46 protein-coding genes and 2 pseudogenes (1 of these 48 cut by a window edge) are annotated in these 50,620 nt (G+C 71.8%); 23 read left to right on the top strand and 25 right to left on the bottom strand.

All coding sequences use genetic code 11. From position 1 onward, the window contains the following. Positions 1–4,451: type I polyketide synthase (locus IE242_RS30530; RefSeq protein WP_189865022.1), on the bottom strand; the 4,451-nt coding region annotated here is incomplete at its 3' end. 457 nt (positions 4,452–4,908) lie between these two features. On the opposite strand from IE242_RS30530, the gene IE242_RS30525 reads away from it, so the two are divergent. From IE242_RS30525 to IE242_RS30515, 3 genes are read left to right on the top strand one after another with little or no spacing between them, the layout of a single operon-like run. Next, the gene (locus IE242_RS30525) at positions 4,909–5,229 is read left to right on the top strand and encodes a hypothetical protein (protein ID WP_189865020.1); all 321 of its coding nucleotides are present in this window, start codon (positions 4,909–4,911) and stop codon (positions 5,227–5,229) included. A gap of 15 nt (positions 5,230–5,244) precedes the next feature. Further along, positions 5,245–7,035 (top strand): fatty acyl-AMP ligase, encoded by a 1,791-nt coding sequence (locus tag IE242_RS30520; protein ID WP_189865017.1) that lies wholly within the window; start codon positions 5,245–5,247, stop codon positions 7,033–7,035. Beyond that, positions 7,035–8,033, top strand: coding sequence for a beta-ketoacyl-ACP synthase III (locus IE242_RS30515; protein WP_189865015.1), 999 nt, complete (start codon positions 7,035–7,037; stop codon positions 8,031–8,033). Before IE242_RS30520 ends, IE242_RS30515 begins: the two co-directional genes overlap by 1 nt. Positions 8,034–8,149: 116 nt before the next feature. Here the strand turns inward: IE242_RS30515 and IE242_RS39500 are convergent. After that, positions 8,150–8,257: pseudogene (locus IE242_RS39500) on the bottom strand (HipA family kinase); the annotation flags it as partial. Positions 8,258–8,506: 249 nt separating this feature from the next. Here IE242_RS39500 and IE242_RS30510 point away from each other — a divergent pair. Continuing rightward, positions 8,507–8,633, top strand: a pseudogene (locus tag IE242_RS30510) (transposase); the annotation flags it as partial. 93 nt (positions 8,634–8,726) lie between these two features. Here the strand turns inward: IE242_RS30510 and IE242_RS30505 are convergent. Next, positions 8,727–9,428, bottom strand: a complete 702-nt coding sequence (locus IE242_RS30505) for a GAF and ANTAR domain-containing protein (protein WP_189865013.1) — start codon at positions 9,426–9,428, stop codon at positions 8,727–8,729. A 132-nt stretch (positions 9,429–9,560) separates the two neighbouring features. Then, positions 9,561–10,256, bottom strand: coding sequence for a response regulator transcription factor (locus IE242_RS30500; protein WP_189865011.1), 696 nt, complete (start codon positions 10,254–10,256; stop codon positions 9,561–9,563). Positions 10,257–10,452: 196 nt separating this feature from the next. On the opposite strand from IE242_RS30500, the gene IE242_RS30495 reads away from it, so the two are divergent. Genes IE242_RS30495 through IE242_RS30485 form a run of 3 tightly spaced genes read left to right on the top strand, consistent with a single transcriptional unit; the run spans position 10,453 to position 13,383 of the window. Further along, on the top strand, positions 10,453–10,746 hold the full coding sequence (locus IE242_RS30495) for a circadian clock KaiB family protein (RefSeq protein WP_229859639.1): 294 nt from the start codon (positions 10,453–10,455) through the stop codon (positions 10,744–10,746). Between the two features lie 2 nt (positions 10,747–10,748). Beyond that, complete coding sequence (kaiC, locus tag IE242_RS30490; protein WP_189865007.1) at positions 10,749–12,290, top strand: circadian clock protein KaiC; 1,542 nt, start codon at positions 10,749–10,751, stop codon at positions 12,288–12,290. Next, positions 12,283–13,383, top strand: coding sequence for a sensor histidine kinase (locus IE242_RS30485; protein WP_189865005.1), 1,101 nt, complete (start codon positions 12,283–12,285; stop codon positions 13,381–13,383). Before kaiC ends, IE242_RS30485 begins: the two co-directional genes overlap by 8 nt. A 382-nt stretch (positions 13,384–13,765) precedes the next feature. Here IE242_RS30485 and IE242_RS30480 read toward each other — a convergent pair whose 3' ends face one another. From IE242_RS30480 to IE242_RS30415, 14 genes are all read right to left on the bottom strand, one after another. Beyond that, positions 13,766–15,064: a lytic transglycosylase domain-containing protein gene (locus IE242_RS30480; protein ID WP_189865003.1), complete on the bottom strand. Its 1,299-nt coding sequence runs from the start codon at positions 15,062–15,064 to the stop codon at positions 13,766–13,768. Positions 15,065–15,160: 96 nt separating this feature from the next. Further along, the gene (locus IE242_RS30475; RefSeq protein ID WP_189865001.1) at positions 15,161–15,985 is read right to left on the bottom strand and encodes a hypothetical protein; all 825 of its coding nucleotides are present in this window, start codon (positions 15,983–15,985) and stop codon (positions 15,161–15,163) included. A gap of 45 nt (positions 15,986–16,030) precedes the next feature. Further along, positions 16,031–16,594 (bottom strand): Rv1363c family protein, encoded by a 564-nt coding sequence (locus IE242_RS30470; protein WP_189864999.1) that lies wholly within the window; start codon positions 16,592–16,594, stop codon positions 16,031–16,033. A gap of 26 nt (positions 16,595–16,620) precedes the next feature. After that, positions 16,621–17,277: a nuclear transport factor 2 family protein gene (locus tag IE242_RS30465; RefSeq protein WP_189865058.1), complete on the bottom strand. Its 657-nt coding sequence runs from the start codon at positions 17,275–17,277 to the stop codon at positions 16,621–16,623. A gap of 242 nt (positions 17,278–17,519) precedes the next feature. Next, on the bottom strand, positions 17,520–18,053 hold the full coding sequence (locus tag IE242_RS30460; protein ID WP_189864997.1) for a hypothetical protein: 534 nt from the start codon (positions 18,051–18,053) through the stop codon (positions 17,520–17,522). Next, positions 18,050–19,372 carry an MCE family protein gene (locus IE242_RS30455; RefSeq protein ID WP_189864995.1) on the bottom strand — a complete coding sequence of 441 codons (1,323 nt, stop codon included), beginning with the start codon at positions 19,370–19,372 and terminating at the stop codon, positions 18,050–18,052. Before IE242_RS30455 ends, IE242_RS30460 begins: the two co-directional genes overlap by 4 nt. Then, positions 19,369–20,688, bottom strand: coding sequence for an MCE family protein (locus IE242_RS30450; protein WP_189864993.1), 1,320 nt, complete (start codon positions 20,686–20,688; stop codon positions 19,369–19,371). Before IE242_RS30450 ends, IE242_RS30455 begins: the two co-directional genes overlap by 4 nt. After that, positions 20,685–21,734: an MCE family protein gene (locus IE242_RS30445; RefSeq protein WP_189864992.1), complete on the bottom strand. Its 1,050-nt coding sequence runs from the start codon at positions 21,732–21,734 to the stop codon at positions 20,685–20,687. The genes IE242_RS30450 and IE242_RS30445 overlap by 4 nt, the downstream gene beginning before the upstream one ends. Further along, entirely contained in the window at positions 21,734–22,861 is a 1,128-nt protein-coding gene (locus IE242_RS30440; protein ID WP_189864990.1) for an MCE family protein, read from the bottom strand. The genes IE242_RS30445 and IE242_RS30440 overlap by 1 nt, the downstream gene beginning before the upstream one ends. Continuing rightward, positions 22,858–23,964, bottom strand: a complete 1,107-nt coding sequence (locus IE242_RS30435) for an MCE family protein (RefSeq protein ID WP_189864988.1) — start codon at positions 23,962–23,964, stop codon at positions 22,858–22,860. Before IE242_RS30435 ends, IE242_RS30440 begins: the two co-directional genes overlap by 4 nt. Next, positions 23,961–25,214 carry an MCE family protein gene (locus IE242_RS30430; RefSeq protein ID WP_189864986.1) on the bottom strand — a complete coding sequence of 418 codons (1,254 nt, stop codon included), beginning with the start codon at positions 25,212–25,214 and terminating at the stop codon, positions 23,961–23,963. The genes IE242_RS30435 and IE242_RS30430 overlap by 4 nt, the downstream gene beginning before the upstream one ends. A 1-nt stretch (position 25,215) precedes the next feature. After that, complete coding sequence (locus tag IE242_RS30425; RefSeq protein ID WP_189864984.1) at positions 25,216–26,022, bottom strand: MlaE family ABC transporter permease; 807 nt, start codon at positions 26,020–26,022, stop codon at positions 25,216–25,218. Between the two features lie 5 nt (positions 26,023–26,027). Continuing rightward, entirely contained in the window at positions 26,028–26,792 is a 765-nt protein-coding gene (locus IE242_RS30420; protein ID WP_189864982.1) for an MlaE family ABC transporter permease, read from the bottom strand. After that, entirely contained in the window at positions 26,789–27,799 is a 1,011-nt protein-coding gene (locus IE242_RS30415) for an ABC transporter ATP-binding protein (RefSeq protein ID WP_189864979.1), read from the bottom strand. Before IE242_RS30415 ends, IE242_RS30420 begins: the two co-directional genes overlap by 4 nt. Positions 27,800–28,533: 734 nt before the next feature. Between IE242_RS30415 and IE242_RS30410 the strand changes: the two genes are divergently transcribed. The 5 genes from IE242_RS30410 (at position 28,534) to IE242_RS30390 (ending at position 34,023) form a co-directional block, all read left to right on the top strand. Then, on the top strand, positions 28,534–29,169 hold the full coding sequence (locus IE242_RS30410) for a hypothetical protein (protein WP_189864977.1): 636 nt from the start codon (positions 28,534–28,536) through the stop codon (positions 29,167–29,169). A gap of 133 nt (positions 29,170–29,302) precedes the next feature. Beyond that, positions 29,303–29,926 carry a hypothetical protein gene (locus IE242_RS30405; RefSeq protein ID WP_189864975.1) on the top strand — a complete coding sequence of 208 codons (624 nt, stop codon included), beginning with the start codon at positions 29,303–29,305 and terminating at the stop codon, positions 29,924–29,926. A 58-nt stretch (positions 29,927–29,984) separates the two neighbouring features. Further along, on the top strand, positions 29,985–31,577 hold the full coding sequence (locus IE242_RS30400; protein ID WP_189864973.1) for a DUF6801 domain-containing protein: 1,593 nt from the start codon (positions 29,985–29,987) through the stop codon (positions 31,575–31,577). A 49-nt stretch (positions 31,578–31,626) separates the two neighbouring features. Beyond that, the gene (locus IE242_RS30395; protein WP_189864971.1) at positions 31,627–32,577 is read left to right on the top strand and encodes a hypothetical protein; all 951 of its coding nucleotides are present in this window, start codon (positions 31,627–31,629) and stop codon (positions 32,575–32,577) included. Between the two features lie 231 nt (positions 32,578–32,808). Next, positions 32,809–34,023, top strand: coding sequence for a PucR family transcriptional regulator (locus tag IE242_RS30390; RefSeq protein ID WP_189864969.1), 1,215 nt, complete (start codon positions 32,809–32,811; stop codon positions 34,021–34,023). Positions 34,024–34,035: 12 nt separating this feature from the next. Here IE242_RS30390 and IE242_RS30385 read toward each other — a convergent pair whose 3' ends face one another. Further along, complete coding sequence (locus tag IE242_RS30385) at positions 34,036–35,580, bottom strand: IucA/IucC family protein (protein ID WP_189864967.1); 1,545 nt, start codon at positions 35,578–35,580, stop codon at positions 34,036–34,038. Between the two features lie 189 nt (positions 35,581–35,769). On the opposite strand from IE242_RS30385, the gene IE242_RS30380 reads away from it, so the two are divergent. The 5 genes from IE242_RS30380 (at position 35,770) to IE242_RS30360 (ending at position 41,900) form a co-directional block, all read left to right on the top strand. Next, on the top strand, positions 35,770–37,311 hold the full coding sequence (locus tag IE242_RS30380) for an IucA/IucC family protein (RefSeq protein WP_189864965.1): 1,542 nt from the start codon (positions 35,770–35,772) through the stop codon (positions 37,309–37,311). Positions 37,312–37,366: 55 nt separating this feature from the next. After that, positions 37,367–38,911: a hypothetical protein gene (locus IE242_RS30375; RefSeq protein ID WP_189864963.1), complete on the top strand. Its 1,545-nt coding sequence runs from the start codon at positions 37,367–37,369 to the stop codon at positions 38,909–38,911. A gap of 27 nt (positions 38,912–38,938) precedes the next feature. Next, complete coding sequence (locus IE242_RS30370; protein WP_189864961.1) at positions 38,939–39,685, top strand: NUDIX hydrolase; 747 nt, start codon at positions 38,939–38,941, stop codon at positions 39,683–39,685. 92 nt (positions 39,686–39,777) lie between these two features. Beyond that, positions 39,778–41,055 carry a VWA domain-containing protein gene (locus tag IE242_RS30365; RefSeq protein WP_189864959.1) on the top strand — a complete coding sequence of 426 codons (1,278 nt, stop codon included), beginning with the start codon at positions 39,778–39,780 and terminating at the stop codon, positions 41,053–41,055. Then, positions 41,055–41,900 carry a hypothetical protein gene (locus tag IE242_RS30360; protein ID WP_189864957.1) on the top strand — a complete coding sequence of 282 codons (846 nt, stop codon included), beginning with the start codon at positions 41,055–41,057 and terminating at the stop codon, positions 41,898–41,900. Before IE242_RS30365 ends, IE242_RS30360 begins: the two co-directional genes overlap by 1 nt. A gap of 81 nt (positions 41,901–41,981) precedes the next feature. On the opposite strand, the gene IE242_RS30355 is transcribed toward IE242_RS30360, so the two are convergent. Continuing rightward, positions 41,982–42,632 carry a winged helix-turn-helix transcriptional regulator gene (locus IE242_RS30355; RefSeq protein ID WP_189864955.1) on the bottom strand — a complete coding sequence of 217 codons (651 nt, stop codon included), beginning with the start codon at positions 42,630–42,632 and terminating at the stop codon, positions 41,982–41,984. Positions 42,633–42,717: 85 nt separating this feature from the next. On the opposite strand from IE242_RS30355, the gene IE242_RS30350 reads away from it, so the two are divergent. Continuing rightward, the gene (locus IE242_RS30350) at positions 42,718–43,926 is read left to right on the top strand and encodes a pyridoxal phosphate-dependent aminotransferase (protein WP_189864952.1); all 1,209 of its coding nucleotides are present in this window, start codon (positions 42,718–42,720) and stop codon (positions 43,924–43,926) included. Between the two features lie 17 nt (positions 43,927–43,943). Here the strand turns inward: IE242_RS30350 and IE242_RS30345 are convergent, their stop codons facing one another. Beyond that, positions 43,944–44,822 carry an NAD(P)-dependent oxidoreductase gene (locus IE242_RS30345; protein WP_189864950.1) on the bottom strand — a complete coding sequence of 293 codons (879 nt, stop codon included), beginning with the start codon at positions 44,820–44,822 and terminating at the stop codon, positions 43,944–43,946. Between the two features lie 135 nt (positions 44,823–44,957). On the opposite strand from IE242_RS30345, the gene IE242_RS30340 reads away from it, so the two are divergent. After that, the gene (locus tag IE242_RS30340) at positions 44,958–45,344 is read left to right on the top strand and encodes a winged helix-turn-helix transcriptional regulator (RefSeq protein ID WP_189864948.1); all 387 of its coding nucleotides are present in this window, start codon (positions 44,958–44,960) and stop codon (positions 45,342–45,344) included. An 11-nt stretch (positions 45,345–45,355) separates the two neighbouring features. Here the strand turns inward: IE242_RS30340 and IE242_RS30335 are convergent, their stop codons facing one another. Continuing rightward, the gene (locus IE242_RS30335) at positions 45,356–45,838 is read right to left on the bottom strand and encodes an ATP-binding protein (protein ID WP_229859638.1); all 483 of its coding nucleotides are present in this window, start codon (positions 45,836–45,838) and stop codon (positions 45,356–45,358) included. 161 nt (positions 45,839–45,999) lie between these two features. Between IE242_RS30335 and IE242_RS30330 the strand changes: the two genes are divergently transcribed. Next, the gene (locus IE242_RS30330) at positions 46,000–46,860 is read left to right on the top strand and encodes a helix-turn-helix domain-containing protein (protein ID WP_189864944.1); all 861 of its coding nucleotides are present in this window, start codon (positions 46,000–46,002) and stop codon (positions 46,858–46,860) included. Beyond that, positions 46,857–47,063, top strand: a complete 207-nt coding sequence (locus tag IE242_RS30325; protein ID WP_189864942.1) for a DUF397 domain-containing protein — start codon at positions 46,857–46,859, stop codon at positions 47,061–47,063. The genes IE242_RS30330 and IE242_RS30325 overlap by 4 nt, the downstream gene beginning before the upstream one ends. 376 nt (positions 47,064–47,439) lie before the next feature. Here IE242_RS30325 and IE242_RS30320 read toward each other — a convergent pair whose 3' ends face one another. From IE242_RS30320 to IE242_RS30310, 3 genes are read right to left on the bottom strand one after another with little or no spacing between them, the layout of a single operon-like run. After that, positions 47,440–48,072: a DUF3618 domain-containing protein gene (locus IE242_RS30320; protein WP_189864940.1), complete on the bottom strand. Its 633-nt coding sequence runs from the start codon at positions 48,070–48,072 to the stop codon at positions 47,440–47,442. Continuing rightward, the gene (locus tag IE242_RS30315; protein ID WP_189864938.1) at positions 48,048–48,518 is read right to left on the bottom strand and encodes a phage holin family protein; all 471 of its coding nucleotides are present in this window, start codon (positions 48,516–48,518) and stop codon (positions 48,048–48,050) included. Before IE242_RS30315 ends, IE242_RS30320 begins: the two co-directional genes overlap by 25 nt. Positions 48,519–48,520: 2 nt before the next feature. Next, positions 48,521–49,315 (bottom strand): hypothetical protein, encoded by a 795-nt coding sequence (locus IE242_RS30310; RefSeq protein WP_189864936.1) that lies wholly within the window; start codon positions 49,313–49,315, stop codon positions 48,521–48,523. Positions 49,316–49,581: 266 nt separating this feature from the next. Between IE242_RS30310 and IE242_RS30305 the strand changes: the two genes are divergently transcribed. Both IE242_RS30305 and IE242_RS30300 read left to right on the top strand, forming a co-directional pair. Further along, the gene (locus IE242_RS30305) at positions 49,582–50,190 is read left to right on the top strand and encodes a histidine phosphatase family protein (protein WP_189864934.1); all 609 of its coding nucleotides are present in this window, start codon (positions 49,582–49,584) and stop codon (positions 50,188–50,190) included. Positions 50,191–50,521: 331 nt separating this feature from the next. Next, positions 50,522–50,620, top strand: partial view of a hypothetical protein gene (locus tag IE242_RS30300; protein ID WP_189864932.1) — the 5' end (the start) only. 600 nt of this gene lie beyond the right edge of the window; only the first 99 of its 699 coding nucleotides appear in the window; it begins with the start codon at positions 50,522–50,524; its stop codon lies off the right edge, out of view.

Below are 50,620 nucleotides of genomic sequence, written 5' to 3'. Positions count from 1 at the left end.
TGCGGTTCGACCGGGGCGGGGGCCTGTTCGATGATCACGTGGGCGTTGGTGCCGCTGATACCGAAGGACGAGACACCGGCCCGGCGCGGCAGGTCGCCCGCGGGCCACCCCGTCGCCTCGGTCAGCAGGCGCACACCGCTCGCCGTCCAGTTCACGTGCGGGGTGGGCTCCTCGGCGTGCAGCGTCCGCGGCAGCACACCGTGCCGCATCGCCATCACCATCTTGATCACACCGGCGACACCCGCGGCCGCCTGCGTGTGGCCGATGTTGGACTTCAGCGACCCCAGCCACAGCGGCCGGTCCTCGAACCGTCCCTGGCCGTACGTGGCGATGAGGGCTTCCGCCTCGATCGGGTCACCGAGCCGGGTGCCCGTGCCGTGCGCCTCCACCGCGTCCACGTCCCCGGGCGCGAGCCCGGCGTTGGCCAGAGCCTGCAGGATGACGCGCTGCTGAGAGGGGCCGTTGGGCGCCGTGAGCCCGTTCGAGGCGCCATCCTGGTTGACCGCCGTACCTCGCACGACGGCCAGGACCTGATGGCCGTTGCGGCGGGCGTCGGACAGCCGCTCGACCAGCAGCAGGCCGACGCCCTCGGCCCAGCCGGTGCCGTCGGCACCGGCCCCGAACGCCTTGCACCGGCCGTCCGCCGACAGCCCCCGCTGCCGGCTGAACTCCACGAACATGCCGGGCGTGGACATCACCGTGACGCCACCCGCCAGGGCCATCGTGCACTCGCCGCTGCGCAGCGACTGGACGGCCAGGTGCAGGGCGACCAGCGACGAGGAGCAGGCCGTGTCCACCGTGACGGCGGGGCCTTCGAGGCCGAACGAGTACGCCACCCGACCCGAGGCGACACTGGTCGTCGTGCCGGTCAGCAGGTAGCCCTCTACTCCGTCGACGGGCTCGTGCAGCCGGGGTCCGTAGTCCTGTGCCGTGGCGCCGATGAACACGCCGGTCCGGCTGCCGCGCAGCGTGCCCGGGTCGATGCCGGCCCTCTCGAGGGCCTCCCAAGCGGTCTCCAGGATCAGCCGCTGCTGCGGGTCGACGGCGGCGGCCTCACGGGGGCTGATGCCGAAGAACCCTGCGTCGAACTCGGCCGCCCCGTGCAGGAAGCCGCCATGCCGTGTCGAGGACTTGCCGGGCGTGCCGGGCTCCGGGTCCCAGAGCGCCTCGATGTCCCAGCCGCGGTCCGTGGGGAACCCGGAGACGGCGTCGCCGCCGGAGGCGAGCAGCCGCCACAGGTCCTCGGGGGAGTTCACGTCGCCGGGCAGGCGGCAGCTCATGGCCACGATGGCGATGGGCTCGTCGGGGTCGGCCGCGGCCACGGGCAAGGCGGACGCCGCGTCCTGGTTGCCCAGGGACCGCACGGCGAGGTGCCGGGCGAGCGCGACAGGGGTCGGGTGGTCGAACAGCAGGCCGCTGGGCAGGCTCAGGCCGGTGGCCGAGCCGAGCTGGTTGCGCAGTTCCACCGAGCTGAGCGAGTCGAAGCCGAGGTCCTTGAACGTCCACTCGGTCTCGACCTGGCGGGCTTCGGCGTGGCCCAGGACGGCGGCGATGTGTGCCCGGACCAGGTCCAGCACGGCCTCGTCACGTTCCGGCTCGGGCAGTCCGGCCAGCCGCCGGCCAAGATCGCCGACCGGCGCGGCCCCGGGGGTGACCTCCGGCTGCGCGGGCGCGGGGACCCCGCCGACGGCGGCGGCGAGCGGCGTGGCGGCGGCGGGCGAGGTGCCGGTGCCGTCCAGCCAGTGCCGCTGCCGTTCGAAGGCGTAGGTGGGGAGTGCGACCTTGCGGTGTGCGGCTCGTCGGCCGCCGAACAGGGCGTCCCAATCCAGCCGCACACCGTGGACGTGCAGCGAGGCGACCGCCGTCAGCAGAGCCGGTGCCTCGGGGCGGCGGGCGCGCAGGGCGGGGACGAACAGGGACTCGCTGCCGGCGCAAGCGCGGGCCATCGAGGTGAGCACGCCGCCCGGTCCGAGTTCGAGGTACGTACGTACACCCTGCTCGTCGAGGCGGGCGACGCCGTCGGCGAAGCGGACCGCCTCGCGCACATGGCGGACCCAGTACTCGGCCGTGCACCCCTCGTACCCGGACGTCTCCTCGGCCAGCCGGCCCGTGACGTTGGACACGATCGGGATGCGCGGGGCGTGGAAGACCAGGCCCTCGGCCACGGCCCGGAACTCCGCCAGCATGGGTTCCATGTGCGGGGAGTGAAAGGCGTGGCTGACCCGGAGCCGGCTGGTCTTGCGCCCCAGGGCGGCGAAGGCGCCGGCGATCTCGGTTACCAGGTCCTCCTCGCCGGAGACGACGACGGAGTCCGGGCCGTTCAGCGCGGCGATGCTCACGCGGCCGGTGTGTCCGCCGATGCGGGCGCGGACCTCGTCCTCGGTGGCCTGGACAGCGATCATGGCGCCGCCGGCGGGGAGCGCCTGCATCAGGCGGCCGCGCGCGGCCACGAGGGTGCAGGCGTCGGCGAGCGAGAGTACGCCGGCCACGTGCGCGGCGGCGAGTTCGCCGATGGAGTGTCCCATGAGCACGTCGGGGGTGACGCCCCAGCTCTCCAGGAGCCGGAAGAGGGCGACTTCCAGGGTGAACAGCGAGGTCTGGGTGTAGAGGGTGCGGTCGAGCTCGGCCGCTTCCCCGCTGCCCTCCGGGGCGAACATGACCTCACGCAGCGGCCGCGGCAGCAAGGGGTCGAGGTGGGCGCACACCTCGTCCAGCGCGGCGGCGAACGCCGGTGCGGCAGCGGCGAGTTCGCGGCCCATGCCGGCTCGCTGGCTGCCCTGACCCGAGAAGAGGAAGGCCAGCTCGCCGCGCGGACCCGTCCGTCCCGTGGTCAGTGCGGCGTCGATGCCGCCGGTGGACAGCTCGCGCAGGGCGCGCAGAACGTCCTCACGGTCCTCGCCCACGACGACGGCCCGGTGTTCGAAGGCGGTGCGGCCGGTGGCCAGCGACCAGCCGGCGTCCGAGAGGGAGAGGCCGGGGTGCGCTTCGGCGTGCGCGAGCAGGGCGGCGGCCTGGGCGCGCAGCCCGGTCGCGGTCCTGGCGGACAGCGGCCAGAAGGCCGGAGCCGCGCCCGTGTCAGCGGCATCGTCCGCGGCTGGGGGCACCTGGTGTTCCGTCAGCACGATGTGGCAGTTGGTGCCGCCCATGCCGAACGAGCTGACGCCGGCGACCAGCGGCCGGCCCTCCTCGGCCTCCCACGTGCTGTGCTCGGTCTGCACCCGCAGGTTCAGCCGGTCCAGCGGGATCGCCGGGTTCGGTGTCCGGAAGTTGAGGCTGGCGGGCAGTTCCCGGTGGCGCAGGGACAGCACCGCCTTGAGCAGGCCGGTGATGCCGGCGGCGCCCTCCAGGTGGCCGACGTTGGTCTTGGCCGAGCCGACCCGCAGCGCCTGGCCGGGCGCGCGCCCCGCACCGAGCACCGAGCCGAGGGCTGCGGCCTCGACGGGGTCGCCGACCTTCGTGCCGGTACCGTGCAACTCGACGTAGCCGACGTGGGCGGGGTCGATCCCGGCCCGCTCGTAGGCGAGCCGGAGGACCTGCTCCTGCCCGGATCCGCGGGGTACGGTCAGGCCGTCGCCGCCGCCGTCGTTGTTGACCGCGCTGCCGCGGATCACGCAGTGGACGGTGTCCCCGTCCGCAAGGGCTTGGGCCAGCGGCTTGAGGACGACGATGCCGCCGCCTTCGCCGCGGACGTAGCCGTTCGCGCGGGCGTCGAAGGTGAAGCAGCGGCCGTCGGGCGACAGGCCGCCGAACTTGGCGGCGCCCAGGGAGCTCTCAGGGACGATGTTGAGGTTCACGCCACCGGCGAGGGCGACCGTCGACTCGCCCTTGCGCAGGCTCTCGCAGGCCAGGTGGACCGAGACCAGGGAGGAGGACTGGCCGGAGTCCACGGTCAGGCTGGGCCCGTTCAGGCCGAGGAAGTACGAGACGCGGTTGGCGATGATGCTGCGGTGCAGGCCGGTGACGGTGTGCGGAGAGATGGCCGTGAGCCCGGAGCGGTGGTGCAGGGTGGCGTAGTCGTCCCAGATGGCGCCGACGAACACCCCGGTGCGGGTGTCGCGCACCGTCTCGGCGCGCACGTGCGCGTCCTCCAGCGCTTCCCAGGCCAGCTCCAGCACGAGCCGCTGCTGCGGATCCATGGCGGCGGCCTCTTTGGGCGAGAGCCCGAAGAAATTCGCGTCGAAGTGGCCGATGCCGTCCAGGAATCCGCCGCGGCGGATGTCGGTTCGCCCGGGTTCCGACAGGTCGGCGTCGGCCACCGCGGCGCCGTCCCACCGGTCCTGAGGCACGTCGGTGATCGCGTCCGTACCCTCGCTGAGCAGCCGCCAGAAGGCTGCCGGGTCGGCGGCTCCGGGCAGGCGGCACGCCAGGCCGATGACAGCTATGCCGTCGGCCGCGTCCGCCGGTGCCGGACCGGTTCCATTCCCTGCCTCGTTGAGTTCGGACTCGACCATGTGCACTCCACCCACTCACACAGAGAACGAAAAGGCACCGGTCGGTGGCCGGCCACGGCGCAGGCGATCGGCACGGACCAAACGGTGACACGTTGCGGCGCGACCCAGTTTCCGTGCTGCAGCCGCGCTTCACCGCTGCGGCGGGCCAGGTTTAGGGGATTCCCAAGGGAGGAAGTGCGCGGGCGTTGAAAGCCGACGCTTCTCTAAGGAAAACCCTAGGGCCAGTTGTGAGACAACTGGACCCTGCAGCCTCTTCCCAATCTCCTTCGATGCCCGACACCGAGGTCCGAGGTCTTCCATGGTGCATTCCGAAGCAGCCGCCAGTCACTGGGCAGATTTTCCGCTGCGTGCCTCGCAGCCCGTCTTTTCGGCCGACCAGAATCCTTCCGTGCCCTTCGCACGAGCTCGTGTGAATTTCCCGGTGCATCCGCTGCGGTGACCACCGAGCAGCAAGGAAATGACGGACCGGCTGCCGGACGTCATGGTGGACAGGAGGATCCCCGTCGACCCGTATCAAGCCTTCGCCGAGCCCCCGCACACGCTGGTCGTACCGGCACTGCTCGATCTGCTGGAGCGGACCGGGCGGAGCCCGGCCGTCACGTCGAGGATCTCCCGGGCAGGAGCCGTACCCCTGCACGAAACCGGGCCGGGGCCCGCGGCGGACGCGTGCCCGATTCTCAGCTTCCAGGAGCTGCTGATGGCCGTGATGGCGCCTTTCTCTCCCCCCGCATCCCCTCCACAGACCTCCACCGCCCCAGGCGGGCGCCAGGACCGATAAGGAGATCGTGAAAACGTGACCACCACCAGGCCGCATCCGCGCGTGGACGTACTCACTCTTCCCGACGCCTTGAGGCTGCGCAGCGAGGAGCAGCCCGACAAAACGGCTTATGTCTTCCTGCACAACGGGGAGGAACCGCGCGAGTCGCTCACCTACCGCGAGCTGCACGAGGCCGCACAGCTGAGAGCCTCCTGGTTCGTCGGCGCCGGGCTGTCCGGTCGCACCGCGGTACTTCTGTATCCGTCGGGCCTGGAATTCGTACGGACCCTCCTGGGGTGCATGTACGGACGTGTGGCCGGCGCCCCCGTGCAGGTGCCGCGGCGCCGCGAGGAGGTTCTGCGGCTGCGCCGGATCGCCGACGACTCGGGCACGTCCACCGTTCTGACCACGGCCGACGTCGTACGCGACCTGCGGGAGCGCTTCGGCGACATGCCCGCTCTGGCAGAGCTCACGCTGATAGCCACCGACGGCGTGGATCCGGCCCGCGAGCTGCCGGTGTCCGAGGGCGGCCACGGCGACCCCACACCGCCGGCGCCCGGCGACACCGCGCTGCTGCAGTACACGTCCGGCTCCACCGGCGACCCCAAGGGGGTCGTCGTCAGCCATGCCAACTTCCTCGCCAACGTCGCCGAGACCGACGAGCTGTGGCCCGCCGAGCCGCACGGCACGGTGGTCAACTGGCTCCCGCTCTTCCACGACATGGGGATGCTCTTCGGTCTGATCCTGCCGCTGTGGGCGGGCATCCCCTCGTACCTCATGACCCCCGAGGCCTTCATCCGCCGCCCGGCCCGCTGGCTGGAGGCCATCGCCCGGTTCGGCGGCACGCACGCTGCCGCGCCCAGCTTCGCCTACGAGTTGTGCGTCCGGGCGGCGGCGGAGGGCAAGATGGGCGACGTGGGCGACCTGTCGCGCTGGCGCGTGGCCGCCAACGGCGCCGAGCCGGTGCGCTGGAGCACGGTCCGGGCCTTCATCGAGGCGTTCACGCCGTACGGGTTCGCCCCCCGCGCCATGTGCCCCGGCTACGGTCTGGCGGAGAACACCCTCAAGGCCACCGGCACCCGCCAGGACCGTGAGCCCGGCGTCCTGTGGGTGTCCGGCGAGGCCCTGCAGAACGGCGTCGTCGAGCCCGCCGCCGAGTCGGCCGAGGGTTCCGTCCCCGCGGTGAGCAGCGGCGGTACCGTTCCGGGCACCCGGGTACGGATCGTGGACCCGGCCACCCGCCAGGAGCTGCCGGAGGGACAGGTCGGCGAGATCTGGGTCGACGGCCCCTGCGTCGCGGGCGGCTACCTGGGCCGGCCCGAAGCGAGCGAGAGCACGTTCCGCGCACGCCTCGCGCAGGACGACGGCTCCGGTCCCACCCATCTGCGCACCGGCGACCTCGGCTTCCTGTACGGGGGCGAACTGCACGTCACGGGGCGGCTGAAGGACGTCATCATCCGCAAGGGCCGCAACCACTACCCGCAGGACATCGAGCTGTCCGCCGAGGGCGCCGTACCGGGCCTGTTCCCGAACTGCGCGGCGTCCTTCTCCGTGGACGACGGCGAACGCGAACGGCTGGTGGTGGTGGTGGAGGCCGACGGCCGGGTCCTCGGCTCCGTGGGCGCCGACGGCTTGCGCCTGCGCGTCCACGATGCCGTACGGGAGACGCACCGGATCACCCCGGACGACGTGCTGGTCGTCCGGCGCGGTGCGCTGCCGAAGACGTCCAGCGGCAAGGTGCAGCGTCAGGCCTGCAAGAAGTTGTACGTCAAGGACGAGCTGAGAGCCGTGACCGCGACTGTGGCCACGGCCGGGACGGAGCGGTGATGGCCGGTATCCGCGGGCCCGAGCGCCGCCCCGGGGCGCGCATCCTCGGCGTGGGGGTGTACCGGCCGACGCGCGTGGTGAGCAACGACGAGATCTGCGCCCGCATCGACTCCAGCGACGAGTGGATCCGCCGTCGCTCCGGTATCGTCTCCCGGCGCTTCGCGGGCCCAGACGAGACCGTCATCACCATGGCGGTGGAAGCGGCCCGCAAGGCGATGGCCCAGTCCGGCACCCAGCCGGGCGACGTGGACATGGTGCTGCTCGCCACCATGTCCTTCCTGGAGCAGGCGCCGGCCGCCGCACCCCGAGTGGCCCATCAGCTGGGCATCCGCTCCGCCGGCAGCCTGGATGTCGCCGCCGCGTGCTCAGGCTTCTGCTACGTCCTCGGCCTGGCCGACTCGCTGGTGCGCTCGGGTGACGCCCGCAACGTCCTGGTGATCGGCTCGGAGAAGATGAGCGACATCGTCGACCCCGAGGACCGCGGCACGGCGTTCCTGTTCGGCGACGGCGCCGGGGCGGTCGTGGTCGGCCCCTCCGAGACGCCGGGCATCGGCCCGGTGGTGTGGGGTGCCGACGGCGAACGGCACCACATGATCGCCCATGACCGCACCTGGCTGGACACCCGCGACACGCCCGGCCCCTGGCCGACACTGCGGATGACCGGCCCGGAGGTCTACCGCTGGGCGACCCGGTCCGTGCCGGAGATCTCCCGGCAGGCGGTGGCGAAGGCGGGTCTGGAAATCGCCGACCTCGCGGCCTTCGTGCCCCACCAGGCGAACGCCCGCATCATCGACACCGCCGCGGAGTCCCTCGGCCTCGCCCCGCACACGGTCGTGGCCAAGGACGTCGTCACGTCCGGCAACACCTCGGCCGCCTCCATTCCGCTGGCCCTGGACGCCCTGCTGTCTCAGGGCACGTCGGCCAGGGGCGACCTGGCACTGCTGGTCGGCTTCGGCGCCGGACTGGCTCACGCGGCACAGGTGGTGGCGCTGCCCTGACCACACCGTTGCTCTTCCGCCGTCGCGGGCGGGGTCCGGGGAGGGCGTCGCACCTCCGGCCTTCCGGGCCCTGCCATGCGGGCACAGCCGGCTACCGCCTGGATCAGTGGGTCCGGGAAGTACACGACGTACATGCCGAGGTCGTCGGCCTCGACGACACCGGGTACGGAGCCGCCGGTCGTCAGGGGTTCGATGTAGCGGGTCGCAGTGACCTCTCTCAGCATTTCCTCAGGCCATCCCACTTCATCGCCGTTTCGATCCACAGTCGCCCTGGAAGGCGCCCAACAGCGGGGATACGCCTGCCATCAGCCCTGGGGAGGATCTGAGCAGTTTCGGCTGACACGCGGATCTCCCTGCCTCCCCAACAGTCCGTCCATGCCGTCCGCCCCTTGCTTCCGGCCTCCCGCATGAAGTGAGCATAGTGACCAAGCGTGATCGCTGGCGAGGGACGCCCGAGCCGCCGCGTCCCGGACCACCCTCTCTGCCGGGTCCTGGCCTCGATGCCGGGGGTCGCGGTCAGGACCACCGCCGTGCTGCTGGTCACCGTCGGCGACGGCACCCGCTTCCCCACCGCCGCCCACCTTGCCTCCTACGCCTCGCCCGGCACCGGGCCCGACGAAGGACATGGAGGCGCCCCCGCCAGGGCAGGCGGGGATCGTGACGGTCCGGGCGGGGGCGCCGTACGGGGCTGGGTCAGGGGCTTCGGCGGGTGCGCACGACCTCTCGCGCCGTGTCGTGGAGCTTCGCCCGGTGGTGGCGTGTGTGCTGACGCAGGTGGTCGAACGCCTCGTCGACGGAGACCTGCCGCACAGCGGAGATCACGCCCTTCGCCTGCTCGATGACCACCCGGCTGGTCAACGCCTGCTGCAACTGGTCGGCCAACCGCCTGAGCTCACCAAGGGCGGTGGAGTGCGCCAGGTAGGCGGTGGCCATGTCGTTCAGCAACCGGACCGCCGACAGATCGTGGGACGGCCAGGGACGGGCGGCCGTGTCATAGAGGTCGACGGCCCCCAGTACCCGGCCGTCGCCGCACAGCGGGACGCTGGCGAGGGCCACCACGCCGAACCGGTGCGCCACCTCCTCGTACGCGGTCCAGCGCCCGGGGGCCCGGGTCAGGTCCGCCACCGCCACCGGACGCGCGGTCCGCAGCGCGTCGGCACACGGACTGCCGTCCAGGCGCTCCTGCGCTTCGCCGAGCGCGGTGGACGCCCCGTCCAGGGCGTCGGCGAGCTTCGGGCGGTCGTTCACACACAGGGACACGCCCGCACTGCGCATTCCCAGGCTGCGCGCGCCGCACCGGGCCAGTTCGTGCAGTACCTGGTCGACCGGGGGGAGCGCGGCCAGCGTGGTGGCGAACCGCGACGTCTCCGCGAACAGCACATCCTTGTCGGCCATCGGCCGGACGCCCCTTTCCTCTTCCCGCACACGATGTACCGATGCCTACGGTAGGAGCGGTGACGCGGGGTGTTGAACCCGCGTATGGGCCGTTCGCATCCCCCAGTTGGGCCGAGTCCGGGTCCGCGGGTCTCAGGTGTCCGGACGGTCTCCCGGGGCGGGGTCCAGCAGCCCCTCCCGGATCGCCGTGACGACCGTTTCGAGCTGACTGTGCGCGTTCAGCTTCTGCATGACGCTCTTGACATGGCCGCGGACCGTGTGCGGGCTGATGACCAGTCGCTCGGCGATGGCCTTGGGGCCCAGCCCCTCCCCGAGCAGCCGCAGCACCTCCAGTTCCCGCGCGGTGCAGCGGCCCCGGCCCTGCTGCCGAGAGGCCGGACGCGCCGGCCGCTCGACACCGGGCGGGAGCGGTGCGTCCCCGGGCACCCCGGCCAGTGCCGCGAGCGTGCCGCCCGCGACCAGCAACGGCCCGGTGGCCGGGGCACGGATCGCGGCGAGGATGTCCGGGAGCGTACTGTCCTTCGTCAGGAAGCCCGCAGCGCCGGCCGCCGCCGCGGCGGCGAGCAGCCGGGGGCGGGGGTCCCCGGTCAGGATCAGCACGCGCAGGGCCGGGGCGGCCCTCTTGAGCAGCGAGGTCCCCGCGATGCCGTCGGTGCCGGGCAGGTGGACGTCCATCAGGACGACGTCGGTACCCGTCCGCGCCAGGGGCAGCGCCTGCTCGACCGTGTCCACGGCGCCCACGCACTCCAGATCGGGCTGGGCGCCGATGGCCAGCTCCAGCGCGTCGGCCAGCGTCCGCTGGTCCTCGACCACGAGCACCCTGGTCATCGTCGGCCCCTGCCGTGTCTGCGGTGGTCCCCGCCGCGCCGGAAACGGACGCCTCCGAGCCTAGGCCCGGCAGGCGGTCCGGCGCTCCTGTCGGGGCGAAGACGGCCACCGCTCTGGCAACCGGTTCCCGGGCGGAGGACAGTGGAGGGCAGGGACGGGCGGCGTATGGGGATCGCGCGGGGAGGTGCGCCCTCAAGTGACCACGTACTCCTTCGTTCTCTACGTCGCGGGGCAGACCCAGCGTTCCCACGAGGCGCTGGAGAACCTGCGGTCGCTCTGCGAGGCCCGTCTGCGGGGGTACTACGAACTGACCGTCGTCGATGCCGTCGAACGACCCGAGCTGGCGGAGCGCTGGCGCATTCTCGCCACGCCCACCGTGGTCCGGTTGCGCCCCGAGCCCCAGCGGAGGGTGATCGGGGACCTGTCGGACCTGCACCGCGCCGCCCTCGCTCTGGGCCTGCCCAACCTGGACGAGTTTGGAGGCGCGTGAACATGGCCGCCGGTGACGACACGCTCACGCGGGTGCCCACCAGCATCAACGGCTTCGACCGGGTGGCGCTGGGCGGCCTGCCCGAAGGCCGGTGCACCTTGGTGACGGGTACGGCGGGCAGCGGGAAGACGCTGTTCGCCGTGGAGTTCCTGGCCCGGGGCCGGCAGCGGTTCGGCGACCCGGGGGTGTTCGTCACCTTCGAGGAGCCGCCCGCCGACATCCGGCGGAACGCCGCCTCGCTGGGCTTCGACATCGCGGCCTGGGAGGCCGAGGGCACCTGGGCGTTCGTGGACGCTTCCCCCGACATCGCCGACGAGGGGCCGACGGTCGGCACGTACGACTTCCGCGCGCTGGTGGCGCGGATCGGCGACGCGGTGCGCAGGACCGGGGCCACCCGGGTGTCCCTCGACTCCCTGGGCGCGATCTTCACCCGGTTCCCGGACAAGACGGTCGTCCGGCACGAACTGTTCCGGATCGCCACCACGCTGGAGGGCCTCGGTGTCACATCCGTCATGACCGCCGAGCGGACGGACGAGTACGGCAGCATCTCGCGGTACGACGTCGAGGAGTTCGTGCTGAACAACGTCATCGTCCTGCGGAACGGGCTGTACCAGGAACGCCGCCGCCGGACAGTGGAGATCGTCAAGCTCCGGGGGGCGCCGCACCGCACCGGCGAGTGGCTGTTCACCATCGACCCGCGGGACGGCATCGTCGTCATCCCCCTCGCGTTCCTTCCCCTCGACAAGGGATCGGTGCGGCGCGACCGGGTCTCCTGCGGGATCCCGGCACTGGACGACATGTGCGGCGGGGGCTTCTTCCGGGACGCGGTGATCCTGCTCTCCGGCCCCACCGGCGTCGGCAAGACGCTGACCGCGCTCAGCTTCATGGTCGCGGGCGTCGACGCGGGCGAACGCTGTCTGCTCTACACCTTCGACGAGACCGAGGAGCAACTGCGGCGCGCGATCGCGGGCTGGGGCATGGACCTGGCCCGGATGGATGCCACGGGTCTGCTGGCCCTGATGTCCGAGTACCCGGAGACCTCGTCCCTGGAGGACCACTTCATCCGCATCCGGCGGTCGATCGAGGAGTTCCGGCCGCAGCGGCTGGTCATCGACACGCTGTCCGCGCTGGAGCGCATCAGCACCCCGCGGGCGCTGCTCGACTTCGTCATCGCCCTGGGCGCGGTGGTACGCCCCCAGGGCATCACCACGTTCCTCACGGCGCTGCCCGGGCAGCCGCACCCGGGTCCGGGCGGCCCGTCGGTCGCCGGACAGATCGCGAGCCTGACGGACATCGCCATCCTGCTGCGCTACATCGAGACGCCGGGCCGCGTCGGGCGCGCCGTCGCCGTGCTCCAGACCCGCGGCTCGGCCCACGACCACCGCGTCCGCGAGGTCATCATCGACCACACCGGTCTGCACGTGGGCGCTCCCCTGACGGGTGTGTCCAACATCCTGGCCGGATACGGGAGCCCGTTGCTGGACACCAGGCCGTGGCCCGCCGGGACGGCCGAGGGCACCTCGCAACCGGAGCCGCATGAATGACGGCGTCGCCCCGGGCTCCCGCTCCCCGTCGCCCGGGGAGCGTGAGCCCGGCGGGCCGGACCACGAGGACATCGTGCGGGCGGTCCTGGCGGCGTCGGCGGACGGCATCGTGGCCATCGACGAGCAGGGTGTCATCCGCTACTGCAACCCGGCCGCGACCGAACTGTTCGGCCGTCCGGTCGACGACCTGACCGGCAGCGACCTCGGCTCCCCGCTCGCCGTCGGCGAGACCGTCATCGATCTGGTGCTGCCCGGGGGCGGCAGCCGCGTCGTGGACATGCGGGTCACCACGACGGTGTTCGAGGGCGAGCGGCTGCACGTCATCGCGCTGCGGGACATCACCCGGCGGCGACAGGCGGAACGCGAACTGGAGGAAGCGCTGGAGCGGCGCAACGTCGTCGTCGCCGTCGCGGCCCACCAGCTGCACAACCCGCTGGCCACCATCGGTCTCCTGGTCGCCGTGCTGCGCGACCGCCGCGTGGCGGCCGACGCGGAGCGGCGCACCGAGATCCTCGCCCGGATCGGCGAGCGCGTCACCCACCTCCAGGGGCTCGTCCGCAAACTCCTCACCGCCTCCCGGATCGACGCCCACGAGGCGGGCGGCACCCCCGAGCACGTCCCCGTCCTGGGCTTCCTCATCGAGCGGCTGGCCGACCTCGGCGAACGGGCGGAATCCGTCCGCCTGTCCTGCGGGCGCGGACTGCGGGCGTACGTCGACCGGGTCGCCTTCTCGGAGATGCTCACGAACTACCTGGAGAACGCCCTGTCCTACGGCCGTCCGCCGGTCGAGGTGAGGGCCGAGGAGAGGACCGAGGAGGGCGGCGGGCGCTGGGTGGACATCACGGTGCGCGATCACGGCCCGGGAGTGGCCCCCGACTTCCTCCCGCGCCTGTTCGAACGGTTCAGCCGCGACCCCGCCCACGGGCAGGGCACGGACGGGGCCGGGCTGGGGCTGTGGATCGTCCGCAACCTGGCCCGCGCCAACGGAGGCGACGCGTGGTACGAGCCGCAGCCGGACGGCGCGTGTTTCCGCCTGCGGCTGCCGAAGGCAGGGGCGGGGGAACGTACATGGCCGTATGGTGATCGTTCGTGACCGGTACGGTGCGTGCGCGGCGCGGGAGGATCGGTCACGCCCGGCCGGTCGTCGACGTATCGCGACGACGGGAATGAAGGCCCGCTGGGCTACGCCGTTCCGTCACCGCTCGTACGATCTCGATGCCCGGCGACCGTGCCGCCGGGACCGCGCCACCGATCATCCTGCTGCTGACCACCGACGACACGCTGGTGGCCGGGCCGGTCACCGCCTCCCCCGTCCTTCCGGCGCCGATCTTCTCCTTTCCGGTCGGTCACTTCGTCGACACCCGGGAACGGCGTGCGCTGTCGAGGACTTCCCGCCCGGCTCGGAGCGCATTGCTCTGCACCACCTGGCAGGTCATTCAGCCGCGAGGACCGGGCCCTGCGATCGACCTCGGGGATCACCCGGCCGGGACGGTGGGGCAGGGGGAGGTGCTCGGGGAAGCGGAAGCGCTGGGATCGGGCGACTCGGGTGACGCGGGCGACTCGGGCGACGGGGTCGCGGTCTCCGGGGAGCAGTCGTCCGGGTCGGTGGGCGAAGGGCTCGCCTCGGTCGGGTCCGGCGACGCCGACGGGTCGGTGGTGGGGGACTCACCCGGCGGCTGCGAGGGGGAATCGCTCGTCGGAGACGCCGTCGGGGAGGCGGGCCCCGAGGTGGGCCCCGGTGAGGTGGCGGAGGACGACCGCTCGGGGGACGGCTTGCCGCTGCCCTGCGTACTGCCCGGGTCCGGGCCGATGACGATGCCGTCCTCCTTCTTGCCTCCCCCGCCTCCGCCGCCGCGCTCGCCGTCGACGGGCCTCGTCGCCGGGGTGTCACCGCCCGCGCCGGGGCTCTCGGGGATGACGCCCTTTCCGTCGGGGACGGTGTGGACCCCGCGGCTGTAGAACTCCAGCCAGTACCTGACCAGCTTCAGGTAGGACGAGGAGTAGTTGTAGCTGAGGATCGCCCGGTCCAGGTCCGCGGTCCGGCTCAGGTTCCGGTCGCCCGCGCACAGGTAGTGCCCGGCCGCCAGGGCCGCGTCGAAGATGTTGTTCGGGTCGGACCGGCCGTCGCCGTTGCCGTCCGTACCCCAGAGAGCCCAGGTGGACGGCAGGAACTGCATCGGTCCCACCGCGCGGTCGTAGACCGTGTCACCGTCGTGGGCGCCCCCGTCCGTGTCCCGGATCAGGGCGAACCCCTGCCCGTTGAGGGGTGGTCCGGTGATCCGGCCCCGTGTGGTGCCGTTCCGGTCGACCGCGCCGCCGCGGGCCTGCCCCGACTCGACCCTGCCGATCGCCGCGAGCAGCTCCCAGGGCAGCCGGCAGGCGGGATCCGTCCTGCCGACGGACGCCTCGGCGGCACGGTAGGCACGCAGGACGGTGGCCGGGACACCGGACTGGGCGCGGACGTCCGGGCCGGGCACTGTGGCGGCGGCCGAGGCGCCGGCCGGGCCCTTCACGGTCTTCAAGGGCGGGAGTTCGGTGTGGTAGGAACCGTCGCCCGGCGGAACGAGCCCGGTGACCGGGCCGTCCGCCGCCACCGGTCCGAGTTCGTCGTCGGCGGGCGGTGCGGCATGAGCGTCCTTCGCGTCCTGGACGAGGCCGGGCGCCTGGGAGGCGGTGAGGGCCGCCATGGCCGTCACGGCGATGGCGGTCGTCCGCAGTCCCCTGCGGGTCCGGCCGGTGCGCGGACGTCGTGCGCGTGCGCGGCGTACGGACATGGCTGTCACTCCTGTCGGGTGCGGCGGGGATACGGCGTGCGGATACGGCGCGGATACGGCGCGGATCGGACGGCGTACGTGCCGGCCGTGCGGTCCTCAGCGGCCGAAGGTGTCGATGCCGGAGACGAGCCAGCGTCCGTCGCGGTGCACGACGTCGACGGCGAGCATGGCTCCCGCGTACACGCCCTCGTCCTCCGTGGCCTCCTTGCTCCCGCCCGGGGCGGCCTGGTTCCCGGCGGTACCCACGCTGCTCTGGTCGGCGTAGACGAGGACCCGGGCCCGGTCGCCGTCGATCCGTTCGACCGCGCTCTCGGTGACCGTCGTGGTGATCACCGCCTTCTGCTCGTCGGCCCGCTGCCGGACGTCGGCGAGCAGGTCGCGGTGCTGGTCGACGGCCTTCCCCGTGAGCAGCTCTCCGGCGGCTTCGCCGAGTGCGTCCGGGTCGGTGTGGTCGTACGAGAAGAGCCTGTCGACGGCCTTGGCCGTCTGTCCCTTGATCTCGCTGGTGCGGGCGAGGTCGGTCAGGGCGGTGTTGCGCCGCGCGGGGTCGTCCCGGAGCGCCTGTGCCTTCGCGTGCGCCCAGCCGGCGAAGCCACCGAGCAGCACGGTCAGCGCGCAGAGCACCACGAGGGCCGTCGGGCGGCGAGGGCGGGCCCGGGTGGGCTGTTCCCGGGCGTCGGTGGGCTGTTCCCGGGAGTCGGTGGTTCTTTCGTCAGCCGTGACCGTGGCTGTGGTCGTGACCGTGGCCGTGGACGCCCGCCGGTCCGTCGTCTCCTCCGTGGCCGGCCCGGTCGTCGGCGTGGACGACGAGGGCGAGGATGAGGATACGGAGGCGGCGGAGGCGGCGGAGGCGGCGGCGGGCCGGATCTCGCGCGCCTGGCGGCGCCGCTGGCGGTTGATGTGGTGGCGGGTCGTCGACATCGTGCGGTGTCCTCTCGGTGCGGGCGGCGTGCGCGTACGGAACGGTCAGCCGGCCGATGCGCCGCCCACGGGTGCCTGTCCCAGGGCGCTCAGCCGCCACTGGCCCTTGGTCCGGGTGAGTTCGCCGAGCATGCGGCTGTCCTTCTCGCTCGCCGCGCCGTCGGACGCCTTGACGGTGACGCGCAGGGCGATCAGCACCCGGGCGCGGCCGGCGCGGTCGTCGAGTTCGGTGACGGCGCCCGACAGCACCCGGGCCGTGGTCACCGTCTTCGCCTTCTCCACCTGCTCGGCGAACTCCGCGCGTCCTGACACGAGTTGCTCGTGCAGCTCGCCCGTGGTCGACGACTCCCACAGGTCGAGGCCGTGCTGCAGATCGCGGTGGTCGAGCGTGTTGAGGTTCTGCACGGCCTGCTCCCCGGCGGCGAGCGCCTCGTCCCGCTGCGCCGCGTACGCGGCCCGGTCGTCGTGGGCCGCTCGGTACCAGTCCTGGCCCGCCCACACGGCGAAGCCGCCGGCGACGAGGGTGAGGGCGAGGACCAGGGCCGCCAGCGGCCGTGGGCGGTCTCCGGCGAGGACGCGGGAGACCGCGCGTGCGCGTTCGCGTGCCATGGGGTGCTCCCGTCTCCCGCGCACGTTCAGCGGGCCTTGATGTCGACGATCCGCCACCGGTCGTTGCTGAGCCGCGCCGTGACGGTGAGCTGGGCCGCCGCGGTGGTGGCCTGGTCCTTGCCGCGGCGGGAGGTCTGGTCGAGGAAGACCAGCAGGCGCGCCCGGTCACCGTCGAGTTCGATCACTCCGGTACGCACGGCCCTGGTGCTCAGGGTGACGCGCTGCTCGGTGAGGTCGGCGCGGACCTGGTCGAAGAGGTCCTGGTACTGGCGGGCGGCGCGGCCGTCGAGGACGGTGCGTGCGGAGCGCTCGGCGGCCGCGGTGCCGTCCGGTGTGTAGGAGAAGACACGGGCGAGGGCGTTGCCGATGTCGCCGGCGACGCGGGTGGTGGCCTCGGTGTCGGTGAGCGCGCGGTTCTGGGCGGACTCGGCCGATCTCAGCTGGTGGGCGCCGTAGAAGAAGCCACAGCCACCGAGGACGAGCACCGCGGCGGCCCCGGCCACGGCGCCCCGGCGCAGGCGCCCGCCCGGCGGTCGGCGGCGGGAAAGGGCACCGTCCGCCGCGTCCGCGGAGGGCACTCCCTCGGCGAGTTCATGCTGAGCGAGTTCATCCTCAGCGAGCCCGTCCTCGGCAGGCCCGTCCTCGGAACGCCCGCCCCCGGGTCCTTCGTGCTCGGCGCGCATGCCCGCGGGCTCCGGTCCCTTCCCCTCCGCGAAACCGCCGCCCGGTGCCTCTTCCCCGGCGGAGCCGTTCCCTCCGGGCTCCCGGCGGACCACGGCCGCCCACCTGGGTCTTCTCCTGTCCGGTGCGGACGTTCCCCGGGGCGGCGACTCCGCGGCCTCCTCCCCGGTGCCGGAGGCCGTGTCCGTACCCGTACCGAACCCCGGCGACCTGCCCCCGCGCAGCAGCCGCGTCAGCGTCCGCGTCATCGGTCCCCGGCCTCCTTCTCCTCCGTGAGCGGTACCGCGCTCAGCGCCCTCACCTTCCACTCCCCTTCGCCGGTGCGCGCCAGGACCGCCTCCAGGCGTTTGCGGTCGGTGGTCGGTTTCTTCGTCCCGGCCGTCCCGGCCGCCCCGGCCGGAGTGACCTCGACGCGGACCGTGGTGATGAGCCTGGCCGTGCCGGTGCGGGTGTCGAGCGCGGTGAGGGCGGCCTCGGTGACCGTGCCGCGCGCCGATGCGCCCGCTGCCGCCTCGGTGCGGCCCAGCTCCTCACGCAGCGGCCCGGTGGAGGCGGCGCGCCAGGCCCGGATGCTCTTCTCGGCCCGCTGCCGGGTGGTGGCGTCGAGCGTGGTGAGAACGGCGATGCCCGCCCGTCCGTCGGCGAGCGCCTGGTCGCGCTGCCGGCCGTACTCGAGCGTGTCGTCGGTGCGTGCCTGTGTGTACGTCCACGCGCCGGTGCCGCAGAAGCCGACCGTCAGCGCGAGCCCCACGCCGGTGAGCAGCCGGGCCCTCCTCATCGCGTGCTCCCGGTGGCAGGGGCGTCGGTGGCAGAGGCGTCGGCGGGGGTGAGAAGTCCCGCCATGTTCCCCGGCGCCTCGCCCTCCTGGCCCGGCAGGGCGAGGGCACCAGGAAGCGCGGCCGGTCCGCCCTGTCCGGCCGATCCGCCCGCCCGTGCCCCGCCGCTGCCCGAGGGCAGCGAGCCGGGCCTGGCCGGGTCGGGCACCCCGCCGCCCTTCGGGGCGTTCGCCGAGCCCCGTACGTTGAACCCGTCCGCGGCGGAGGCGGTGCAGGCCGCCTCGGTGTTGAGGGCGGGCGTGGTGCCGAGGTCGAGCCCGTTGCGGTAGCGCGTGGCGCCGTATCCGGCGGTGCAGGGCAGGGGTTTGAAGAAGGTGACGGCCATGCCGAGCTTCAGCTCTCCTCCGTCGACGGCGGTGGCGCCGGCGGCGACGGCCGCCGGGTACTTCACGAGGAGTTCCTCCGTGCCACGCTGCCGGGTGACGGCGATCTCGGAGGTGGTGAGCAGATTGGCGAGGACGACGCCGAGGCTCGGGTCGAGGTCCCGCAGGACCCCGCTGACCTGGGTGGCGGCCTCGGGAGTGACGGCGAGGAGGCGGCGCAGGTCGGCGTCGGAGCCCTTGAGCGTGCGGGCCAGTTCCTGCGCTCCGGTGGCGAAGTCGCGGATGGCCCGCTCCTCCTCGGCCTGGGTGCGCAGTACGGTCTCGCCGTCGGTGATGAGCCGGGTGGTGGACGGCAGAGCGCGGTCGGCGGCCTCCACGAAGGCGCTGCCGCTGTCGAGCAGCACCTGGAGATCGTCGCCGTGGCCTTCGAAGGCCTTGCCGAACTCGTCCACGACGGTCCGCAGGTCGTCCAGCGGCACGGAGGCCGCCAGGTCGTCCACGCTGGTGAGGACGTCGGTGACCGGTGCGGGCACCTGGGTGTCGGGCTGTTCGATACGGGCGCCGTCGGCGAGGTAGGGGCCGCCGTCGCTCTCGGGGCGCAGGTCGATGTACTGCTCGCCGACGGCGGAGAGTCCGGCGACCACGGCGCGGGTGTCGGCGGGGATGCGCGGGGCGGATTTCTTGATGCGGAGTTCGGCGACGACGCCGTCGGCGGTGAGGCCGATCGGGCCGACGCGTCCTACGGAGACCCCCCGGTAGGTGACGTCGGAGTGGGTGAACAGGCCTCCGGTACGCGGGAGTTGCACGTCGACGGTGTAGTAGTCGGCGACGCCGATGTACCGGCCGAGGTCGGCGTAACGGATGCCGAGGAAGGCGAGCGCGAGGACGGCGATGACGAGGAAGGCCAGATTCTTCAGCCGTACGGCGAGGGTGATCATCCGGACTCGCCTCCCCTCGTGGCCGCCGGGTCCGCTGCCGTGCCGGTGGCGGGGACGGAGACGGAGGGCAGGGGGAGAGGAGACGAGTGCGTCGGTGAGGGGTGCTCCGAGGAGGCCGCCGGCGGTGACGCGGACCGCTGTTCCTCGCCGCTCCTCTTCGCGCGCCGCTCGTCCGCCGTCCCCTGCCCACCGCCCGCCGCGGCGGAGGGGGTGCCCTGGGGCACGAGCGGCGGGATCACCTGGGTCCCGGGCTCGGCGGCCATGTTCAGGTACACGTTGAGGTAGTCACCCTTCACCCCCCGCAGCACCTCGTCGGTGAACGGGTACGTCAGCAGCACCTGGAGCGAGTCGGGCAGGTCCGTGCCCGCGTCCGCGAGCGCCTTCAGGGTCGGCGCGAGGGCCTCGAGGTCGGCGATCATGTCGTCCTTGCTCGCGTCGATGGTGGCGACGGCGACGTCGGAGAGCGTGTCGAGGGAGCGCAGCATGGTCAGCAGCGAGCCGCGTTGCCTCTCGAGCGTCTTCATCCCGGGCGAGAGTTCGGTGAGCACGGTGGCGACGTCGTCCTCGCGGGTGGCGAGGGTCGCGGAGAGCCGGTTGACGGCGTCGAGGGCGTCGGTGATGTCGCCCCGGTGGGCGTCCAGGTCGGTCACCAGGGTGTCGACCCGCCTCAGCAGGGAACGGACGTCGCCTTCGCGGCCGCCGAGCGCCTCGTTGAGTTCCTTGGTGATGGTCTTGAGCTGGTTGACGCCGCCGCCGTTGAGGAGGAGGGACAGCGCGCCGAACACCTCTTCCACCTCGGTGTTGCGGCTGGTGCGGGAGACCGGGATGACGTCCCCGTCCCCCAGCCTTCCGGCTCCCGTTTCCTTCTCGGGTGCGACGAGCTGGATGTATTTCTCGCCCAGCAGGCTGGACTGTTCGAGCCGGGCGGTGGCGTCGGCGGGCAGCCGCACCTCGCCGTTGATCTTCATGGTGACCCGGGCCGACCAGTCGTCGCCGCCGAGTTCGACGGCGGTGACCCGGCCGACGGCGACGTCGTCGACCTTCACCGCGGACTGCGGGACCAGGCTGAGCACGTCCCGCAGTTCCGCGGTGACGGTGTAGGGATGGTCGCCGAGGTCGGCGCCGCCGGGCAGCGGCAGGTCCTGGATGCCGTCGAAGCGCGGTGGCCCGAGGGTGACCGCGCCGAGGGTCAGGGCGAAGCCGAGGCCGACGGCGAGGAGCCCGCCCAGGGTGAGACCGGCGGCGCCGCCCGTGGTGAGCACTCCGCGTTTCACCGCCGCGGCCGTCGGTCCGGCGTGCCGTGCACCGCGCTTCATCGCTCCCCCGTTCCGTTTCCGGAGGCCGCGGACCCGCCACCGCTCGCGGACGAACCGCCCGTAGCGGGCAGGGGCAGCAGCGGGCCGCCCATGCTGATCTCGTTGAGGTTGGCGCGGCCGTCGAGGGTGCGCGTGTCGGGGTTGTAGGCGCCCACCAGGTTCCCCGCGGCCAGCGGTGCCACGTCCAGCGCCTCGGCGAGCGAGGCCCGCTGCTCGACGAGGGTCCGCGTGATGGGGACGAGCCGGTCGACGTTCTTCTTCAGCTCGCCCCGGTTGTCCTCGATGAAGGTCTTGACCTGGCCGAGGGCGGTGCCGAGTTCTTCCAGCGCGCCGGCGAGGTCGTCCTTGTTGTCGGCGAAGAAGCCGACCACCTCGTCCAGGCGTTCCTGTGCGGTCCGTACGTCGGTGTCCTTCTCCTTCAGCATGGTGGTGAAGGTCTGGAGCCGGCTGAGCGTGTCGAACAGGTCGTCGCTGCTGCCGTCGAGGGTCCTGGCCGCCTTGCCGAACTCCTCGATGCTGTCACCGATGGCCTCGCCGTTGCCGTCGAGGTTGGCGGCGCCGGTCCGCAGCAGTTCGGACAGGGCGCCCGTGGAGTTGGCGCCGTCCGGGCCGAGGGCCCGGCCGAGTTCGGTGATCGAGTCGTAGAGCTGGTCGATCTCGACGGGCGTGCGGTTGTGCTCGGCGGGCAGGACGGCGCCTTCGGCGAGGGCGGGGCCCGAGCTGTAGGCGGGGGTGAGCTGCACATAGCGGTCGGCGACGACACTCGGCGCGACGACGACGGCCCGCGCGCCCTCGGGAACCTTCACGCCCTCGTCCAGGACGAGGCCGACGCGGACCGTGGTGCCCTGCGGCCGCACCGACTCCACCTCGCCGACCCGTACGCCGAGGATGCGCAGGTCGGATCCGGCGTAGACGCCGACGGCACGGTCGAAGTAGGCGGTGACGCGGGTCCCGTCGGAGTCGAGGGCCCGTACGGTGACCAGGCCGCCGGCGGCGAGCACCGCGAGGGCGAGCACGCCGGTGAGGAGTTGTCTGCGTCTGCTCATCACTCACCGTTCCCCTGGGCCGCCGCCGTCTGTCGCGGCGGCATGCAGCCGGTCTCGGGCTGGGACGTCTCGGGCAGGTAGTCGCGGGGGACGACGCCGCACAGGTAGCTGTCGAACCAGCGGCCGTTGCCGAGGGTGTTGCCGACGAGGCGGTAGTACGGGCCGACCAGTGCGAGGGTCTCGCCGAGCCGGGTGTTGTTCTCCTCCAGGACGCCCGTGACCCGGCCGAGCGCCTCGAGGGTGGGGCGGAGCTGCTTCTCGTTGTCGTCGACGAGGCCGCCGAGTTCGGTACCGAGCTTCCGGCTGCCCTCGAGCAGGGCGCGGATGGCGTCGCGGCGGTCCCGCAGCTCGCCGAGCAGGGAGCCGCCGTCCTCCAGCAGGATCTCGAAACTGGACTCCTGGTCCTGCAGCGTCTTGGAGAAGCGGGCGCTGCCTTCGAGGAGTTCGGCGAGTTCCGCGTCGCGCTCGGAGACGGTCTTCGACAGCGCGGACAGGCCGTCGACGGCCTTGCGCACATGGGGCGGGGAGTCCGCGAAGGTGTCGGAGATGGCCTCGAAGCTCTCCGCCAGCTGCTGGGTGTCGATGGCGTCGACGGTGCCGCTGAGGTCCTGGAACGCCTGCGTCACGTCGTACGGGGAGGTGGTGCGGGACAGTGGGATCCGGCTGCCCGGGTCCTGCCGGCCGGAGCCGAGCGGGTCGAGCGCCAGGTACTTGTCGCCGAGGAGCGTCTTGATGGCGATGGCGGCGGTCGTGCGGTCCCCGAGCCAGGCGTCCTCGACCTCGAAGCCGACCTTCACCTTGGCGCCGTCGAGAGCGACTCCGGTGACCTCGCCGACCTTGACGCCGGCGATGCGCACCTCGTCACCCTCGTCGAGGCCGGCCGCCTCGGAGAAATCGGCGCTGTAGGAGGTGCCGCCGCCGAACGGCAGCCGCTCCACGTTGTAGACGACGACGGCGAGCAGGGCGAGGGCGAGCAGCCCGACGACGGCGACGCCGACGGGATTGCGTTCCTTGACCGGCTTGATGCGCGGACGCCGGGGCCCGGCCGCCCGGTCGGCTCCCCGGTCGGTCCCGTCGCGCCGTACGAGGGATCGCCGTAGGAGGGATCGCCGTACGAGGTTCCTCATCCGCGGCACCTCGATTCGGTGATCGCGATGCCGGTCGGCGGCTTCGAGCCGTCGGAGGTGGTCACTCCGCTCACCCGGGCCTCGCAGAGGTAGAGGTTGAACCACGATCCGTACGAGGACAGGCGGGCCAGTGCGGTCATCTTGGCGGGCGTCCGGTCGAGGAAGTCCTCGATCTGCGGCGTGTGTTCGCCGAGCCCGGTCGAGAGCCGGCCCAGTTCGCGGATGTCCTGCTTCAGGGGCGCGCGGCCGTCCTCGAGGAGGTCGGCGGTGACGGTGGTCAGGTCGCCCATGGCCTCGACGGCCTCACCGAGCGGTTTCCGGTCGTCGTTGAAGCCGGTGACGAGCTCCCGCAGGGTGACGACGAGGTCGTCGAAGTCGTCCTCGCGGTCGTTGAGGGTGTCGAGGACGGTGGTGAGGTTGTCGACGACCTGGCCGATCACCTCGTCCTTGGCGGCGACGGTCGAGCTGAGCGAGCCGACGTGGCGGATCAGGCTGTCGACGGTGACGCCCTCGCCCTGGAGCACCTGCACGATCGAGCCGGCGAGTTCGTTGACGTCCTTCGGGGACAGCCCTTCGAACAGCGGCTTGAAGCCGTTGAAGAGCAGCGTCAGATCGAGGGCGGGTGTCGTGCGGTCGAGCGGGATGGTGCCGCCCGCTTCGAGGGTGCCGGTGAGGTCACCGATGCCGCGGTCGAGGGCGACGTAGCGCTGGCCGACCATGTTGAGGTACTTCACGGCGGCGGTGGCCGACCGGGGCAGCCGGCGGTCGTCGCGGACCGTGAAGGTGACCTGCGCGGTGCGCCGCTGTACGACGCGGACGTCGGTCACCTCGCCGACCTTCACCCCGGAGATGCGCACGCTGTCGCCGTCGACGAGTCCGGTGACGTCGGTGAACAGGGCCTTGTAGGTGCGGGTGCCGGTGTCGACACCGGTGTTGGCGACGCTGAGGCCGAGCACGGTCGTGGCGATGCCGGTGACCACCACGAAGACCAGGGACTTGAGCAGCGGCCCGGTCAGCGGGCGGCGCCGGGTGTGCGAGGTGTCCGAGGCGTTCGGGGCGTCCGGCGCGTCCTGGGTGCCCGGGGTGGTGTCCTGGACGGTCATCCGAGGGTCACCTCCGTGCCGCGGTAGGCCGGGCCGACGAGCAGGCTGCTCCAGTCGGGCAGCTCGCCGGGCTGCCGGCCGGCGGCGGGTGCGAGCAGTTCGTTGACGAGGTCGTTCTCCTGCGGGGAGTTGGCGGGCCCGAGGTCCTGGTCGGCCGCCGCGGACGCCCGTACGGCGGGTGCGGCGGACGCGCCGAGGTACGGCACGGGGTAGCAGCGCGGGCCGCCGCCGGAGCCGTACACCGGGGTGTCGCGGCCGGGCACGTAGGCGCCGCGCGAGGGCACGGTGGTGACGTCGACGTGGATGCCGGGCTTGTCGGTGCCCTTGCCGAGCGCCTTGTCCATGGCGGGCACGAACTCGGCGAGGGTGCGCAGGGTGCAGGGGAACGACGGGGAGTACTCGGCGAGCAGTTCCAGGGTGGGCCTGCTGGTGGCGCTGAGCCGGATGATGTTGTCCTCGTTCTTCCGCAGGAAGGCCGTCATGTCCTCGGCCGTCCGGGTGGTGGCGCCGAGGGTGCCGGACAGGTCGCTCTCCCGCTCGGCGAGGGTGCCGCTGGTGGTGGTGAAGTCGGTGAGCGCCGTGATGATGTCGGGCGCGGCGTCCGCGTAGACATGGCTGACCTTCACGAGCTCCTTGAGGTCGCGGTTGAGGGCGGGCAGATGGGGGTTGAACTTCCGCAGGTGCCGGTCCAACCGGCTGAGGGTCTCGCCGAGCTCGTCGCCGCGTCCCTCCAGGGCCTGCGAGACCGCCGACAGGGTCGCGGCCAGCTTCTGCGGCTGGACCGCGGTGAGCGTCGGCAGGACGTCGTCGAGGACCTGCTGGAGCTCGACGGCGTTCTCGGAGCGGTCCTGGGGGATGACGGCTCCGGCGGCCAGCGGCCGGTCCGAGGGGTTCTCGGACGGTACGAGGGCCACGAACCGTTCACCGAACAGGGTCGTCGGCAGCATCTGCGCGCGGACGTCGGACGGTACGTCGTCCAGGGCGCCGGGCTTCATGGCGAGGGTGAGCCGGGCCCCGTCGCCGGTGGCGTCGATGGCGCGGACCTCGCCGACGACGACACCGCGCAGTTTGACCTCGGCGCCCAGGTGCATCTCGTTGCCGACGCTGCCGGTCTCGACGACCACCGGGTCGGAGTCGGTGAACCGCTTGTCGTAGACGGCGACGGACAACCCCACCAGGAGGGCGGGCACCAGCAGGAACGCCACCCCGGCGGACCGGCGGCGCAGCGTCTCGCCTCGTCGTCCGCTCATCTCACCCCGCCACCTTCACGGTCGTGGTCGCGCCCCACAGGGCGAGCGACAGGAAGAAGTCGGTGACGCTGATCAGCACGATGGCGTTGCGCACGGACCGGCCGACGGCGACGCCGACACCGGCGGGGCCGCCCGTGGCGCGGTAGCCGTAGTAGCAGTGGGCGAGGATCACCATCACGCTGAAGATCAGCACTTTCAGCACGGAGAGCAGGACGTCCGTCGGGGAGAGGAAGAGATTGAAGTAGTGGTCGTACGTTCCCCGGGACTGGTCGTTGAACAGGACGGTCACGTAGCGGGACGCCAGGAAGGACGAGAGCAGCCCGATCGCGTACAGCGGGACGATGGCGACGACCCCGGCGATGATGCGCGTGGTGACCAGGTACGGCATGGAGCGGATGCCCATGCCCTCGAGGGCGTCGACCTCCTCGTTGATGCGCATGGCGCCGAGCTGGGCGGTGAAGCCGGCGCCGACGGTCGCGGAGAGGGCGAGTCCGGCGACGAGGGGGGCGATCTCGCGGGTGTTGAAGTAGGCGGAGACGAACCCGGTGAACGCGGCCGTGCCGATCTGGTCGAGGGCCGCGTAACCCTGGAGTCCGACGACGGTCCCGGTGAACAGCGTCATCGCGATCATCACGCCGATCGTGCCGCCGATGACGCCGAGGCCCCCGGTGCCGAAGGCGACCTCGGCGAGGAGGCGCTGCACCTCCTTGAGATAGCGGCGCAGGGTGCGCGGGATCCACAGCAGGGCCCGGGCGTAGAAGAGCAGGTGGTCGCCGGAGCGGTCGAGCCAGACGAGCGGGGAGGCCATCGGCCTCAGCCTCCCTTCGGCGGGACGATCTGGAGGTAGATGGCCGTCATCACCATGTTGACGAAGAAGAGCAGGAGGAAGGTGATGACGACGGACTGGTTGACGGCGTCGCCGACGCCCTTGGGGCCGCCGCGCGGGTTGAGGCCCCGGTAGGCGGCGACGACGCCCGCGATGAACCCGAAGACCAGCGCCTTGAGTTCGCTGATGTACAGGTCGGACAGCTGGGCCAGGGCGGAGAAGCTGGACAGGTAGGCGCCGGGGGTGCCGTCCTGGAGGATGACGTTGAAGAAGTAGCCGCCGAGGGTGCCGACGACGGAGACCAGGCCGTTGAGCAGGACCGCCACGCCCATGGTGGCCAGGACCCGGGGCACCACCAGGCGCTGCACGGGCGAGACCCCCATGACCTCCATGGCGTCGAGCTCCTCGCGGATCTTGCGGGAGCCGAGGTCGGCGCAGATCGCGGAGCCGCCCGCGCCGGCGATCAGCAGGGCGACGATGAGTGGGCTGGCCTGCTGGACGACGGCGAGGACGCTGGCGCCGCCGGTGAACGACTGGGCGCCCAGCTGCTGGGTGAGCGAGCCGACCTGGAGCGCGATGACGGCGCCGAAGGGGATCGAGACGAGGGCGGCGGGCAGGACGGTGACGCCCGCGATGAACCAGAACTGCTCGACGAACTCGCGGAACTGGAAGGGTCTTCGGAAGATCGCGCGGCTGACCTCGGCGGCGAGCGCGAACAGCCGGCCGGTCTGCCGCAGCGCGCCGGTGATCATGTGCCGCTCCCGGCGGCGGGCATCGGCAGGGTGGGTGCCTCGGGGCTCGCCGCGTAGGTCTCCCGGATGGCGGAGCGCGCGGCGGGAGGCAGCCGATCGATCATGCTCATGACACGCTGACGTCGCCGGGTGACGGCCTGGCGCGGCGGGAGGCCGGGCGACGGCTCCAGCTGCGGGACGATGCGGCGGAGCCGGGCCTCGGTGGAGAGGGCGGCGCCCGCCTCGGCGGCCAGGGTGGCCGCGTCCTTCTCCTCCGACATCCCGATGGGTCCCTCGCGCCGGCCGTCGAGGAACTGGGCCACGACCGGCTCCTCGCTGGTGAGCAGCACCTCGCGCGGGCCGAAGGTGACGAGTTCGCGCCGGAAGAGCATGCCCATGTTGTCGGGCACGGTGGCGGCGATGTCGAGGTTGTGGGTGACGATCAGCATCGTCGCGTCGATCTGCGCGTTCAGGTCGATCAGCAACTGGGAGAGGTAGGCGGTGCGGACCGGGTCGAGACCGGAGTCCGGTTCGTCGCAGAGAATGATCTGCGGGTCCAGTACGAGCGCGCGGGCCAGGCCGGCGCGTTTGCGCATACCGCCGCTGATCTCTCCCGGGAGCTTGCCCTCCGCGCCCAGCAGTCCGACGACCTCGATCCGCTCCATGACGATGCGGCGGATCTCGGACTCCTTCTTGCGGGTGTGCTCCCGCAGCGGAAAGGCGATGTTGTCGAACAGGGACATGGACCCGAAGAGCGCCCCGTCCTGGAACATGAGACCGAACAGTTTCCGGGTCTCGTAGACATCCCTTTCAGGGCTGTTCACCATGTCCACCCCATTGATGAGGACACGGCCTTTCTCGGGCTTGAGCAACCCGATGAGCGACTTCAGGAAAACGGTCTTCCCGGTGCCGGACGGACCCAGCATCACGCTCACCTCTCCGGCAGGAAGGGTGAGTGTCACGTCCTGCCAGATGCGCTGCTTACCGAAGGACTTGGTCAGGCCCTCGACCACCACTTCGATTCCCATATCACCTCCAGCGGACGCGTCTTTCGATGTTCGGTGCGGGGGCCGCACGGTAGGTCGGCGCGGAGCGTACTGGCAACGGGTAGGACACGGATTCCCGTCGCCCTTCCGGTCTTTGTCACCCCGCAGACAACACACCGGGCCCGCACTTGTCTCCACGGAGACAAGCGGAGACAAGGGGCAGGGTCCCGCACCTCCGGGGGGTTTGGACGCGCGAGACCCTGCCGTCGGATGTCCGACCCCAGTGGGAGGGCGAGGCCGCGAGCATCCGCCGTGGCTCCGGGCGATGGGGCCATCAACCTGGAACCGAGCACCACACCGGCACGTTACGGCTGAGTAACCCCGGCGGGCAATACTGGTTTCCGAGTTTTCCGGGAGACCCACTTCGGCCATTCCGAACCTGTCATCGCGCAGACAAAGTACACCCGGGAACTTGTCACCTGACGAGTATTCCGGATCGGTGGCGGGCCATACGCGGGAGACCTCGCACCCGCAGCCGGGCGCGGCGAATTTGACACTCGATGACTAAGGCGTCCCTTGGATCGCTCACCCCGGGAACAGCCTGGTCACCCTCTTCAAAGAATCATGAACAGCGGCATTGTTCGACCAACTTACCCGCACGTAACGTCATGGCTCGCGGACGGGGAAAAGCGAGCCGCGGGCCGCACGGCCTACCCTCGATCGCTTCGGCCGCAATCCTTTCCTGCCGGTCAATCCACAAGGAGAGTCCCCACGTCATGAAGCAGACCACCAGAAGATGTGCCGTCGTGGCGGGTGCGGCCGCGGCCGCCTTCGGGATCGCCGTCGGGCCCGCCTCCGCGGTGCCCTCCACGACCTGGACCGTCACCCCGACGGGCACCTACACGGCGACGAACAGCGGCAACATCGTGCTGACGGCGGCCATCCCGATGACATGTACGACGTCGGGCGCGTCGGGCACCATGTCGAACGCCACGGGCAACCCGGCCCAGGTCGCCTCCATCAACGCCATCAACTTCGGCACCGCCGCCTCGCCGTGCACCAGCATCCTGGGCAACGTCACCACCGTGGCGGTCACCCCCTGGACGATCATGGCGACGGACTACGATGCCGCGACCGGCGTCACCAAGGGCTACGTCGGCAACATCAAGGCCAACGTGACCGCGGGCGCCTGCAAGTTCACGGTGACGGGCAAGGCCTCGGGCACCTACACCAACTCCACCGGCATCCTGGCGGTCAACAGCGTCGCCGGCGAACTGGTCGTCGCCTCCAGCCCCGCCCCCTCCAACTGCGGCTCGGTGATCACGACGGCCACCAAGCCCACGTTCAAGGGCAACTACGCCGTCAAGTCGTCGAGCGGCGCCATCCCGAAGATCGTCGGTAGCAACCCGTAAGGCGCCACCCACTCGTGTCCGCCCGGCCGGGACATCCGGCCGGGCGGTCGCGGACTGTGCCGTGCCGGGCCTCACCGGCGCCCGGCACTGCCTCGCCCCATCCCCGACAGCAGTTCACGGAGATGAGTTCCTCATGGATGCGCTCCTCGGAAGAGCCGCCGTCGCCGCCGGTACGGCCGTGGCCGCGTTCGGGCTCACCGTCGGCTCCGCCGCGGCGGTGCCCTCCACGGTGTGGACCGTCACCCCGACAGGCACCTGCACGGCGACGAACAGCGGCAACCTCGTGCTGGTCGTGGGTACTCCGATGACCTGCACGAAGTCGACCGCGAGTGGGACGGTCAGCAACGCGGTGGGCAACCCCGCACCCGTCGCCACCCTCAACGACGTCGCCATCGGCACCGCTGCCTCTCCCTGCACCAGCGTCATAGGGAACTTCACCATCACCCCGAAGCTGCCCTGGGTGTTCAGAGCCGCGGACCACAACCCCTCGACCGGCGTCACCACGGGCTGGGTCGACCAGATACAGGCCACCCTGTCCGCCGGCGCCTGCGAGTTCACGGTGGCGGGCAAGGCATCCGCCACCTACACCGACTCCACCGGCATCCTGGCGGTCAACAGCGTCGCCGGCGAACTGGCCGTCAGCTCCAGCCCGGCCCCCGTCAACTGCGGCGCGTTGGTCACGACCGCCACCAAGCCCACCTTCAAGGGCAACTACCAGCTGAGCGGACGCTTCCAGATCGTGGGCTCCCAGCCGTAAGGCGCCACCGGCCTCGTCCTCCTCCGTCCTCCGACCGAACAACTCGAGTGGAGCAGCATTGCGAAGCCACCGTCCCGCCGCACCGCGGAGCCCCCGTGTCCGTGCCAGGACCGCGGCGATCGGCGCGTTCGTCGTGCTCGCCGCCATGGTCCCGGCCGGGGCCGTCGCTGCGGGCACCCAGACGATCGACGCTCAACTCCCCTACGCCTGCACGCTTCCCTCGGGTACGCAGCCCGCGACGGTACGGATCTCGGCGGACTTCCCGGACCGGGTGAACACGGGGGAGGCGTTCTCGCCCACCGATGTCACCACCACCGTGGAACTCCCGGCCGAGGCGGTCGCGGACCTCACCCCGCTCTCAGCCGCCACCGCGCAGGCCGCCACCCGCCTCACCGTCGGCGTCACCCAGAACGAGGCCGCCGCGGAGGCGACCTGGCGCGGCACGGCGGAGCCGGTCACCCTGCCCGGGTCCGGTCCGCTGACGCTGACCACGACGGGTGATGTCCCGTCGGTGACCGGGCAGGGCGATGGCGACCTGACGTTCTCCGCCGGGAATCTCGCCATCGACGTGGCACTCGCGACAGCGGACGGTGCCGCCGCCGGACCCGGCTCGGTCACCGTCGACTGCACCCCCGCCGAGGACGCACCGGGCAAGGGGCTGCTGGCCACCGTGCCGGTCGGCTCGGCCACGCCGGAGCCGGGTGGATCGCCGTCCCGGCCGGACTCTCCGTCCGGGCCGCCCGACCCTTCGTCCGCCGGGCCGACGGACGAGCCGGAGCGGCAGCAGCGGGATCAGGCGCCGGAAGTGGAGGAGAGCACACCCGGAGGTACCGTCCAGGACCGCCGCGACGCACCACAGTGCCGCTACGACGACGAGCACCCGTTCACGTCACTGTCCCTCAACGCGTACACCACCGGCTACTCGAACGTGAGGAAGCTGGGCGGCGCCTCGCTCCTCCCCGTGTACTGCGTGCTGATCGAGCAGGACGATTTCCCCGAACTCGTGGTCGGCGAAGACGGCAGCCTCCACTTCCTGGCCGTGTCCGAGGGGCGGCTGCACTACCAGGGGCGCAAGGAGTCACCTCCTTTCAAGGCCACCTTCCTCACCTTCGGGTTCACTCCGACGACAGCCACCATGGTGATGGAACAGACGGGCCCGATGACCGTCAGCACCGACAGCACGGTGGGGGAGAAGCTCAGGGCTGAGACGGTCGTCCGGGTTCCCATAGTCCTGCGCGTGACCGATCTCAAGGTCAACGGCACCCCCCTGGACGTCGGGCCGAACTGCAGAACCGAGAAGCCGCTCAGCTCCATCGATCCGGATCCCGCGAACCATCCCGGTGATCATCTCGTTCTGTACGGCATCGGAGAACACGCCCCGCCCGAGATGGCCACTGGCTACATGCTCACCTCCGGCGGCCCCCTGACCGGCGAGATGACCATCCCCGCCTTCACCGGCTGCGGCACCGCCGCCGGCGAGAACCTCGACCGCCTCCTCACCGCCTCCGTCTCGGGACCCGGCAACTACGTCAAGCAGATCCAGGGCCAGACGTGCCTGCCGTTCGACCCGGACTTCGGGGACGGCGATCTCCGCGCAGCCCAGTGCACCCGCGACCTGCAGCCCTACGTGATCCCCGTCCCCGAACGCTGAGCCGTCCCACCTCTCCCGTTCCCCTCCCTCCGCCACGAAAGGCCACCCCATGCCCCGCTTCTCCCGCCGTACGAGACTCGCGACCGCCGCCACCACGCTCGGCACCGCGCTCGGCATCTTCGCCTCCCTGGGCACCGCCACCGCCGCCACCGGCCCCGCGCTGAACGGCGAGTGGGCCCCCTTCGACCGCTGCCCCGTGGACAACCCGGCGATGCTGGCCGCCGACGGCTTCGACAAGACCCCGCAGTGCGTGGTGTCGACGTCCGCCAGCGGCTCCATCAAGCTGGGCAAGACCACGGTGACCACGGGGAAGACCAACCTCCAGGTCGGCGTCGTGCAGAACGCGGACGGCAGCAGCACCGTCGTCGCCCCTGCCTCCGGCGCGCTCGTCGCCGACCCCGCCAAGGTGCCCGGCGGCCTGCTCGGACTGATGTGTCCGAGCGACATACCGGTGATCACCGGCATCTGCAAGACGCTCGACGACTCCAGGCTCAACAGCATCACCGCCACCATGGAGTCCGTCGGCGCGCCCTACGCCTTCGACCAGACCGCGGGCGTCCTCACGGACATGCCCATCATCGCCCTGCCGGTCCGTATCCACCTGGAGAACCCGCTCCTGGGCGACAACTGCTACATCGGGACGAAGTCCAACCCGATCGTGCTGCGTCCGAGGAACCTCGACTACCCGGCGTTCGGCATGAGCTTCTTCAAGGGCGACGGCACGGTCGACGAGGCCGGCGAGATGAGCCGGATCGACCTCACCGGTGCCCCGCAGAACGACAGCACCTTCGCGGTCCCCGGAGCCACCGGCTGCGGTCTGAACGTCGGCCTGATCAACCTGGCGGTCAACGCGAAGACCGGGCTGCCCTCCGCCGCCGGGAACAACAGCCTCACCCTCAACAACGCGCAGACCCACCTCGCCGGCCTCACCGCGCCCGGCACCGTCGTCCCCGACGCGGGCAAGGTGCTCGCGGAGAACTGGCACTCCGCCGTCAAGTGAGCGGCCACGGGGCCGGCGGCGGCTCACAGTCGTCCCGGTGACCATCTCCCGCCCCTGTGCGCCGACCGTGCTCAAACTGTGTACAAAGCACGGAAGTTGATTTAGCTTCAGCTTCCCAGACCGGCGTCACCTGGTGGCCCGGTCCGGCACCGTCCGTCCCGTCCGCCACCGGACGGGACGGTGCCCGGCCGGGCCACCCCGCCGCACACCTCGCAGAGCAAGGGGTGACTCATGCCCGCAACCGCACGGTCTCCGGAGGTCGGCGAACCGCTCGGCCCCCTCCCCAGGGGGTTCGCGGCCTTCATACGTCCGGAACTCCCCGGACTGCTGAACGAGATACGGGCGGAGGTCACCCGCGCCTACCCGGTGTACGGCCGGCTGCTCAACGGGCCGAACGGGGACACGATCCGGCAGGGCGTGGAACAGGCGCTGCTCGGCTTCGTGGACCGGGTGGCCGACCCCGGCAAGAGCTCGGAACTGCGGGACGAACTGCTGCGCAGGTTCGGCCGGGTGGAGGCCTACGAGGGCCGCGACCTGGGGACCCTGCAGGGCGCGTACCGGCTCGGCGCCCGTATCGCGCTGCGCCGGGCCAAGTCGATCGGGCGGCAGCACAACCTCTCCCCCGCCCTCGTGCTCTCCTTCGCCGACGCCCTCTTCGCCTACGTCGAGGAGTTGGAGGCGGTCTCCCGCGAGGGGTACGCGGAGGTGCGGGAGCGGGCCGTGTCCGAGGTGTCCGCGTTACGAAGACAGTTACTGCACCTGATCATGGCCGCGCCGCCGCTGCCCCAGACGGCCGTCTCCGAACTGTGCGAGGCCGCCGCCTGGGAACTGCCCCGCACCTGCACCCTCGTCGCCTTCCGCCCTCCGGTGCCGGACCGCATCCAGGCGTCTCTCGACGACGATGTCCTCACCGATCTCGACATCCCGCAGCCGCACCTGCTGGTCCCCGGGGACCTCACCCCGCAGCGCCTCGCGATGCTCCGCACGGCCCTGGCCGACACCCGCGCCGCCCTGGGCCTGACCGTACCGCTCGCCCAGGCCGCCGACTCCGTCCGCTGGGCGCGCCGCGTGCTCCAGCTCGTCGACGACGGTGTGGTGCCCGACGCCCCGCTGGTCGCCTGCGAGGACCACCTGACCACGCTGTGGCTGCTGTCCGACCCCGCCCTCGTCGACCACCTCGCGGCCCGCGAACTGGCCCCGCTCGACGGGCTCCCCGCCAGCCGGCGCGACCGGCTCGTCGAGACGCTCCGGGTGCACGTCTCCACCCGGGCGCCCGCCGAGCAGGTGGGCGAGATGCTGGGCGTGCACGCCCAGACCGTCCGCTACCGCCTGCGGAACCTGGACACCTACCTGGGCGACCGGCTCGCCGACCCCGACCACCGCTTCGCCCTCGAAGCGGCCCTGCGCTCACTGCACCTGCGGGGCCACGACGACCACGCGGGCTGATTCCCGAGGGCGTCAGCCGCGGTGGAGCGGGTTGGGCAGCGGCAGATAACGGGCGTCCGCCCCGTCCGCGCCCGTCCAGCGGAGCAGGAGGTTCGTCTTCCCGGGGAGGGTGGGCGAGGCGAGCAGCTCCGCGGCCTCCGGCACCTCGTCACGGCGGGCGGCCAGCTCCCGCCGTACGGCCGGCCACGGGTCGAAGCCCGGCCACCGCTCGGCCAGCACCGCCGCCAGCTCCATCAGGTGGTTGACGACCAGGCAGTACACCAGCCGCTCCCACCCGGCGGCCCGGGAGACGTCCGGCAGCAGCTTCACGCCCTCCGCGTCCCGGAACAGCGCCTGTACGGGCAGACCGGCGTCGTCCACGGCGACCAGGCTGTTCTGCGCGTGCGCCTCCAGGACGACGCCGTGCCGCGCGAAGGCCTCCAGCACCGGGGGCACCATGTGCCGCAGATACGCCTCCCACCAGGCCGCCGGGTCCGTGACGCGGTCCAGCGGATTGCCGTCGAACCCCTCCACCAGCGCGGCCACGAGCAGCGGCGTCGCACCGGAACCGGGCGCGACGTGCTCCCGCAGCCCGTCGCGCACCAGCACGGCCAGCTCCTCGAAGGCGAAACGCGCGGTGCGGTAGCCGCGGTCGCTCAGCCACGCCGCCGGGCCGGGCAGAGCGGCGAAGGCGGCGGCCGTCGCGGCATCCGTACGGCGGAGTTTCAGCAGGTCGTGGCGCCAGAGCCGGCGGATGTCGTTGGTGATGCGCACGTCCAGGCTGAACTTGAGGAAGAGATCACGGTCATCGCCCCTCCGCACCGTCCCGGGGACGTACACCGTGCGGATCGCCGCCGTGGGCCACACCTCGTACGGCGCGGGACCGACCCGCACCAGTCGCCCGTCCGTGAACGCCTCCGCCAGCTCCCGCCCGACGAGGGACAGCTGCCAGGGGTGCGCGGGCAGCAGCCGGTAGCCGGGCGGGGCTGTGCCGAGGGCGTCCAGGGCCGCGGTGTCGCCCTCCTCCACGAGCACGTCCTCACGCACCCCGAGCAGCGTGAGCGGAAACCGGGCGTACGCCTCGGGCGCGTACGGCAGCCAGCCCGCGACCGGGCCGCCGCCGCGGGCCTTGGGGGCGGGGTGATGCGGATGCCCGGTGATCAGTGACTGCTCCGAGCGGAGGTACGGGTCGCCGGGCGGCGTCACGCGCGCGCGTGCGGCGAGGACGGCGGCCACCGCATCCCGGCTGTCGAGCATCTCGGCGGGCACTTCGGAGTTGACGAGCCCGGTGTGGCGGCGCAGCACCTCGGCGGTGAGTTTGACCAGTTCGGCGTGGGTGAGGCGGTGCCAGAGGCCGTCTCTGTGCAGTTCGGGGTCGGCGGGGCGTCTGGTGCCGCGGACCCGCAGCAGCTGCCCGGTGGTTTTCAGCCGGTACTCGTCCGGCCCGGTCCGCTCCCCCACCTCCCGCAGCAGACAATTGAGGAGCGGAGCGGCGGCGTACGCGTCGGCCGTCGCGCCGACGTCGTCCCAGGGGTGCATGGCATCCTGCATGGCGTCCACGGGGTCCATTCGTTCCATACGGTGCGCTGGATGATCAGTATGTCTGTCGCCGTACGCCGGCATGGGCCCGTTCCGGCCGTCCGTGCACGTCGACGTGAAGCCGTGCCGGCGCACGCGGACACCGGCGGCGCACGGCTGTCCGCCGCGGCGCGCCGGTGTCCGCCGTACGCCGCCCCCGCACCGATTCCGTACCCGAGGAGCCCGCTCGTGCACCGTCCCCCCGCGCCCGAGGCCGAGGCCGCGCTCGCCGAGGAACTCGCCGCCGTACGCCCCGATCTGGCACGGCCGTACGCGGACGCGCTCCCCGGCGCCCGCGCGGCCGTGCTGACCCGGCTGTGGCGCGCCCTCGCGTACGAGCCGCTGCCCTGGATCGCGCGCCGCGAGCCCGGCCACGACGGTATGACCCTCCATCTCACCGACGGGCGCAGACTGCACGGCCCGCATCCGGACCCGTACGCGACCACCGGGTACGTCACGGAGGTACGGCTCGACGGCCGTCCCCACGACCGGGCGGCGCGACTGATGGCGGCCCTCGCCGTACCGTACGGTGCACAGTTCGCCGCCGAACTCGACGACAGCACCGCCTCGCTGGCCTTGTCGCGCGCCGACCAGCCGGACGGCGGTCCGGAACCCACCACCAGCGCGGAGTGGGAGCAGCGGATCGTCGACGGCCACCCCTACCACCCCAACTGCCGCTCCCGCCCGGGCTTCTCCGTGGCCGAGCAGCTGGCGTACGCGCCGGAGCACCGGCCGGTCGTCCGGCTCGGCCTGGCCGAACTCACCGGAGGAACGGACGGCTGCCGGGTCGTGGGCGACTGGCCGGACCGTTTCCGCGACGGGCGACGGGTGCTGGTCCCGGTCCACCCCTGGCAGGCCGACCACGTCCTGAAGTGCCCCGCCGCACCCGGCGGCATCGCGGCGCACCCCTTGATGTCCCTGCGCACCCTGGCCCTCCCCGACGGCGGCCCCGGTGCCGGACCGCACCTCAAGACGGCTCTGAGCTCCCGCCTGACGTCCTCCGTACGGGACATCTCCGTCGCCTCGGTCGAGAGGTCCATGACGATCTCGGCGTTCGCGGAGACCGTGGCCGCCCGCACGGACGGTCTGCTGCACGTCACCCGCACCCTGGGCGCCGTCACCGCGGGCACCCCGGACCTGGCGGCGGTGCTGCGCGAGCCGCCGGACGCGTACGCGGCGAGCGGCGCCGGCGAGCGCGTCGTACCGGTGGCCGCCCTCCCGGCCACCGGTCTGCCCCGGTCCCGCCCCTGGCTGGCCGAGTTCGCCCGCCTGATGCTCGCGGTCGGTCTGCGCCTGCTGGACCTGGGCGTGGCCCTGGAGGCGCACGGCCAGAACCTGCTCGTCGTCCTGTCCCCCCTGGGCGCCCCCGTCCGGCTCGTCTACCGCGACCTGGCCGACATCCGGATCAGCCCGGCCCGGCTGGCCCGCCACGGCGTCCCGCTGCCGAACCTGACCGGCCGCAACATCACCGACGACGAGACCGCCCTGCGCCGCAAGCTGTTCGGCTCCCTGGTGGCGGGCGCCCTGGGCGCGACGGCGGGCTCGGCGCCCGCGCTCCGGGAGGCGCTGTCCACGGCCGTACCCGACCTGCCGCGCACGGCGGACCGGACATCGCTCGTAGCGGAGCCCCTGCCCACGAAGGCCCTCACCCTCATGCGTCTCTCCCCGACGCGCTCCGGCGACATCTGGACGGAACTCTCGCCCCTCTTCACATCTGTACGCCCCGTGTAGCACTCGCCATACTCCAGAGACTGAACGCCTCGGAGCTCACAGGGGGAGTACCGCCATGATCGACCTGAACGGCAGCGATTCCTTACTGACGCCGATCGAGCCGGAGCAGCTCACCCGGGGAGCGGTGATAGCCCAGTCACTGGACAACCAGTGGGTCCCCGCGGACATGACCAAAAAGATGATCAAGAAGGGGAAGTCCCTGCTCCAGGTGGAGCGGAAGCGGGGCAGGCAGGTCCGGGCCGAGTACTTCCGCAGTCTCATCAACGCCGAGCAGGTCGTGATCAACCGGGCGTTCTTCTACAACAACCGCGCGATCAGCCGTGATCTGACCGAGGGCGGCGCGGCCCGCGCGGCACACCAGAAGCTCCTCGCCTCCGGCGCCCTCGTGCCCTTCCTGCTGGCGGAGCACGACCCGGCCGAGGAGCCCCCCTCCTATCTGAACGTGGACCGCGCCGCTCTCATCGCCTGGCAGGAGACCGTCGAGAGCCTGCCGGCCACGGACCGGGTGCGGTGCGTCCGCCTCTCCTGGGACGACCAGGAGAACTACACCCGGGCGACGTCCAGGCTCTTCCAGCCCTTCTCCGAGAAGGTCCAGGCGCTGAGCGCCAAGCAGATCGACCTTCTCGCGGAACAGGTCGGTGTGGCCCCTGAGCACATCAACCAGTTCCGGCGCAGACTCGGCGCCGTCGTCGGCTTCAGCAACGAGCTCAACGTCAAGGGCGAGCTCGTCGTGCGGAACACCCTGTACAAGGAGTTCGTGACGGCACCCGGCACCGACGTCGTCGAGGGCGTGTACGACGGGAACAAGGAGTTCGCCGGAGAGATCAAGCAGCTGCTGGACCTCATCTACAACGTCAACCTGGCCGACGCCCTGGGCCGCTACCCGCTCACCCCGGTGGGCAGCCTGCGCCGGATCGCCCTGCAGGAGGCACGCGAGGCACGCGCGAACCCGGCGCTGATCGACGATCCCGAGCAGTTGGTCGTGTTCCTGAGACAGCAGATGTTCGCCGCCGTCCAGGACCGTCTCACCCCCTCGGCCCTCGACCTGCTGGCGCTGGAGGACATCGGCACCCTGCGCGACTCCGCCGTCTGGCACGGCTATATGAGGGCCTTCAACGCGCTGACCGACGACCCGGCCGCCTTCAGCGACTCGGTGGGCCATGTCTTCGACCGGTACCTCACCCTCAACAAGGAGATCGTCCGCCTCGCCGACGAACGGCACCGGCCGGTCGCGGCGTCGGAGTGGGTGCCCGTCGTCGAAGTCCTGGTCACCGTGGGCTCCACCGTGTACACCGCCATCTCGGGCGGTGGAGGGTCATGGGAGGTGTACGCGGCCCTCGGGGCGGCCGCCATGGGGCCGGTGGGCGGCTCGGTGCAGCTGATCCTCCGCAACAGGGAGGCCGGAAGACGGGAGCAGAAGTTCGCCCGCGAGATAGCCGCCCTCCGGCTGGCCGGCGAGGACGAGTGCAGACAACTGCTGGATCTGGTGCGCAGACTGCCCGGTTACCGGGGCGAGACCGCGGGCCCCGCCTCCCCCGTCCGTCCCGCCACCGCCTCCACCACCACCCAGGACAACGAGCTCAACGCATTCGTGTCCTGACTCCCGTGACCACCCGGCGAGGACCCGATGAACCGGTACAAGGAACTGCGGCGCACGCGCCCCGAACTGTTCACCAACCACCCCGGCGGCATCGAGATCCTGAGCGATGCCGCCGATGTGAGAGCGGTCCGCCGCGCCGTGCGCGCGTGGATCGCTCGCAGAATGGCCCGCGGCAGCCGGGCCCGGCGGTGGTGGGCGCGGTACGCGGCGATGCTGGTGCCCGTCCGCCTCGGCGTCCTCTCCGCCGATCCGTTCCTGCTCCTCCTCCGCGACCCGGTCCGTTTCCCCGACGGCACGCTCGGCGTGTACGACCGCGTGGTGTCGCCCCGGCCGACGACGACCGTAGGGGTGGTCGTCCTGCCGCTGCTCGGCTCCGATTCCGGCGCCGACGGCCGGATCGTCCTGATCGAGCACTACCGCCACGCCACCCGCTCCTGGCACTGGGAGGCGGTGCGCGGCTCCGGCGAGCCGGGGGCGACCGGCGAGGAGGACGCCGTCCGCGAACTCCAGGAAGAACTGGGCGTACGCCCCGAAGAGCTCATCCCGCTCGGCGCGACGCACCCCGACACCGGCCTGCTCGGCGACCGGGTGGAGCTCTTCGCGGCACGCATCGCCTCCATAGGGCCGCTGGACGGGCACGAGGGGATCCGCCGGGCCGTCACGGTGTCCCTTCGTGAGGCGGAGGACATGGTCGTACGGGGTGAGATCACCGACGGTTTCACCCTGGGAGCGCTGTACCGGGCGCGGCTCGCCGGCCTTTTCGACGAGACCTGAGGAGTGAGCGGCCGCTCGGCAGGACCGACTCACCACCGCACACGCGACCGTGCGTTTTGAAGCCCGCCCCCCGTCCTCAATAAGATCCGCCGATGATCACAAGACAACGGCTGGCGGCGGGAGTCTGCGCCCTGCTCGCCGCCCTGACGGCCGGGATCGCCGTCCCGTCCGCAGCCGTCGCCGACGAAACGGCGGACAAGGACGCACCCAAGGTCGACCTGGTGCTCGACGTCAGCGGTTCCATGCGGACCCGGGACATCGACGGCGGGACGCGCATGGCCGCGGCGAAGCAGGCGTTCAACGAGGTGCTCGACGCGACCCCCGAGGAGGTGCAGCTCGGCATCCGCACCCTGGGCGCCGACTACCCCGGCGACGACCGGAAGACGGGCTGCAAGGACACCGCGCAGCTCTACCCGGTCGGCCCGCTCGACCGCACGGAGGCCAAGACCGCGGTCGCCACGCTCTCGCCCACCGGCTGGACGCCGATCGGCCCCGCGCTGCTGAAGGCCGCCGACGACCTGGAGGGCGGCAACGGCACCAAGCGCATCGTCCTCATCAGCGACGGCGAGGACACCTGCGCACCGCTCGACCCGTGCGAGGTGGCCCGCGAGATAGCGGCCAAGGGCATCGGCCTGACCATCGACACGCTCGGACTGGTGCCGAACGCCAAGATGCGCGTCCAGCTCAGCTGCATCGCCGAGGCGACCGGCGGTACGTACACGTCCGTCGAGCACACCGACGAATTGACCGACCGGGTCAATCAGTTGGTGGACCGTGCCGCCGACCCGGTGGTGGTGCCGCAGGCCGTGGAGGGCACCGACGCGTGCGCGAAGGCCCCGACGCTCGACTCCGGTCTCTACACCGACCGCGAGGAGTTCGGGCAGGCACGCTGGTACCGCGTCGACGTCCTTCCCGGCCAGGAGCTGCGCGCCTCGGTCAGCGTGGCGGCGGACCGCGGCGTCGGACCGTCGTACGGGCTGCTGGTGCGGGCGGTCACCGTGCACGGGCGGGAGATCGTGCGCGGCGAGGCCGCGGGCACCGGCCGTACCGATGTGATCTCGACGGGCCTGCGCTACCCGAAGGCCGAACTCGACGACGCGGACGGCGAGGTGAAGCCCGCGGCCGAGACGGTCTGCGTCGAGGTCACCCAGTCCTTCTCCCCGGCCGACGGGGTCAGGACCACGCCGGGACTGCCCCTCGAAATGACGATCGACATCGTGGACGCGCCGGACGACGCGAGCGACGTGGCCGCGTTCGGCCTCGGGCGCGGCTGGTGGCTGCTGGGCGTCCTCGTCCTGACCGGCTTCCTGGCCGGGCTGATCTGGGGCTGGGTGTCCCGGTGGCGGATCGCGATCTGGAGGACCAACTGATGCGTATCACCAGCGTGTTGCGTACGGCGCGGGCGGCGGCCCTGGCGATGACAGCCGGCCTCGTGCTGCTGGGCGGCGCCGCCTCCCCCGCCGTCGCCGACTCCTCGCCCTCCGCGGTCTCGTCCGAGGACGGTGACGCGCCGACGCAGGCCGGTACCTCCTTCCGTACGGCGACGGAGATCGAGCAGGGCCGGAAGGCGACCGCGAACGGCTCCGCGGGCGACTACATGTACTGGTCGTTCCCCGCCGACGCCGAACAGCGCCCCACCGTCACGGCCACGGTGCAGCTGCCGGAGAGCACCCGTTCCGCGTCGTCCACCTGGCAGCTCGACGTGTACGACGGGCTGCGGCGCCGCCAGGCCTGCCAGTACGGCGCGCAGACGCGCACGGCCGCCCAGGACGCGGACCTCGTGACCCTGACCTGCGTACTGCGCACGGTGCGCGCCTGGTCGGAGCCGTGGGCGAACGACCCGCTGCCGGGCACGTACTACGTCCGGCTGACCACGACGGAGCTGGCGACGGCCGATCTGGGCGTGCCGGTGAGCGCCATGGTCCGGGTCGACTCCAAGGACATGGGCGGCGCGGCGGCGGTGGACGGCTCACTGGCGGAGCCGCTGGTGCCGGGCATCGCCGTGACGGGCGCCGAGAACACCGACTCCGACGAGGACTCGACGGCCGTTCTCTCCTCCCTCGAACCCGAGGACGGCTGGTCCTCCGGCTGGTGGTCCTCCCGCTGGGTGTGGACGGCGGCCGGGGGCGTGCTGGCGGCCCTGGCGGGTGTGGCCGGGTACGCGCTGACGCGCGGTTCGGGCCGTCCGTCGCGGGTACCGCCGCCCGGAGCCTGACGGCGCCTCACCTCTTCACCTCACGAAGGCCCGCCGCACCGCGCTACCGCCGGTGCGGCGGGCCTTCGCGCATCGCCCGGATCAGACCCCGCGCAGCTCCTTGGCCAGCGCCCCGTCGCCGTCCACCGCGACACGCCCGTCCCGCACCGCGTCCCGCAGGCTCATTTCGCCCCGGCTCACGGCCGCGGACGTCCCCGCGTCGAACGACAGCCGGACGTCCGGCGTACGGGGCGCCGCACCGTCCCCGTACACGGGCTCCTCCTCCGTCCCGGCGCCCACCCACACATGGAACGCGCCTTCCTCCAGCCGGGCCTCCACGAGCGCCGAGCCACCGGCGTCGAGCCCTTCCAGCCCGCGCAGCAGGGGCAACGCGAACCAGTGCGCCCGTACGGCGTCGGTCTCCCTGCGCTCACCGAGGACGCCCGCGCCCCACTCCCCCAGGGCCTGCAGGACGGGCAGCAACTGCCGTCCTCGGTCGGTGAGTTCGTACACGTAGGCGGCGCCCGGCGGGGGCAGCCGGCGTCTCGTCGTGAGCCCGTCACGCTCCATGTCCTTGAGCCGCGAGGCGAGCACGTCGGTGCTGACGCCCGGCAGGTCCGCGTGCAGATCGGTGTACCGGCGCGGTCCGGCGAGCAGCTCACGGACGATCAGCAGGGTCCAGCGATCACCGATGACGTCGAGCGCCCGGGCGGCGGAACAGTACTGGTCGTAGCTACGGCGACGAGGTGGCATGCAACGCAGTGTAGACATTTCGTTGGACTTTCCAAGCCTCCGCTTGGTAAAACCAAGTAACACCACGAAACCGGAGGGCGGGCGCATGGAGTTCCGGCAGTCGAGCAAGCTGAACGAGGTCTGTTACGAGATCCGCGGCCCGGTCATCGAGCACGCCAACGCGCTGGAGGAGGCGGGCCACAGCGTGCTCCGCCTCAACACCGGCAATCCCGCGCTCTTCGGCTTCGAAGCGCCGGAGGAGATCGTCCAGGACATGATCCGGATGCTCCCCCAGGCGCACGGCTACACGGACTCGCGCGGCGTCCTCTCCGCGCGCCGGGCGGTGGCCCAGCGGTACGAGACGCTCGGCCTGGAGGTGGACGTGGACGACGTCTTCCTCGGCAACGGCGTCTCGGAGCTGGTGTCGATGGCCGTGCAGGCGCTGCTGGAGGACGGCGACGAAGTCCTGATCCCGGCGCCCGACTTCCCGCTCTGGACGGCCGTGACGACCCTCGCGGGCGGCAAGGCGGTCCACTACCTGTGCGACGAGCAGGCCGACTGGTACCCGGACCTCGACGACATGGCGTCGAAGATCACCGACCGCACGAAGGCGGTGGTGATCATCAACCCGAACAACCCCACGGGCGCGGTCTACCCGAAGGAGATCATCGAGGGCATCCTCGACCTGGCCCGCCGCCACGGCCTGATGGTCTTCGCGGACGAGATCTACGACCAGATCCTGTACGACGACGCCGTCCACCACTCGGCCGCCGCCCTCGCCCCCGACCTGGTCGTCCTCACCTTCTGCGGCCTGTCGAAGACGTACCGGGTCGCGGGCTTCCGCTCCGGCTGGCTGGTGGTCACCGGACCGAAGCAGCACGCGAGGGACTACCTGGAGGGCCTGACGATGCTGGCCTCCATGCGCCTGTGCGCCAACGCGCCCGCGCAGTACGCCATCCAGGCCGCGCTCGGCGGCCGCCAGTCCATCCGCGAACTCACCGCCCCGGGCGGCCGGCTCCACGACCAGCGCGACCGCGCCTGGGAGAAGCTGAACGAGATCCCGGGCGTGAGCTGCGTCAAACCGAAGGGCTCGCTGTACGCGTTCCCGCGCCTGGACCCGAAGGTGCACAAGATCCACGACGACGAGAAGTTCGTCCTGGACCTGCTGCTCAGGGAGAAGATCCAGGTGGTGCAGGGCACGGGCTTCAACTGGCCGGCCCCGGACCACTTCCGCATCCTCACCCTCCCGTACGCGGACGACCTGGAGGCGGCGATCGGGCGGATCGGGCGGTTCCTCAGCGGGTACCGGCAGTAGGACGACGGCAGAAGTGCTCAGCCCGGCTGCTTGATGCTCTCGATGATCCGTGCGAAGCCCTCCGCGCCGTGCCCGGCGTCGATCTGGCGCCGGATGAGCCCCTGCACCATGGCGACCGCCTCGGTGCTGATCCCCTGCTCGGCGCTGGCGGTCAGGATGTCGCCGAGGTCGGAGAACTCGAGGCTCTGCTGTCCCGGGACGGTGTAGTCCCCGCCGTCGATGACAGCCGCGTACCCCTCGAACTCCCCGGTCATGGCGGTCAGCCAGGGCGCCGCCATGGCGGCGAACTCACGCGCCGTCACACCGGCCGACGCGACCATGGCGGCGCCGTGCAGGAACCCCGCGAACATCACGTACATGCCCGCGAGCAGGGCCAGGTCGTACAGGGACGCCAGCCCGGCGTCCTCCCCGAAGTAGGTGCTGTCCCCCCAGAGATCGAGCACGGGCTTGTACTGCTGGAAGACATCCTCCGTCCCGCTGTACAGGATCGACGACCCGGGCTGCCCGATCATGTGGGGCACGGCCATGATGCCGCCGTCCAGGTACGCGATCCCGGCGTCGGAGGCCCAGGCGGCGATCTCCCGCGACTGTTCCGGCGTCGTCGTGGTGACATTGATCAGCGTCCGACCGGCCAGGTCCCCGGCGACCGGATCGAGCACCTCGTGGACCGACGCGTGGTCCAGCAGGCACGCGACGACCAGCTCGCCGGCCCGCACCGCGTCACCGGCCGTGGCGGCGGCCCGCGCCCCCTGGGCGACGAGGTCGTCCGCCTTGCCCGCCGAACGGTTCCAGACGGTCGTCTCATGTCCGGCCTTGAGCAGGGCACTCGCGAGTGCGCTGCCCATGGCGCCCAGTCCGAGCACGCTGACGGAGAGGGTGTTGCTGTCGGCTGTCATGTCAGGGGATCCCCTCGTGTTGTGGTCTTGCCGTCGTTCGAGTTCGATCCTCCGCGCTGCCGTTAGGGTTGACCAGTACGGACTAATTAGTGGGGTACTCACCTCCAGGTGAGTACGGCAGGGCGGGAGAGGCGCATGGCGGCATCGGCACGGCGTGGTCCCTACATCTGCGGCGTCGACGCGGCGATGGACGTGGTGTCCGGCAAGTGGAAGTCGCTGATCCTCTGGGAATTGCACAACTACGGAACCCGCAGGTTCGCCGAACTCCGCCGCGGGCTGCCCGGGGTAAGCGAGAAGATGCTGGTCCAGCACCTGCGAGAGATGGAGGAGGACGGCCTCGTCCACCGCGAGGTGTACCCCCAGGTGCCACCGAAGGTCGAGTACTCCCTGACGGAGCACGGCGTTTCGCTGAACGCCGCCCTTGCCGCCCTGGGTGAGTGGGGTGCCGAGCGGATGCGGCGGATCGGGGCGGAGAAGGTCGTCGTCGGCACTGTCGGCGCCGCTGTGCCCGTTCGGCGCTAGCGGACGACGGGTCACTGCTGAAGGCCGACCTCGCACCAGACGGTCTTGGTGTACGGGTCGCCGCACGTCGTCCCCCACCGGTCGGCCAGTGCAGCGACAAGGAACAACCCGCGTCCGGACTCGGCGTCGAGCGACGGCACCGACGGAGGCACTGCGGAAACGGGCGGACGCCGGTCGGGGCGCGGGTCCGTCACCTCGATACGGAGCGTGGCGTCCTCGGGGAAGAGGGTGAGGCACAGACGGAAGTCCCGGCCCCTCTCCCGGCCGTGCAGCGCGGCATTGGCGGCGAGTTCCGCGACCAGCAGCGCGGCGGTGTGGTTGGCCTCCGAGACGTACGGCCAGCCCCAGGTGACCAGGCGCTCGCTCGCCGACTGACGGGCGAGGTGGGCGCCTCTGCGGCTGGCCGCCAGGCGGATGGAGAAGTGGCGGACGGGAATGGCGTGTCCGCTGAGGTCATCGGCGGGCCCCGCTGAACGGGCAATCTCTCTGTTCACATCACTCAGCGTGGTCGCGCGCATTTACGCTGACCAGCAGCACCGGCCGCACTCAGCGTCACTGTACGGTCGCCGTCCGGAACTGTCCGGCCGACGACGTGTGACGCCGGACCCTGGTCGGGAGTTGGGTACGGGCGACGCGTGCACGGAGATGTGGGGCCATGGGAGTTGCGGGACACAACCTGCAGATTGTCGACGGAGCGGAGCCACACGACGGAGACGCCGACGCGTCAACGGTTCTCCGGATGGCGGGCAAGGTCATCAAGATGTGGCGCGAACGGGCGGGCCTCAAGCAGGCCGAGCTGGGCGCTGCGATCGGCTACAGCGAGGAGCAGGTTTCCTCCGTGGAGCGGGGTCGACGGGCGCCGAAGGCACAGTTCCTCGAGTCGGCGGACGAGGTGCTCGGGGCGGGCGGAATGATCGCCGGGCTGACGAAGGACGTGGAGGAGGCGCGGTACCCGAAGAAGGTGCGGGATCTGGCGAAGCTGGAGGGGGAGGCGGTCGAGATCTGCGCCTACGTCAACTCTGTGGTGCACGGCCTGCTGCAGACCCAGGAATACGCCCGGGCGTTGTTCGCAATGCGTCGTCCGCTGTTCGCGGAGGACGACATGGAACAGCTGGTCGCGGGACGGATGGCACGCCAGGGAATCTTCGCTCGACAGTCCGCGCCCATCTTCGGCTTTGTCCAGGAAGAGGTGACACTACGCCGCCCTCTCGGAGGCAGAATGGTGATGCGGAAGCAGCTCGAGCACCTGCTGGAGGTCGGTCAGCTGCGGAATGTGGAGATCCAGGCGATGCCTACTGAGCGGGAGGATCACGCCGGTCTCGCAGGTTCGCTTCAGCTGTTGAAGCTTCGGGGAGGCGACACGGTGGGGCACACCGAGGTTCAGCTCACCAGCCGCTTGGTCAGCGATCCACATGAGACGCAAGTCCTTGAGATTCGGTACGGGATCATCCGGGCCCAGGCTCTCACGCCCAGGGAATCACTGGCCTTCATCGAGAAAGCGCTGGAAGAGACATGATGATCAGTCCCTCAGCCACGAACGATCCCCAGCTCAAGTGGTTCAAGAGCAGCTACAGCACGAACGACGGCCCAGAGTGCGTCGAAGTCGCGCTCACGCCGTGCACCGTGCACATACGGGACTCGAAGAACAAGCAGGGCCCCCGTCTCACGTTCACGCCTGAGCAGTGGGCCATCTTCGTTCCGTACGCCGTCGGCCTCTGACCCGCTGCTCCGACCTGCCGCGCCCCGCTCCCGTCACAGCACTGGGCACCGGTCGCGGGTGACGGACGTCAGTCGGACGGCGGTGTTCCGGCGCATCCGTGGCGTAGCACGCATGGAGGGAGTACCCCGCAGGTGCGGGGTAGCAGGCGCCGTACGGCGCGGTCGCGGGGGCCATCCCCGGACCGGGCTCTCGCCACGACGTCGGTCCCTGCTCCCCGCACCCGCCGGAACGGTCCCGGACAGGGAGCGGAAGGCGGCGCAGGCCAGTGCTGCTCGCCGCACCCTGCGCTCCGCGTCCAGTTCGGCACTGGACGCGGAGCCGACGTACGAGGGTGAACGAAGGTGACGGGCTTCGCCGTGCCGCCGGCAGCCGCTCTCAACGGCCTTCGGCCCGCCGCCGGGCCTCCTCGCCGGTCTGCCGCCCGGTGCGGCGCACCTCCTGTGCTCCCTCCTGCCCGGACCGGCGGGCCTGCCGACCGGTGGACCGGGCCACCTCCTGCGCGGTGTCCTTCACTGACGAGGCGGCCTCCCGGGCGGGCTCGCGCATGCCCTCCTTGATCTCCTGAGCGGCCTCCCGGACCGTCTCCTTCGCCGGTTCGACCAGGTCGTCGGAGCGCTCGCGGATGCGCTGCCCCACGCGTTCCTCCGTACCGGTCGCCGGGAACAGGGCCCCGGCGAGCAGGCCGGTGCCGAACGCGATCAGCCCGGCGGCGAGCGGGCTGCCCTCCGTCCGGCGACGCACCTGCTCGGGCACCTGGCGTGCCTGCTCACCGAGCTGCTCCGTGGTCTCACGCACGGTGTCACCCACGTCGGACGGGGAGGGCGTGACGGACCGGGCGGTCCCCATCACCCGCTCCTTGACATTGCCGATGCGGGAGCGTGCGGCACTCGCCTGACGGCGCATCACACGGGGCGGGCTGACCCGCTCGACCAGCCGGTCCGCGGTCTCCGCCAGGTGTGCGCGGGTCTCGTCGGCGTCCTGCCTCAACTGGTCGGGTGTCGTGCCCATTTCGCGTCCTCCTTCAGTGAATCCAGTGACTGTTCGGGGGTGAGCTGGACCGTGCGCATCCGCCGGCGCCCGGTGGCGTACAGGGCCGCGCCGATCCCCGCCCACACCACGGTGAGGATCAGGGCCGCCCAGGCGATGTCGATGACATGCCGGAGGCCGTACATCGCCGCGAACGTGGCCAGCAGCAGGGCCAGCCCGGTGGCATAACCCGCACCGCCGTACAGGCCCGCGGCCTTGCCCGCCTTCCGGCCCTCCTGTTTCAGCTCCGTCTTGGCCAGCTCGACCTCGTTGCGCACCAGCCGCGACAGGTCGCTGCTGATCTCGCTGATCAGGTCGCCGATCGACGCGTCGTCACCGCGCGTCGGCGCCGGTTCGGGCGCGGGCGTGGACGTGTCCTGCGGCCGGCCTCGCGGGGGGCCGGGCCGTCCGACGTCCTGGGACGCCATGGTCACCACCCCCTGCCGGGCTTCCCGGGCTCACCGGGCCGGGCCGGCGGCGTGACCCGCGGCGTCGTGGACGGCGGAGGTCCCTCGCCGCCGTGCAGCCCGGGCTCCGGGGTGTACGCGGACCGGGGCGCCTGCGACTCGTACGCGGACGGCGGCACGGGCGCGGCCTCGACCTGTTCCTCGGGAGCGGGCAGAACAGTGGTGTCCGTCCCCGGGGTCGTCGTGGTGACCATGTCCGTGCCCGTGTCCGTGCCCGTGTCCGTGCCCATGTCCGTGCTCGTGCCACCGGCCGCGGTGACACCCCGCCCCAGCCGGGACACGGCGAACCCGGCCAGCGCCGCGCCGGCGAGGAACATCCCCGGGCGCCGACGTGCGAAGTCCCGGACCTCGTCCAGGAGTTCACCGGGGCGCTGCCGGTCCAGCCGGTCGGCCAGCGTGTGCCCGCGCTCGGCCATCCGGCGCACCAGCGGGGCGGCGGGCGATTCGGGCTTGCAGCTCTCGCTCATGTGCTGCAGGTCCTCGGCCAGATAGCGGATATTGGTGGCCAGCCGCCGGGCCTGCGTACCGGCCTCCCCCTCCGCCTGCTCCTTGAACCGCTCATAGAGGTCCCGGCCCCGGCCGGCGGTCTCCTGGAGCACTTCCTGCGCTCCTTCCCGGGCCGTGCCCGCCACCTCCTGGCCCTTCTCCCGGACGACGTGCGCGCTCTGCCGTGCACCCTCCTGGGCGGTCCGGCCGACCTCCTTGGCCTTTTGGTTTCCTTCCTGGCGGGGCCCTTCAGGTCCCTCGGTCCGGTCCATGGCACTCCTCCTCTGCACACTGCGGTGAGGTCGGAAACGGCCGCCGGGTACCCGCACACCTGATCGAAACGGCGAGTACCGGAACAATGACCGAAAGCCACCATTCCGGCGACGACGGATCGGGGGCACCACACTCGGGGACCACCGACATCCGGCCATGACGGGCCACCCCGACACGCCGGGAATGCGGGCACACGGCAGCCTGTTGGTGATCATGGAACGGTGATCGGTCGTCCCGATCGTCAGACGGAAGGAAGGTGCCGGCCATGGGTGAGCTGCTTCTCGTGCGGCATGGCGAGACCGAGTGGTCCCGGTCCGGGCAGCACACCAGCTGGACGGACCTCCCCCTCACCGACAGGGGACGGGAGCAGGCGCGTGCGATCGTCCCGCTCCTCGGCGAGGGGCGGATCGGGCCCGTTCTCGTCAGCCCGATGAAGCGGGCCCGGGAGACGGCGGAGCTGGCGGGGCTGGCCGGGCTGCGCGAGGTCCGGATCGACGCGGACCTCAGCGAATGGGACTACGGCGGGTACGAAGGGATCACCACCGCCGACATCCAGCGCACCCGGCCCGACTGGTTCCTGTTCACGGACGGTGTCGTCCCCGGGCCGGCCGAGCATCCAGGAGAGAGCCCGGAGCAGGTCGGGGCACGGGCCGACCGCATGCTCGCGAAGGTCCGGGCGGCGCTGGAAGGCGCCGAGGGCGACGTCGCCCTGGTCGCTCACGGGCACTTCCTGCGGGTGCTGACCGCGCGCTGGCTCGGGCTGCCACCGGGCGACGGCGCGCTGTTCCGGCTCGGGACGGGCACGGTCAGCCGGCTCGGCACGGAGCACGAGCGGCCCGTCATCACCAGCTGGAACGTCAGCCCCTCGGCGTGAGGACGCCCAGCGCTCATCGGCACTCGCCCCGGGGGAGGCGGGGCCGTCAAGACGCCGATGAGCCCCACCCCGTCATCGGGGTGGGGCTCATCCTCTGAGCGCCGGGCAGGCCTTGCACCTGCATCTCCCCGCAGGAAGCGGGGCGTCTTTCCTTGGACCACCAACGCACGGCCGGGCACCGGGAGTTCCGGCGGCCTGCTCAAGATCAATCATACCCCATCGGCAGCGCACCGTCGGCACACCGTTGTCAGCCCCTCCTCGTACTCTCGACAGGACCGGGGACAGAGGCAGAACCGGCCCCGCCGACCGTACGACCGGGAAGGAACGTGCCGTGACACGACCGCCCACGACCGCCCAGCAGCGCGTGATCGACGCCGCCGATCCCGTGACCGGGCGGCTGCGCGGTACCGAGGCGCAGCTCGCGGCACTG

Source organism: Streptomyces poonensis (genome assembly GCF_014650915.1).
Lineage (GTDB): Bacteria > Actinomycetota > Actinomycetes > Streptomycetales > Streptomycetaceae > Streptomyces > Streptomyces poonensis.
This window is presented reverse-complemented; position numbering and strand designations above follow the sequence as displayed.

Coding starts and splice junctions, on each gene's coding strand:
- IE242_RS30345 (WP_189864950.1), bottom strand. CDS start 44,822: ATGACAGCCGACAGCAACACCCTCTCCGTCAGCGTGCTCGGACTGGGC.
- IE242_RS30500 (WP_189865011.1), bottom strand. CDS start 10,256: ATGACCAGGGTGCTCGTGGTCGAGGACCAGCGGACGCTGGCCGACGCG.
- IE242_RS30420 (WP_189864982.1), bottom strand. CDS start 26,792: ATGATCACCGGCGCGCTGCGGCAGACCGGCCGGCTGTTCGCGCTCGCC.
- IE242_RS30375 (WP_189864963.1), top strand. CDS start 37,367: ATGATCGACCTGAACGGCAGCGATTCCTTACTGACGCCGATCGAGCCG.
- IE242_RS30320 (WP_189864940.1), bottom strand. CDS start 48,072: ATGGGCACGACACCCGACCAGTTGAGGCAGGACGCCGACGAGACCCGC.
- IE242_RS30395 (WP_189864971.1), top strand. CDS start 31,627: ATGCCCCGCTTCTCCCGCCGTACGAGACTCGCGACCGCCGCCACCACG.
- IE242_RS30385 (WP_189864967.1), bottom strand. CDS start 35,580: ATGGAACGAATGGACCCCGTGGACGCCATGCAGGATGCCATGCACCCC.
- IE242_RS30340 (WP_189864948.1), top strand. CDS start 44,958: ATGGCGGCATCGGCACGGCGTGGTCCCTACATCTGCGGCGTCGACGCG.
- IE242_RS30515 (WP_189865015.1), top strand. CDS start 7,035: ATGGCCGGTATCCGCGGGCCCGAGCGCCGCCCCGGGGCGCGCATCCTC.
- IE242_RS30425 (WP_189864984.1), bottom strand. CDS start 26,022: ATGGCCTCCCCGCTCGTCTGGCTCGACCGCTCCGGCGACCACCTGCTC.
- IE242_RS30435 (WP_189864988.1), bottom strand. CDS start 23,964: ATGACCGTCCAGGACACCACCCCGGGCACCCAGGACGCGCCGGACGCC.
- IE242_RS30475 (WP_189865001.1), bottom strand. CDS start 15,985: ATGTCGACGACCCGCCACCACATCAACCGCCAGCGGCGCCGCCAGGCG.
- IE242_RS30355 (WP_189864955.1), bottom strand. CDS start 42,632: ATGCCACCTCGTCGCCGTAGCTACGACCAGTACTGTTCCGCCGCCCGG.
- IE242_RS30440 (WP_189864990.1), bottom strand. CDS start 22,861: ATGAGGAACCTCGTACGGCGATCCCTCCTACGGCGATCCCTCGTACGG.
- IE242_RS30525 (WP_189865020.1), top strand. CDS start 4,909: ATGACGGACCGGCTGCCGGACGTCATGGTGGACAGGAGGATCCCCGTC.
- IE242_RS30455 (WP_189864995.1), bottom strand. CDS start 19,372: ATGATCACCCTCGCCGTACGGCTGAAGAATCTGGCCTTCCTCGTCATC.
- IE242_RS30445 (WP_189864992.1), bottom strand. CDS start 21,734: ATGAGCAGACGCAGACAACTCCTCACCGGCGTGCTCGCCCTCGCGGTG.
- IE242_RS30505 (WP_189865013.1), bottom strand. CDS start 9,428: ATGGCCGACAAGGATGTGCTGTTCGCGGAGACGTCGCGGTTCGCCACC.
- IE242_RS30470 (WP_189864999.1), bottom strand. CDS start 16,594: ATGGCACGCGAACGCGCACGCGCGGTCTCCCGCGTCCTCGCCGGAGAC.
- IE242_RS30430 (WP_189864986.1), bottom strand. CDS start 25,214: ATGAGCGGACGACGAGGCGAGACGCTGCGCCGCCGGTCCGCCGGGGTG.
- IE242_RS30405 (WP_189864975.1), top strand. CDS start 29,303: ATGGATGCGCTCCTCGGAAGAGCCGCCGTCGCCGCCGGTACGGCCGTG.
- IE242_RS30330 (WP_189864944.1), top strand. CDS start 46,000: ATGGGAGTTGCGGGACACAACCTGCAGATTGTCGACGGAGCGGAGCCA.
- IE242_RS30315 (WP_189864938.1), bottom strand. CDS start 48,518: ATGGCGTCCCAGGACGTCGGACGGCCCGGCCCCCCGCGAGGCCGGCCG.
- IE242_RS30410 (WP_189864977.1), top strand. CDS start 28,534: ATGAAGCAGACCACCAGAAGATGTGCCGTCGTGGCGGGTGCGGCCGCG.
- IE242_RS30360 (WP_189864957.1), top strand. CDS start 41,055: ATGCGTATCACCAGCGTGTTGCGTACGGCGCGGGCGGCGGCCCTGGCG.
- IE242_RS30350 (WP_189864952.1), top strand. CDS start 42,718: ATGGAGTTCCGGCAGTCGAGCAAGCTGAACGAGGTCTGTTACGAGATC.
- IE242_RS30460 (WP_189864997.1), bottom strand. CDS start 18,053: ATGAGGAGGGCCCGGCTGCTCACCGGCGTGGGGCTCGCGCTGACGGTC.
- IE242_RS30415 (WP_189864979.1), bottom strand. CDS start 27,799: ATGGGAATCGAAGTGGTGGTCGAGGGCCTGACCAAGTCCTTCGGTAAG.
- IE242_RS30485 (WP_189865005.1), top strand. CDS start 12,283: ATGAATGACGGCGTCGCCCCGGGCTCCCGCTCCCCGTCGCCCGGGGAG.
- IE242_RS30305 (WP_189864934.1), top strand. CDS start 49,582: ATGGGTGAGCTGCTTCTCGTGCGGCATGGCGAGACCGAGTGGTCCCGG.
- IE242_RS30365 (WP_189864959.1), top strand. CDS start 39,778: ATGATCACAAGACAACGGCTGGCGGCGGGAGTCTGCGCCCTGCTCGCC.
- IE242_RS30390 (WP_189864969.1), top strand. CDS start 32,809: ATGCCCGCAACCGCACGGTCTCCGGAGGTCGGCGAACCGCTCGGCCCC.
- IE242_RS30370 (WP_189864961.1), top strand. CDS start 38,939: ATGAACCGGTACAAGGAACTGCGGCGCACGCGCCCCGAACTGTTCACC.
- IE242_RS30480 (WP_189865003.1), bottom strand. CDS start 15,064: ATGTCCGTACGCCGCGCACGCGCACGACGTCCGCGCACCGGCCGGACC.
- IE242_RS30310 (WP_189864936.1), bottom strand. CDS start 49,315: ATGGACCGGACCGAGGGACCTGAAGGGCCCCGCCAGGAAGGAAACCAA.
- kaiC (WP_189865007.1), top strand. CDS start 10,749: ATGGCCGCCGGTGACGACACGCTCACGCGGGTGCCCACCAGCATCAAC.
- IE242_RS30465 (WP_189865058.1), bottom strand. CDS start 17,277: ATGCGCGCCGAGCACGAAGGACCCGGGGGCGGGCGTTCCGAGGACGGG.
- IE242_RS30325 (WP_189864942.1), top strand. CDS start 46,857: ATGATGATCAGTCCCTCAGCCACGAACGATCCCCAGCTCAAGTGGTTC.
- IE242_RS30450 (WP_189864993.1), bottom strand. CDS start 20,688: ATGAAGCGCGGTGCACGGCACGCCGGACCGACGGCCGCGGCGGTGAAA.